Origin of the sequence: Microbispora sp. H10670, assembly GCF_014161385.1 — a bacterium.
GTDB classification, from domain to species: domain Bacteria; phylum Actinomycetota; class Actinomycetes; order Streptosporangiales; family Streptosporangiaceae; genus Microbispora; species Microbispora triticiradicis.
The window spans coordinates 115,344-171,911 of record NZ_JABBWW010000012.1; the positions used below are offsets into that span (position 1 = coordinate 115,344).

Annotated in this window: 53 protein-coding genes, 1 pseudogene and 1 riboswitch (2 of these 55 running past the window's edge); of the genes and pseudogenes, 19 read left to right on the forward strand and 35 right to left on the reverse strand. The window is 73.1% G+C overall.

Annotation, left to right across the window (positions count from 1 at the left end):
* The 5 genes in view from carB to pyrR are tightly spaced (at most 26 nt apart) and all read right to left on the reverse strand, a layout consistent with a single transcriptional unit that may run on beyond the window.
* Positions 1–1,994: the 5' portion of a carbamoyl-phosphate synthase large subunit gene (carB, locus tag HHX33_RS18775; RefSeq protein WP_182875743.1), read on the reverse strand. The gene continues 1,285 nt to the left of window position 1, outside the view; only the first 1,994 of its 3,279 coding nucleotides appear in the window; its start codon is at positions 1,992–1,994; the stop codon falls past the left edge of the window.
* Entirely contained in the window at positions 1,987–3,102 is a 1,116-nt protein-coding gene (carA, locus tag HHX33_RS18780) for a glutamine-hydrolyzing carbamoyl-phosphate synthase small subunit (RefSeq protein ID WP_182875744.1), read from the reverse strand. Before carA ends, carB begins: the two co-directional genes overlap by 8 nt.
* On the reverse strand, positions 3,099–4,400 hold the full coding sequence (locus tag HHX33_RS18785; RefSeq protein ID WP_182875745.1) for a dihydroorotase: 1,302 nt from the start codon (positions 4,398–4,400) through the stop codon (positions 3,099–3,101). Before HHX33_RS18785 ends, carA begins: the two co-directional genes overlap by 4 nt.
* A 26-nt stretch (positions 4,401–4,426) precedes the next feature.
* On the reverse strand, positions 4,427–5,362 hold the full coding sequence (locus tag HHX33_RS18790) for an aspartate carbamoyltransferase catalytic subunit (protein WP_117408564.1): 936 nt from the start codon (positions 5,360–5,362) through the stop codon (positions 4,427–4,429).
* Positions 5,359–5,916 (reverse strand): bifunctional pyr operon transcriptional regulator/uracil phosphoribosyltransferase PyrR, encoded by a 558-nt coding sequence (pyrR, locus tag HHX33_RS18795; protein ID WP_117408563.1) that lies wholly within the window; start codon positions 5,914–5,916, stop codon positions 5,359–5,361. The genes HHX33_RS18790 and pyrR overlap by 4 nt, the downstream gene beginning before the upstream one ends.
* 403 nt (positions 5,917–6,319) lie before the next feature.
* Here pyrR and HHX33_RS18800 point away from each other — a divergent pair, with 403 nt between their 5' ends.
* Together HHX33_RS18800 and HHX33_RS18805 are read left to right on the forward strand one after the other, a co-directional pair.
* Entirely contained in the window at positions 6,320–6,814 is a 495-nt protein-coding gene (locus HHX33_RS18800) for a transcriptional regulator (protein ID WP_117408562.1), read from the forward strand.
* A 119-nt stretch (positions 6,815–6,933) separates the two neighbouring features.
* Positions 6,934–8,178 (forward strand): arginine deiminase, encoded by a 1,245-nt coding sequence (locus HHX33_RS18805; protein ID WP_182875746.1) that lies wholly within the window; start codon positions 6,934–6,936, stop codon positions 8,176–8,178.
* Between the two features lie 169 nt (positions 8,179–8,347).
* Here the strand turns inward: HHX33_RS18805 and HHX33_RS18810 are convergent, their stop codons facing one another.
* Both HHX33_RS18810 and HHX33_RS18815 read right to left on the reverse strand, forming a co-directional pair.
* Positions 8,348–8,785, reverse strand: coding sequence for an SAV_6107 family HEPN domain-containing protein (locus HHX33_RS18810; protein ID WP_117408560.1), 438 nt, complete (start codon positions 8,783–8,785; stop codon positions 8,348–8,350).
* A gap of 391 nt (positions 8,786–9,176) precedes the next feature.
* On the reverse strand, positions 9,177–10,061 hold the full coding sequence (locus HHX33_RS18815) for a L,D-transpeptidase family protein (protein ID WP_259402621.1): 885 nt from the start codon (positions 10,059–10,061) through the stop codon (positions 9,177–9,179).
* A gap of 124 nt (positions 10,062–10,185) precedes the next feature.
* On the opposite strand from HHX33_RS18815, the gene HHX33_RS18820 reads away from it, so the two are divergent.
* Both HHX33_RS18820 and HHX33_RS18825 read left to right on the forward strand, forming a co-directional pair.
* Positions 10,186–10,662, forward strand: coding sequence for a YbaK/EbsC family protein (locus HHX33_RS18820; protein WP_182875747.1), 477 nt, complete (start codon positions 10,186–10,188; stop codon positions 10,660–10,662).
* A gap of 42 nt (positions 10,663–10,704) precedes the next feature.
* Complete coding sequence (locus HHX33_RS18825) at positions 10,705–11,277, forward strand: GNAT family N-acetyltransferase (protein ID WP_182875748.1); 573 nt, start codon at positions 10,705–10,707, stop codon at positions 11,275–11,277.
* A 16-nt stretch (positions 11,278–11,293) separates the two neighbouring features.
* On the opposite strand, the gene metF is transcribed toward HHX33_RS18825, so the two are convergent.
* On the reverse strand, positions 11,294–12,220 hold the full coding sequence (gene metF / locus HHX33_RS18830; protein WP_182875749.1) for a methylenetetrahydrofolate reductase [NAD(P)H]: 927 nt from the start codon (positions 12,218–12,220) through the stop codon (positions 11,294–11,296).
* A gap of 165 nt (positions 12,221–12,385) precedes the next feature.
* On the opposite strand from metF, the gene HHX33_RS18835 reads away from it, so the two are divergent.
* Positions 12,386–13,453, forward strand: coding sequence for a polyprenyl synthetase family protein (locus HHX33_RS18835; protein ID WP_182875750.1), 1,068 nt, complete (start codon positions 12,386–12,388; stop codon positions 13,451–13,453).
* Between the two features lie 116 nt (positions 13,454–13,569).
* Here HHX33_RS18835 and thiE read toward each other — a convergent pair whose 3' ends face one another.
* Genes thiE through HHX33_RS18850 form a run of 3 tightly spaced genes read right to left on the reverse strand, consistent with a single transcriptional unit; the run spans position 13,570 to position 15,848 of the window.
* Positions 13,570–14,220, reverse strand: a complete 651-nt coding sequence (gene thiE / locus HHX33_RS18840; RefSeq protein ID WP_310741436.1) for a thiamine phosphate synthase — start codon at positions 14,218–14,220, stop codon at positions 13,570–13,572.
* A 28-nt stretch (positions 14,221–14,248) separates the two neighbouring features.
* Positions 14,249–14,626 (reverse strand): Rv2175c family DNA-binding protein, encoded by a 378-nt coding sequence (locus HHX33_RS18845; RefSeq protein ID WP_111700302.1) that lies wholly within the window; start codon positions 14,624–14,626, stop codon positions 14,249–14,251.
* A 43-nt stretch (positions 14,627–14,669) separates the two neighbouring features.
* On the reverse strand, positions 14,670–15,848 hold the full coding sequence (locus tag HHX33_RS18850) for an NAD(P)/FAD-dependent oxidoreductase (RefSeq protein ID WP_182875751.1): 1,179 nt from the start codon (positions 15,846–15,848) through the stop codon (positions 14,670–14,672).
* 171 nt (positions 15,849–16,019) lie between these two features.
* Positions 16,020–16,131: riboswitch (TPP riboswitch) on the forward strand.
* Between HHX33_RS18850 and thiO the strand changes: the two genes are divergently transcribed.
* From thiO to pknB, 4 genes are all read left to right on the forward strand, one after another.
* On the forward strand, positions 16,120–17,256 hold the full coding sequence (thiO, locus tag HHX33_RS18855; protein WP_310741437.1) for a glycine oxidase ThiO: 1,137 nt from the start codon (positions 16,120–16,122) through the stop codon (positions 17,254–17,256). (Overlaps the previous riboswitch by 12 nt.)
* Positions 17,253–17,453, forward strand: coding sequence for a sulfur carrier protein ThiS (gene thiS / locus HHX33_RS18860; RefSeq protein ID WP_111700300.1), 201 nt, complete (start codon positions 17,253–17,255; stop codon positions 17,451–17,453). Before thiO ends, thiS begins: the two co-directional genes overlap by 4 nt.
* A complete protein-coding gene (locus tag HHX33_RS18865) occupies positions 17,450–18,238 on the forward strand; it encodes a thiazole synthase (protein ID WP_138462828.1) in 789 nt (262 codons plus the stop codon). Before thiS ends, HHX33_RS18865 begins: the two co-directional genes overlap by 4 nt.
* Positions 18,239–18,393: 155 nt before the next feature.
* On the forward strand, positions 18,394–20,400 hold the full coding sequence (gene pknB / locus HHX33_RS18870) for a Stk1 family PASTA domain-containing Ser/Thr kinase (RefSeq protein WP_182875752.1): 2,007 nt from the start codon (positions 18,394–18,396) through the stop codon (positions 20,398–20,400).
* A gap of 122 nt (positions 20,401–20,522) precedes the next feature.
* Here the strand turns inward: pknB and HHX33_RS36205 are convergent, their stop codons facing one another.
* A complete protein-coding gene (locus tag HHX33_RS36205; RefSeq protein ID WP_310741438.1) occupies positions 20,523–20,705 on the reverse strand; it encodes a zinc ribbon domain-containing protein in 183 nt (60 codons plus the stop codon).
* A gap of 139 nt (positions 20,706–20,844) precedes the next feature.
* Here HHX33_RS36205 and HHX33_RS36210 point away from each other — a divergent pair, with 139 nt between their 5' ends.
* Positions 20,845–21,339 (forward strand): hypothetical protein, encoded by a 495-nt coding sequence (locus HHX33_RS36210; RefSeq protein WP_259402622.1) that lies wholly within the window; start codon positions 20,845–20,847, stop codon positions 21,337–21,339.
* 215 nt (positions 21,340–21,554) lie between these two features.
* Here the strand turns inward: HHX33_RS36210 and HHX33_RS36215 are convergent.
* From HHX33_RS36215 to uraD, 10 genes and pseudogenes are all read right to left on the reverse strand, one after another.
* Positions 21,555–21,710 (reverse strand): annotated as a pseudogene (locus tag HHX33_RS36215) (IS607 family transposase); the annotation flags it as partial.
* Between the two features lie 355 nt (positions 21,711–22,065).
* Positions 22,066–23,055 (reverse strand): allantoicase, encoded by a 990-nt coding sequence (alc, locus tag HHX33_RS18880; protein ID WP_182875753.1) that lies wholly within the window; start codon positions 23,053–23,055, stop codon positions 22,066–22,068.
* Positions 23,052–24,410: an allantoinase AllB gene (gene allB, locus HHX33_RS18885; protein WP_310737893.1), complete on the reverse strand. Its 1,359-nt coding sequence runs from the start codon at positions 24,408–24,410 to the stop codon at positions 23,052–23,054. Before allB ends, alc begins: the two co-directional genes overlap by 4 nt.
* A 49-nt stretch (positions 24,411–24,459) precedes the next feature.
* Positions 24,460–25,620, reverse strand: coding sequence for a glycerate kinase (locus HHX33_RS18890; protein WP_182875754.1), 1,161 nt, complete (start codon positions 25,618–25,620; stop codon positions 24,460–24,462).
* Between the two features lie 64 nt (positions 25,621–25,684).
* Positions 25,685–27,052, reverse strand: a complete 1,368-nt coding sequence (locus HHX33_RS18895) for an 8-oxoguanine deaminase (protein WP_220501948.1) — start codon at positions 27,050–27,052, stop codon at positions 25,685–25,687.
* 67 nt (positions 27,053–27,119) lie between these two features.
* Positions 27,120–27,689: a (2Fe-2S)-binding protein gene (locus tag HHX33_RS18900; protein ID WP_182875755.1), complete on the reverse strand. Its 570-nt coding sequence runs from the start codon at positions 27,687–27,689 to the stop codon at positions 27,120–27,122.
* Positions 27,686–28,582 carry an FAD binding domain-containing protein gene (locus HHX33_RS18905; RefSeq protein WP_182875756.1) on the reverse strand — a complete coding sequence of 299 codons (897 nt, stop codon included), beginning with the start codon at positions 28,580–28,582 and terminating at the stop codon, positions 27,686–27,688. The genes HHX33_RS18900 and HHX33_RS18905 overlap by 4 nt, the downstream gene beginning before the upstream one ends.
* 3 nt (positions 28,583–28,585) lie before the next feature.
* Positions 28,586–29,470, reverse strand: a complete 885-nt coding sequence (gene pucL / locus HHX33_RS18910; protein WP_182875757.1) for a factor-independent urate hydroxylase — start codon at positions 29,468–29,470, stop codon at positions 28,586–28,588.
* A gap of 2 nt (positions 29,471–29,472) precedes the next feature.
* The gene (gene uraH, locus HHX33_RS18915) at positions 29,473–29,820 is read right to left on the reverse strand and encodes a hydroxyisourate hydrolase (RefSeq protein WP_182875758.1); all 348 of its coding nucleotides are present in this window, start codon (positions 29,818–29,820) and stop codon (positions 29,473–29,475) included.
* Positions 29,817–30,290 carry a 2-oxo-4-hydroxy-4-carboxy-5-ureidoimidazoline decarboxylase gene (uraD, locus tag HHX33_RS18920; RefSeq protein ID WP_182875759.1) on the reverse strand — a complete coding sequence of 158 codons (474 nt, stop codon included), beginning with the start codon at positions 30,288–30,290 and terminating at the stop codon, positions 29,817–29,819. Before uraD ends, uraH begins: the two co-directional genes overlap by 4 nt.
* Positions 30,291–30,437: 147 nt before the next feature.
* On the opposite strand from uraD, the gene HHX33_RS18925 reads away from it, so the two are divergent.
* Positions 30,438–31,277 carry a deoxyribonuclease IV gene (locus HHX33_RS18925; RefSeq protein ID WP_182875760.1) on the forward strand — a complete coding sequence of 280 codons (840 nt, stop codon included), beginning with the start codon at positions 30,438–30,440 and terminating at the stop codon, positions 31,275–31,277.
* Between the two features lie 508 nt (positions 31,278–31,785).
* Here the strand turns inward: HHX33_RS18925 and HHX33_RS18930 are convergent.
* Positions 31,786–32,514 (reverse strand): LytR/AlgR family response regulator transcription factor, encoded by a 729-nt coding sequence (locus HHX33_RS18930; protein ID WP_182875761.1) that lies wholly within the window; start codon positions 32,512–32,514, stop codon positions 31,786–31,788.
* 222 nt (positions 32,515–32,736) lie between these two features.
* Between HHX33_RS18930 and HHX33_RS18935 the strand changes: the two genes are divergently transcribed.
* Complete coding sequence (locus HHX33_RS18935; protein ID WP_182875762.1) at positions 32,737–34,146, forward strand: sensor histidine kinase; 1,410 nt, start codon at positions 32,737–32,739, stop codon at positions 34,144–34,146.
* A 16-nt stretch (positions 34,147–34,162) separates the two neighbouring features.
* Here HHX33_RS18935 and HHX33_RS18940 read toward each other — a convergent pair whose 3' ends face one another.
* Together HHX33_RS18940 and HHX33_RS18945 are read right to left on the reverse strand one after the other, a co-directional pair.
* Positions 34,163–35,434: a sensor histidine kinase gene (locus tag HHX33_RS18940; protein ID WP_310741439.1), complete on the reverse strand. Its 1,272-nt coding sequence runs from the start codon at positions 35,432–35,434 to the stop codon at positions 34,163–34,165.
* Between the two features lie 27 nt (positions 35,435–35,461).
* Positions 35,462–36,082: a sulfite oxidase-like oxidoreductase gene (locus HHX33_RS18945; protein WP_182875809.1), complete on the reverse strand. Its 621-nt coding sequence runs from the start codon at positions 36,080–36,082 to the stop codon at positions 35,462–35,464.
* 343 nt (positions 36,083–36,425) lie between these two features.
* On the opposite strand from HHX33_RS18945, the gene aroF reads away from it, so the two are divergent.
* The gene (aroF, locus tag HHX33_RS18950; protein ID WP_182875763.1) at positions 36,426–37,496 is read left to right on the forward strand and encodes a 3-deoxy-7-phosphoheptulonate synthase; all 1,071 of its coding nucleotides are present in this window, start codon (positions 36,426–36,428) and stop codon (positions 37,494–37,496) included.
* A 45-nt stretch (positions 37,497–37,541) separates the two neighbouring features.
* On the opposite strand, the gene thiI is transcribed toward aroF, so the two are convergent.
* The 4 genes from thiI to HHX33_RS18970 form a co-directional block, all read right to left on the reverse strand.
* Positions 37,542–38,738, reverse strand: coding sequence for a tRNA uracil 4-sulfurtransferase ThiI (thiI, locus tag HHX33_RS18955; RefSeq protein WP_138462839.1), 1,197 nt, complete (start codon positions 38,736–38,738; stop codon positions 37,542–37,544).
* A gap of 146 nt (positions 38,739–38,884) precedes the next feature.
* Entirely contained in the window at positions 38,885–39,535 is a 651-nt protein-coding gene (locus tag HHX33_RS18960) for a response regulator (protein WP_117408380.1), read from the reverse strand.
* Positions 39,536–39,750: 215 nt separating this feature from the next.
* Positions 39,751–41,040 carry a MacS family sensor histidine kinase gene (gene macS / locus HHX33_RS18965; RefSeq protein WP_182875764.1) on the reverse strand — a complete coding sequence of 430 codons (1,290 nt, stop codon included), beginning with the start codon at positions 41,038–41,040 and terminating at the stop codon, positions 39,751–39,753.
* Between the two features lie 224 nt (positions 41,041–41,264).
* Positions 41,265–42,290, reverse strand: a complete 1,026-nt coding sequence (locus HHX33_RS18970) for a 6-phosphofructokinase (RefSeq protein WP_117409215.1) — start codon at positions 42,288–42,290, stop codon at positions 41,265–41,267.
* A gap of 259 nt (positions 42,291–42,549) precedes the next feature.
* Here HHX33_RS18970 and HHX33_RS18975 point away from each other — a divergent pair, with 259 nt between their 5' ends.
* Positions 42,550–43,464, forward strand: coding sequence for a bifunctional helix-turn-helix transcriptional regulator/GNAT family N-acetyltransferase (locus HHX33_RS18975; RefSeq protein ID WP_182875765.1), 915 nt, complete (start codon positions 42,550–42,552; stop codon positions 43,462–43,464).
* Between the two features lie 232 nt (positions 43,465–43,696).
* Here HHX33_RS18975 and HHX33_RS18980 read toward each other — a convergent pair whose 3' ends face one another.
* Complete coding sequence (locus HHX33_RS18980) at positions 43,697–45,043, reverse strand: alkaline phosphatase PhoX (protein ID WP_182875766.1); 1,347 nt, start codon at positions 45,041–45,043, stop codon at positions 43,697–43,699.
* Between the two features lie 441 nt (positions 45,044–45,484).
* Here HHX33_RS18980 and HHX33_RS36220 point away from each other — a divergent pair, with 441 nt between their 5' ends.
* The 3 genes from HHX33_RS36220 to mmuM all read left to right on the forward strand — a co-directional run bounded on the left by HHX33_RS36220 (position 45,485) and on the right by mmuM (position 50,252).
* A complete protein-coding gene (locus HHX33_RS36220) occupies positions 45,485–46,324 on the forward strand; it encodes a helix-turn-helix domain-containing protein (protein WP_259402623.1) in 840 nt (279 codons plus the stop codon).
* Positions 46,321–49,005, forward strand: a complete 2,685-nt coding sequence (locus HHX33_RS18990) for a VIT domain-containing protein (RefSeq protein WP_259402624.1) — start codon at positions 46,321–46,323, stop codon at positions 49,003–49,005. Before HHX33_RS36220 ends, HHX33_RS18990 begins: the two co-directional genes overlap by 4 nt.
* 392 nt (positions 49,006–49,397) lie before the next feature.
* Entirely contained in the window at positions 49,398–50,252 is an 855-nt protein-coding gene (gene mmuM / locus HHX33_RS18995; protein ID WP_182875767.1) for a homocysteine S-methyltransferase, read from the forward strand.
* 69 nt (positions 50,253–50,321) lie between these two features.
* Here the strand turns inward: mmuM and HHX33_RS19000 are convergent, their stop codons facing one another.
* A complete protein-coding gene (locus HHX33_RS19000) occupies positions 50,322–51,866 on the reverse strand; it encodes an MDR family MFS transporter (protein ID WP_182875768.1) in 1,545 nt (514 codons plus the stop codon).
* A gap of 148 nt (positions 51,867–52,014) precedes the next feature.
* A complete protein-coding gene (locus tag HHX33_RS19005; protein ID WP_117409211.1) occupies positions 52,015–52,713 on the reverse strand; it encodes a lysophospholipid acyltransferase family protein in 699 nt (232 codons plus the stop codon).
* Between the two features lie 116 nt (positions 52,714–52,829).
* Here HHX33_RS19005 and HHX33_RS19010 point away from each other — a divergent pair, with 116 nt between their 5' ends.
* Both HHX33_RS19010 and HHX33_RS19015 read left to right on the forward strand, forming a co-directional pair.
* Entirely contained in the window at positions 52,830–53,594 is a 765-nt protein-coding gene (locus tag HHX33_RS19010; protein WP_182875769.1) for an alpha/beta hydrolase, read from the forward strand.
* Positions 53,595–53,606: 12 nt separating this feature from the next.
* A complete protein-coding gene (locus tag HHX33_RS19015; RefSeq protein WP_182875770.1) occupies positions 53,607–54,128 on the forward strand; it encodes a hypothetical protein in 522 nt (173 codons plus the stop codon).
* 34 nt (positions 54,129–54,162) lie between these two features.
* On the opposite strand, the gene HHX33_RS19020 is transcribed toward HHX33_RS19015, so the two are convergent.
* The 3 genes in view from HHX33_RS19020 to HHX33_RS19030 are tightly spaced (each overlapping or abutting the next) and all read right to left on the reverse strand, a layout consistent with a single transcriptional unit that may run on beyond the window.
* A complete protein-coding gene (locus HHX33_RS19020; RefSeq protein WP_182875771.1) occupies positions 54,163–55,335 on the reverse strand; it encodes a hypothetical protein in 1,173 nt (390 codons plus the stop codon).
* Entirely contained in the window at positions 55,332–56,231 is a 900-nt protein-coding gene (locus HHX33_RS19025) for an endonuclease/exonuclease/phosphatase family protein (protein ID WP_310741440.1), read from the reverse strand. Before HHX33_RS19025 ends, HHX33_RS19020 begins: the two co-directional genes overlap by 4 nt.
* Positions 56,209–56,568, reverse strand: partial view of an ROK family glucokinase gene (locus tag HHX33_RS19030; RefSeq protein ID WP_117409207.1) — the final stretch only. Its footprint extends 582 nt past the window's final position; only the last 360 of its 942 coding nucleotides appear in the window; the start codon falls outside the window, past its right edge — the gene reads right to left on this strand; its stop codon occupies positions 56,209–56,211. Before HHX33_RS19030 ends, HHX33_RS19025 begins: the two co-directional genes overlap by 23 nt.

The window sequence follows — 56,568 nt, forward strand, 5'->3', positions numbered from 1 at the left end:
GAGGTGCCGACCACCGGCACCCCGGCGTCCTTGAGCGCCTGCGCGAGGCCCAGCGGCGTCTGGCCGCCGAGCTGGACGATCACTCCCGCGACCGGCCCGGTCTCCCGCTCGGCGTGCACGACCTCCAGCACGTCCTCCAGCGTGAGCGGCTCGAAGTAGAGCCGGTCGGAGGTGTCGTAGTCGGTCGAGACGGTCTCGGGGTTGCAGTTGACCATCACGGTCTCGTAGCCGGCCTTGGCCAGCTCGAACGACGCGTGGACGCAGGCGTAGTCGAACTCGATGCCCTGGCCGATGCGGTTGGGCCCGCTGCCCAGGATGATCACCTTGGGCCGGTCCCCCACCGGCACCTCGGTCTCCTCGTCGTACGTGGAGTAGAGGTAGGGCGTGCGCGCGGCGAACTCGGCGGCGCAGGTGTCCACGGTGTTGTAGACGGGCCGCAGGCCCAGCTCGTGCCGGGCGGCGCGCACCTCGGCCTCGGGAACCCCGAGGATCTCGGCGATCTGCGCGTCGCTGAAGCCGTGCCGCTTGGCCGTGTCCAGGGTGGGCCGGTCGAGCGCGGTGATCGACCGGGCGACCTCGTCGATCGCGAAGAGCTGGTCGACGAACCACGGGTCGACCGAGGTGGCCTCGTGGACCTGCTCGGGGGTGGCGCCCGCCCTGATCGCCTGCTGCATCGTGCGCAGCCGCCCGTCGTGGGGGCTGCGGCAGGCCTCCAGGAGCGCGTCCAGGTCGCCGGGCTCGCCCGCCCAGGTGAACGACGACCCCTTCTTCTCCATCGACCGCAGCGCCTTCTGCAGCGCCTCGGGGAACGAACGGCCGATCGCCATCGCCTCGCCGACCGACTTCATGTGGGTGGTCAGCGTCTCGTCGGCCCCGGCGAACTTCTCGAACGCGAACCTCGGCACCTTGACCACGATGTAGTCGAGCGACGGCTCGAACGACGCCGGGGTCTCCTTGGTGATGTCGTTGGGGATCTCGTCGAGGGTGTAGCCGATCGCCAGCTTGGCGGCGATCTTGGCGATCGGGAAGCCGGTGGCCTTCGACGCCAGCGCCGACGACCGCGACACGCGCGGGTTCATCTCGATGACGATCATCCGGCCGGTCGCCGGGTCGACCGCGAACTGGATGTTGCAGCCGCCGGTGTCGACGCCGACCTCGCGGATGACCGCGATCGCGACGTCGCGCATGTTCTGGTACTCGCGGTCGGTCAGCGTCAGCGCGGGCGCCACGGTCACGCTGTCGCCGGTGTGGACGCCCATCGGGTCGATGTTCTCGATGGAGCACACGATGACCACGTTGTCGTTGCGGTCGCGCATGACCTCCAGCTCGTACTCCTTCCAGCCGAGGATCGACTCCTCCAGGAGCACCTCGGTGGTCGGGGACGCGTCGAGGCCGGCGCCCGCGATGCGGCGCAGCTCCTCCTCGTCGTGCGCGAAGCCGGACCCGGCGCCGCCCATCGTGAAGCTCGGGCGGACGACGACCGGGTAGCCCAGCTCGTCCGCCGCGCGCAGGCACTCGTCCATCGTGTGGCAGATCGCGCTGCGCGCCGACTCGGCGTTGAGGCCGTGCTCGGCGGCCACCTTCGCGACGATCTCCTTGAACCGCTCGCGGTTCTCCCCCGCCTGGATGGCGTCGATGTCGGCGCCGATCAGCTCGACGCCGTACTTGCCGAGGACTCCCGCCTCGTGCAGCGCCACCGCCGTGTTCAGCGCCGTCTGGCCGCCCAGCGTGGGCAGCAGCGCGTCGGGCCGCTCCTTGGCGATGATCTTCTCGACGATGTCCGGCGTGATCGGCTCGACGTAGGTGGCGTCGGCGAACTCGGGGTCCGTCATGATCGTGGCCGGGTTGCTGTTGACCAGGACGACCCGGAAGCCCTCGCTGCGCAGGACCCGGCAGGCCTGGGTGCCCGAGTAGTCGAACTCGCACGCCTGTCCGATGACGATCGGGCCGGAGCCGATCACCATGACGGACCTGATGTCCGTACGCTTAGGCACCCTTGGCCCCCTTCTTGCTCATGATCTCGCAGAACTCGTCGAACAGGTAGGCCGCGTCGTGCGGGCCGGCCGCCGCCTCGGGGTGGTACTGGACGCTGAACGCGGGACGGTCCAGCAGGCGCAGCCCCTCCACGCAGTCGTCGTTGAGGTTGACGTGGCTGACCTCGGCCGCGCCGTACGGCGTCTCGAAGGGCCCGTCGAGCGGCGCCTGCACGGCGAAGCCGTGGTTGTGCGCGGAGATCTCGACCTTGCCGGTCCTGCGGTCCTGCACCGGCTGGTTCACGCCTCGGTGGCCGTACCGCAGCTTGTAGGTGCCGAGGCCGAGCGCCCTGCCGAGGATCTGGTTGCCGAAGCAGATGCCGAAGAACGGCACGCCCGCGTCCAGCACCTCGCGCAGCGACTCGACCGCGTACCCGGCCGCGGCGGGGTCGCCGGGGCCGTTGGAGAAGAAGACGCCGTCGGGGCCGAGGGCGAGGATGTCGGCGGCGCCGGCGGTGGCGGGCAGCACGTGCACCTCGCAGCCCCGCTCGGCCATCCGCTCCGGGGTCATCGCCTTGATGCCGAGGTCGACCGCGGCGACGGTGAAGCGCTTGCGCCCGCGCGCCGGCACGACGTACGGCTCGGGCGTGCTGACCTCGCGGGCGAGGTCGGCGCCCTCCATGCCGGGCGAGCGCCGCACGCGCTCGACCAGCTCGGCGACGTCGCCGCCCTCGCTGAAGACGCCGGCGCGCATCGCGCCGCGCTCGCGCAGGTGGCGGGTGAGGGCCCGGGTGCCGGACATGGCGATGCCGACGACGCCCTGCTCGCGCAGGTAGTCGTCGAGCGTCCGGCGGGAGCGCCAGTTCGACGGGATCCGCGACGGCTCGCGCACCACGTAGCCCGCGACCCAGACGCGGCGGGACTCGGGGTCCTCGTCGTTCACGCCGGTGTTGCCGATGTGGGGGGCGGTCATCGCCACGATCTGGCGGTGGTAGGAGGGGTCGGTGAGGGTCTCCTGGTAGCCGGTCATGCCGGTGTTGAAGACCATCTCGCCGAACGTCTCGCCCACGGCGCCGTACGGCGTTCCCTCGAAGACGCGTCCGTCCTCGAGAACCAGCAGGGCTGTCATACGAGCTTCCCTTCGAGAACGGTGGGGCGGCCGCGCAGGAACGTGGCGACCACGCGGCCGGGCAGGGTCATCCCCTCGTACGGGGTGTTCCGGCTCTTCGACGCCATCGCGGTGGGGTCCACGGGCCGCCGGACCGACGGGTCGTACAGGGTGAGGTTGGCGGGCGCGCCGGGCTCGATGGGCCGGCCGTGCCCGGACAGGCGGCCGATCCTGGCCGGCCGCGCGGACATGCGGTCGGCGACGCCGGCCCAGTCGAGCAGCCCGGTCTCGACCATGGCCTCCTGGACCACCGGCAGGGCGGTCTCCAGGCCGATCATGCCCATCGCCGCCGCGGCCCACTCGGTCTCCTTGTCCTCGACCGGGTGGGGGGCGTGGTCGGTGGCCACGCAGTCGATCGTGCCGTCGGCGAGGGCCTCGCGCAGCGCGCGCACGTCCTCGGCGGTGCGCAGCGGCGGGTTCACCTTGTAGATCGGGTTGTACGGCCCGAGCGGCGAGGTCTCCGCGCAGGAGTCGGTCAGCAGCAGGTGGTGCGGGGTGACCTCGGCGGTCACGTCCCAGCCCTTCGACTTGGCCCACCGGATGATCTCGACGGAGCCGGCGGTGGAGACGTGGCAGACGTGCAGCCGGGAGCCGACGTGCGCGGCGAGCAGGCAGTCGCGGGCGATGATCGCCTCCTCGGCGACGGCCGGCCAGCCGGTCAGGCCGAGCCTGGCCGACACCTCGCCCTCGTTGAGCTGGGCGCCCTCGGTGAGCCGGGGCTCCTGGGCGTGCTGGGCGACCACGCCGTCGAACGCCTTGACGTACTCCAGCGCCCGGCGCATCAGCACCGCGTCCGAGACGCACTTCCCGTCGTCGGAGAAGACCCGGACGCGGGCCGCGGAGTCGGCCATCGCGCCGAGTTCGGCGAGCTGGCGGCCCTCCAGGCCGGAGGTCACCGCGCCGACGGGCTGGACGTCGCAGTGGCCGGACTCCTGGCCGAGCCGCCAGACCTGCTCGACCACCCCGGCGGTGTCGGCCACCGGGGAGGTGTTGGCCATCGCGTGGACGGCGGTGTAGCCGCCGCGCGCCGCGGCCTGGGTGCCGGTCTCGACGGTCTCGGCGTCCTCCCGGCCCGGCTCGCGCAGATGGGTGTGCAGGTCGACGAGGCCGGGCAGGGCGACCAGCCCGGCGGCGTCGATCGTCTGGCCGGCCTCGGCGCCCGCGAGGTCGCCGATCTCGGCCACGACGCCGTCGCGCAGCAGGATGTCGCGCGGGGCGCCGCCCAGGATGCGGGCGCCCCTGATGAGGATGGTGGTCACAGCTCCCTCGTGAAGGTCGTACGCGTTCATTCGGCGCCTCCGATGGCGGGCTCGGAACCGCCGAGCAGCAGGTAGAGGACGGCCATCCGGACCGTGACGCCGTTGCCGACCTGCTCGACGATCGTCGAGCGCGGCGAGTCGGCGACCTCCGCCGAGATCTCCATGCCGCGGTTCATCGGCCCGGGGTGCATGACGATCGCGTCGTCGTGCAGGCGGGCGAAGCGGTCGCGGTCGAGGCCGTAGCGACGGCTGTACTCCCGCGCCGAGGGGAAGTAGGCCGCGTTCATCCGTTCGAGCTGGACCCGCAGCATCATCACGACGTCCGACTTCGGCAGCACGGCGTCGAGGTCGTACGACACCTGGCAGGGCCAGCTCTCCACCGCCACCGGCAGCAGGGTGGGCGGCGCGACGAGCGTGACGTCCGCGCCGAGCGTGTGCAGCAGCAGCACGTTCGACCGGGCGACCCGGCTGTGCAGCACGTCGCCGACGATCGAGATCTTCAGACCGTCGAGCCGGCCGAGCCTGCGGCGGATGCTGAACGCGTCGAGCAGCGCCTGCGTCGGGTGCTCGTGGGTGCCGTCGCCGGCGTTCACCACACTGCCGCGCACCCAGTTGGCCAGGCGGTGCGGCGCGCCCGAGGCGCTGTGCCGGATCACCACGGCGTCGGCGCCCATGGCCTCCAGGGTGAGCGCGGTGTCCTTCAGCGACTCGCCCTTGGACACGCTCGACCCCTTGGCCGAGAAATTGATCACATCGGCCGACAGGCGCTTGGCCGCGGCCTCGAAGGAGATGCGGGTCCGGGTGGAGTCCTCGAAGAAGAGGTTCACCACCGTCCGGCCGCGCAGCGTCGGCAGCTTCTTGATCGACCGCTGCGAGACCCGGGCGAGCTCCTCCGCCGTGTCGAGGATGAGGAGGGCGTCGTCGCGGGTGAGGTCGCCGGTCGAGAGCAGGTGCGGCTTCATCGGTCGTCCCCCTTGATGAGCACGACCGCGTCGCGCCCGTCCGTCTCCTCCAGGAAGACCTTGACCTTCTCGCTCTTGGAGGTCGGCAGGTTCTTGCCGACGTAGTCGGCGCGGATCGGCAGCTCCCGGTGGCCGCGGTCCACCAGCGTGGCGAGCTGGACCGCCCGGGGCCTGCCCACGTCGTTCAGCGCGTCGAGCGCGGCGCGCACCGTACGCCCGGAGAAGAGCACGTCGTCCACGAGGACGACGGTCCTGCCGTCGACGCCGTCCGGGGGAAGCTCGGTGCGGCCGAGCGGGCGCGCCGGACGCAGGCGCAGGTCGTCGCGGTACATCGTGATGTCGATCGCGCCGACGGGGACCTTGATCCCCTCGAACTGCGCGATCCGGCCGGCGATCCGCTGGGCCAGGGTGGCGCCGCGGGTGGGGATGCCGAGCAGGACGACGCTCTCGGCGCCTCTCGTCCGTTCCAGGATCTCGTGCGCGATCCGCGTGAGCGCCCGGTGGATGTCGGGCCCCTCCAGGACGGCGCGGGCCTGATTTTGGACATCGGACATGAAAAAGTCACCACCTTTCCCGCCTCACGGGACGGGTCTTAAAAGGGTGTCAGGTCTGCTTAGAGTATCAGGGCCCTCCGCCATCCCCCCTCCCGCCAGGGGTGATACGCCGGGGAGGCGGCGTACGCCCCGGGTCCCCGGGGGATCGGAAGCCGCATCACATCGGGTGTCGGGGATTTCGGTGAGAGCACTGTTTGGCGCTCTTTTTTCCAATCAGCTTGACCTTTGGGAGTGTCGGCTTTACCGTCACTGTCCGTAACCACAACACGCGACCTTCCTGGGTAAAACCCGACGCAGCGGTCACCGAAGGTGCCGGGGCCGGTGCCAGCCCCGGTGTTCGGAACGCTTGGGACAAGGACGCACAATCAAGTGAGAAGAGACATAGAAAGCCGGGGGCCACACGATGCCGTCTGACTACGCCAAGTCGCTGGGCGCGCGCCTGCGCGCCATCCGGACCCAGCAGGGGCTGTCCCTGCACGGTGTCGAGGAGAAGTCCCGTGGCCGGTGGAAGGCCGTCGTCGTGGGCTCCTATGAGCGGGGTGACCGCGCGGTGACCGTGCAGAAGCTCGCCGAGCTCGCGGACTTCTACGGGGTGCCGGTCTCCGAGTTGCTGCCGGGCGGGGCCGCTCCCAGCCCGCTCGCCCCGGCTCCCAAGCTGGTCATCGACCTGGAGCGGCTGTCGCAGCTGCCGAAGGACAAGGCCGGTCCGCTGGCCCGCTACGCGGCCACGATCCAGAGCCAGCGTGGTGACTACAACGGCAAGGTGCTGTCCATCCGGCAGGAGGACCTGCGCTCGCTGGCGGTCATCTACGACAAGTCACCCGTCGAGCTGACCGAGGAGTTCATCAACTGGGGCGTGCTCGACGCCGAGGCCCGCCGCGCCGTCGAGTCCTTCTGACCAACTCCCCCCCGGCCGTTCCCTCCGACCACCGGGCCGCCGCGGCGGCCCCCCATCGGCCTCCGCACGCCGGGGAGCCGCGTCACGAGTGATTCCTGTCATAGGGGGATAGGCAGGACATGACTTTTTTCGTGGGCTCGGAGGTGGGCAGGCTCCGCCAGGTCCTGGTCGACATCCCCGAACTGGCGCTCAAGCGGCTCACCCCCGGCAACAAGGACGGCCTGCTCTTCGACGACGTGCTCTGGGTGCACCGCGCGCTGGAGGAGCACCGGGAGTGGTGCGAGGTGCTCACGGCGCGCGGCGTCACGGTGCACCACCTCGGCGACCTCCTGCGGGAGGCGATCGAGGTGCCCGACGCGCGCAAGCACATCCTCGACGGCAGCGTCGACGAGCACTGGTTCGGCCCGCTGACCGCCGACGCGATCCGCAACACGCTGGACGCCCTCGACGGAGCCGCGCTCGCGCCGTACCTGACCGGCGGGATCACCAAGCGCGAGATCATGGAACTGGGCTGCGACCCGGGGTCCGTCGTCTTCCACGCGCTCGGCATGGACGACTTCGTCCTCCCGCCGCTGCCCAACCACCTGTTCGCCCGCGACACCTCCTGCTGGGTGTACGGCGGGGTGTCCATCAACGCGATGCGCAAGAAGGCGCGCAGGCGCGAGACCCTCAACTTCGAGGCGGTCTACCGGTGGCACCCGATGTTCGCCGCGGGCTACGGCGACCCGTCCGGCGGGGGGTTCGACGTCTGGTACGACGGCACCCGCATGGCCCCCGCCACCATCGAGGGCGGTGACGTGCTGGTGCTCGGCGACGGCGTCGTGCTCGTCGGGATGAGCGAGCGCACCCAGCCGCAGGCGGTCGAGATGCTGGCGACCAAACTCTTCCGGGCGGGCGCGGCGACCCGCATCGTGGCGCTCGACCTCCCCAAGACCCGCGCGTTCATGCACCTCGACACCGTGATGACCAACGTCGACGTGGGGGTGTTCACCAAGTACGCCGGGCTCGGCATGCTGCCGTCGTACACGGTGGAGCCGGGCGACACCGACAAGGAGCTGAAGGTCACCGACCATCCGCCCGAGGACATGCACCGGGCGATCGCGCGGGCCCTCGGCCTGGACGACATCAAGGTCCTCACGCCGACGCAGGACGTGCACGCGGCCGAGCGCGAGCAGTGGGACGACGGCTGCAACGTGCTGGCCCTGGAGCCGGGAGTCGTCGTCGCCTACGAGCGCAACACCACGACCAACAACCACCTGCGCAGGCACGGCATCGAGGTCATCCCGATCCGGGGCAGCGAGCTCGGCCGCGGGCGCGGCGGGCCCCGCTGCATGAGCTGCCCTCTGGAGCGCGATCCCGTCTGAGGCCGCACCCGGCCGCCGGCGGACCGTGGGCGGGCGCCCCGGCCCGTGCGGACCGCCTTCTCGCGGGCGCGTCGCGTGGCCAGGCCGTCCCGTGTGGCTGACGAACTCGACGGAGCGGGCAGGCGGAGCCGGGCCGCTCGCGCGCCGGCCTCCCGCTTTTGCAGCGCCGTCAGCCGGCCATGGGGAGGGTGGGGCGGCCGGGCAGGCCGAGGATCGACTCGACCTCGCCGACGAACCGGTCCGCTTCCGCTATGATCTCGTCTGCGTCGTTCTGAGTGACGGCCCGGACCATTCCGGCCTCGACCGCCGCTCGCTTGGTCGCGCTCATCGCGAAGTAGGCCGCCCAGTCCGCGAGCTTCGGCTCGACCTCGGGAAGCAGTTCCCAGGCGCTGCGCAGCCGCCGCCTGCGTCCGTCCATCGGACGCGGACGCGCGGCGAGGATCCCGGCGGCCGCGCGCAGCGCCGCGAGATGGGCCGACACGTAGCGGTCCGCGGGCGTGGGCCCGACGGTCGCGTCGGCGAGGCACGCCCTGGCGTCCGCGAGACGCGCCAGGACCGCCTGCGGAAGCCGGGGCCCGGTCCGCTGATCGCCGTTCTCTTCAGTCATGCCCGCCTCCTTGAGTCGTGGCATCCGGCGAAGGCCGCCGGTGACTTCACAGTCGCAGACAGCACCGACAATTTCGATCGGCCGCGTAATCCCGGGCACCACCGGGATCACGCGGCTTTCTCACGCTCCCGTGGGCGGCCGGACGAGGAGCTTCCCCTCTCCCCGTCCGGCCCACGCCGCGGGCCGTGCCGCATCCGTCTCCGCCGACGACGTAGGCACGGATCCGACGGTGTGGGCGCAGGCCGCGAGTCCCGCGCCCACTCCATCGAACATAGATTCGACCATGCCTGCTGTCAAGGCTGTCAACGAACAAGGGTTCGAGGACTGGCAGGGGCCCGTACGACGAAGGGCCCCGCGCGAACACCTCGCGCGGGGCCCTCCGATCCGCTGGCTATCGCCGGAAAGCACCTCTGACGTGCACGGGGACTCCCTTGCCGAGCATGCCCGGAAGGACCCCGGCCACGTTCATCGGCAGCCGTACACAGCCGTGCGACGCCGGATAAAGCGGCACCGACAGCGCGCCGTGGAGGGCGATCCCGCCGTTGAAGAAGATCGGGTTGTAGAGCTGACCCAGGTAGGACCGGTGCCAGCCCCTGGCCCGCCACGTGGTCTTGTAGTCGCCGGTCGGCGTGCGGGCACTGCCGGAGAAGACCTGCCTCTTGCCGTTCCACACGGCGTACTCGGTGTAGGGAATACCGCTGCCGCTGGAGATGTGACTGATCAGCACCGGGACGCCGGAACGATACAGAACCATCACCTGTTTGGTCAGGTCCACCTCGACCCGGGTGGCCTTGCCGCGGGGCACGAGGACCCGGGGCGCGCGGGGGTTCTCCAGCGCTCTCCAGGTGCGGGCGGCGACCGTGCTGGTCGGCTTGATCCCCTGCACCTTCTGGAACGCCCAGACCGCCGTCAGCGTGGCCCCGCCGTACCGGCCGTCGGCGCTGCCGGGCACGTAGCCGAGCTCCTTGAGACGGGCCTGCAGCGCCTTCACGGCGGCGCCCTTCGCCCCGAGCCTGAGCGTCTTGCCCGGCGCCTCGAACGGCGGGTATCCGGCCCGTCCCGGCAGGGCTCCCCGCGCTCCGGCCACCCGCGTCGCGACCGTCCGCGCGCCGGACACCGGCGCCGCGCCGGCGAGGCCGGACGTCGCGTACGTCACGGCTCCCGCCGGAACGGCTGCGCCGGCCCGCGCCGGGCCGGCGACCCCGGCCGTCGCGAACGCCACGGCCCCCATCGCGACGAGCATGGCCGCGGCCGGTCGCCGTCGACCTCTCATCATGACCAACCCCTCATAAGCCTGATTCCTAACAAAGGACTCACCTTACGGTCGGATTGCGAGCCGTGTGATCACAAGTGGCGATAATCGGCCGCGTCTGTCCTGGCAATCCGTTTAGAGTGGCCGGGTGCCGGAAAAGTTGCATCCGAACGTCGCCCGAGTCGAGCAGGCCCTGCGGGAGCGGCAGGTGACCGGTGAGGTCGTCGTGCTGGACGACGCCGCGCCGACGGCCGCCACGGCGGCGGCCCAGCTCGGCTGCGAGATCGGCGCGATCGCCAACAGCCTGATCTTCGACGCGGACGGCGCGCCGCTGCTGGTGCTGACCAGCGGCGCCCATCGCGTGAACACCGACCTGATCGCGCGGCTCGTCGGAGCGGCGAAGGTGCGCAGGGCGACGCCGGAGTTCGTCCGGGAGCACACCGGGCAGCCCATCGGCGGCGTGGCCCCGGTCGGGCACCCGGCGCCCGTGCGGACGCTCGTGGACACCTGGCTGGGCAAGCACGAGGTCGTGTGGGCCGCCGCCGGGCATCCGCACTCGGTCTTCCCGACCTCCTTCGACGAGCTCGTACGGATCACCGGGGGCACCCCCGCCGAGGTCGGGTGACGTCCGCGACCGGCCTGGCGACGCTTTGCTAGTGTGCGACGGGTGATCCGACTGCGCCGGGTGGGGCCCGACACGTTCAGGGCGGTGCTGGACACCGTGCTGGAGATCTACACGGACGCCATGCGGCCGCCGTCGGACCAGCTCGCGGGCCGCATGGCGATCATGCGCAACCACGCCGGTTATCCCGACTTCGCCTGCGTCCTCGCCGAGGACCCGCAGGGCCCTGGCATCGTCGGCTTCGCGTACGGCTTCCACGGCGGCCCCGGCCAGTGGTGGCACGACGTCGTCCGCGGCGGCCTGCAGGACCGGGCGGGGCCGGTGGTGGCCGACGAGTGGTTCGGCGACGCCCTGGAGATCGCCGAGATCCACGTACGCCCCGAGTACCAGGGCAAGGGCGTCGGGCGGCGCATGATCCACGCGCTGTGCGAGGGCCGCCCGGAGCGCACCGCCGTGCTGTCCACGCACGACGCGCCCACGGTGGCCCGCCATCTCTACCGCGACGTGGGCTTCGCCGACCTGATGACCCGGTTCGTCTTCCCGGGCGGCTACGAGGAGTACGTCATCGCGGGGGTGCGGCTGCCGTTGCCCGGCCCCGCGCCGCTCCCGAAGGACTGATACGCGGGCAGGCGGGTCAGCCGGCGACGGCGGGCACGCCGTGCAGCGCCTGGAACACCTCGCGGGTCGCGCTCGACCGGTTGAAGGTGATGAAGTGGATGCCGGGGGCGCCCTCGTCCAGGAGCGTCCGGCACATCTCGGCGGCGTGCTCGATGCCCAGGCGGCGGACCGCCACCGGATCGTCGGCGACGGCAGCGAACCGCTCGGCCACCTCCGGCGGGAACGGCGCGCCGGACAGCTGCTCGGACCGGGCGATCGTGCTCATCTGCGTCACGGGCATGACGCCCGGGATGATCGGCGTGTCGCACCCCTGGGCCGCCACGCGGTCGCGCAGCCGCAGGTAGTCCTCCGCGCGGAAGAACATCTGGGTGATCGCGTAGTCGGCGCCGGCCCGGCACTTCTGCACGAAGTATCTCGTGTCCGACTCGACCGAGGCCGACCTCGGGTGCTTGTACGGGAAGGCCGCCACGCCCACGCAGAAGTCGCCCGCCTGGCGGATCAGCCGCACCAGGTCCTCGGCGTACAGGACGCCCTCGGGATGCCTGACCCATTCGTCCAGCGGATCGCCGCCGCGCGGGTCACCGCGTACGGCGAGGATGTTGCGCACCCCGGCGTCGGCGAAGCGGCCGACGAGGTGGCGCAGCTCACGGATCGAGTGGTCGACGGCGGTGAAGTGGGCGACGGGCGTGAGCGTCGTCTCGTGGGCCAGCCGCTCGACGATGTCCACGGTGCGGTCGCGGGTCGAGCCGCCGGCGCCGTAGGTGACGGAGACGAACGTCGGCCGCAGCGCCTCCAGTTCGCGGATCGCGCGCCACAGCTGGCGCTCCCCCTCGTCGGTCTTCGGCGGGAAGAACTCGAACGAGAACGAGCGCTCGCCCGCGGCCAGCAGTTCGCGGACCGTCGGGACGCGATCGGGAAGCCGCGAGGGCAGACCGAGAGCCATACGGGAAAGATTACAGCGCGGGACGGTCCCCGGCCTCGCGGTCTTGCCATGTGGACTCGCAGCATGTACTGGCCACCCAGACGTTTTGCCCTAACAGCGCGAGCTGACCAATTTAGAGGGGATCTGCGCTGTGATGTCGGGATCTGGCCCGGTTACTCTCTGAGCATGACCACTTCCGCCGCCTCGCTCGACCACATCCGTACGGAGGTGGACCGCGTTCTCCGGGAGTTCCTCGACCGGCAGCGCCCACACTTCGAGGACCCGCAACTCGCCGTCCTGCTGTCCGCCGCGGAGGACTTCCTCGCCGGTGGCAAGCGGCTGCGTCCCGCCTTCTGCCACTGGGGGTGGCGCGCCGCCGGGGGCGGCGACGAGCCGGGACTGCACTTCGCCGCCGCGTCACTGGAGCTGCTCCAGGCCAGCGCGCTGATCCACGACGACGTCATGGACGCGAGCGACGTACGCCGCGGCATGCCCTCGGCGCACCGGCGCTTCGAACGCCTGCACGCGGACGCGGGCTGGCACGGGTCGGCGCGGCAGTTCGGCGAGGGCTCGGCCGTGCTGCTGGGCAACCTGCTGCTGGTGTGGTCCGGCGAGATGTGGCGCGGCAGCGGCCTGGACCCCCGGGCGATCGCCGCCGCCCAGCCCCTGCACGACTACATGCTCACCGAGCTGATGTGCGGGCAGTACCTCGACCTGCTGGAGCAGGCGCAGGGCGAGAGCACCTTCGACAGCGCCCTGCGGGTTGCCCTTTACAAGAGCGGTAAATATTCCGTCGAGCAGCCGCTGCGGCTCGGGCTGGTCCTCGCCGCCCAGGCCCGGCACTCCTGGATCGACCGCCTGTGCGTGCAGTACGGCCAGCGGGTGGGCATCGCCTTCCAGCTCCGCGACGACATCCTCGGCGTGTTCGGCGACCCGGCCGAGACCGGCAAGCCCGCCGGGGACGACCTGCGCGAGGGCAAGCGGACCGTGCTCATCGCGCGCGCGCTCGCCGGGGCCACCCCCGCCCAGCAGGACGTCGTACGGACCCTGCTGGGCGACCCCGGGCTCGACGCCGACGGGGTCGCGCGGCTGCGCACGGTGATCGAGGAGACCGGCGCGCTGACGGACTGCGAAGACATGATCAAGCGTTATCTCGACGAGGCGCTGCACGCCCTCGACCAGGCGCCGATCGAGGAGGACGCCCGCGCCGCGCTGGCCGCCCTGGCCGTCGCCGCCACCTCCCGCCGCACCTGACGACGCCCCTGCCCGGGATCGCCGGCACCCGAGTCGCCGTGCCGGGCGATTCCGCGTGCCCGGGCCCGGCGACCTCCGGGCCCGGCCCGCCGTCGCCGTTCAGGCGGCGGGCCGGCTCACAGCGGGACGGCCGACAGGCGCGCCTTGAGAGCCGAGGCGGCGGCGGCGGGGTCCTCTGCCTCGGTGACGGCCCTGACGACCACCGCACGGCGCACGCCGTGCGCCATCACCTCGTCGAGGTTCTCCAGGCCGATGCCACCGATGCCGAACCACGGCCGGTCGGAGCCCAGGCCCGCCGCGTGCTCCAGCAACGCGGGGCCGGGCGCCGGGCGGCCCGGCTTGGTCGGCGTGGGCCACACCGGCCCGCAGCAGAAGTAGTCCACGCCCGGTTCCGTCGCGGCGGCCGACGCCTCGGCCGCCGAGTGGGTCGACCTGCCGACGAGCACGCCGGGACCCAGGATCTCCCGGGCCACGGAGACCGGGAGGTCGTCCTGGCCGAGGTGCAGGATGTCCGGCCGGGCGGCGTACGCGACGTCCGCCCGGTCGTTCACCGCCAGCAGCGCGCCGTGCCGGTCGCAGGCCGCGCGGAACACCTCCAGCAGGTCCAGCTCCTCGCGGGCCTCCAGGCCCTTCTCCCGCAACTGGACGATGTCCACGCCGCCGGCCAGGACCGCGTCGAGGAAGTCCTCCAGGTCGCCGCGGTCCCTCCTGCCGTCGGTGCAGAGGTAGAGCCTGGCCTGCGCGAGCCGTCGCCGGGTGTCGTTCACCCGACCAACAATGCCATGCGGCGGACGGTCAGAAGCCCAGCGCCTGGGCCCTGCGCTTGACCTCGGTGTGCCGGCCCTTGACGATCGCGTCGATCGGCGCACCCGGTAGCGAGTCGTCCGGGGTGAACAGCCAGCGGATCGACTCCACCTCGTCGTACCCGGCGTCGGCCAGGACGGTCAGCGTGCCGGGCAGGCCCTTGAGCACCTCGCCGTGGGCGACGAACACCGACGGGATCTGCGGCTGGCCGCCTCCGCTCCGCCGGGCGCCGACGAGCTTCTTGTCCTTCAGGAGTTGCTTGGTGCGGCCGATGCTGAGCCCCAGCTTCTCGGCCGCCTGCGAGAGGGGGAGCCACTCCCCTACGAGCTGGTCGGTCTCCCGGTCGATCTGCGCAACAGTAAGCGTCACGGAACCACCATTACCACATGCGAGCCGTCGGGAAACACCTCGATTACGTCATAATGCAGTCGCGGAGCGGCACGGCCGGATCGGCCACCCGCCGGGGGTCGAGCCTCCGGCCGCCCTCCACCAGGCGGCGGCCCTGCACCACGTCGCGCGGCAGGTCCACGGTGAACACCGCGGCGAGCCGGTCCTCGGGGGTCAGCCAGCACACCGCCCATTTCCCGTCCGCGCGCGGGTCGCCGCGCAGCAGCATCCGGTCGTCCGCGGTCGGGTGGCCGGCGAACTGCAGCATGTGGTCGAACTGCTCCGACCAGAAGTACGGCACGGGGTCGTAGACCGCCTCCTCGCCCAGCAGCGTGGCGGCGGCCGTGTCGGGGGCCTGGAGCGCGGTGTCCCAGTGCTCGACCCGCAGCCGGGTGCCGAACCTGCGCGACCACCAGTTGGCGCAGTCGCCCACCGCGACCACGTTCGGCAGCGACGTGCGCAGGTGCTCGTCGACGACCACGCCGTCGTCGAGCCGTACGGCCGAGCCCTTGAGCCATTCGACGGAGGGGCGCACCCCGACGCCGGTGACCACCACGTCGGCGGGCACCCGCGCGCCGGACATGAGCGTGAGCCCGTCGGCGTCCACCGTGCCGACCATCGCGCCGAGGCGCAGCTCGACGCCTGCCCGGGCGTACCAGCCGATCGTGTGGCAGCCGACCGCGGAGCCGACCGCGGCGGCGAGCGGGCTCTCCCCCGCCTCCACCACCGTCACCGCGCACCCCGCCCGGGCCGCCGCGGTCGCGACCTCGGCGCCGATCCAGCCGGCGCCGATGACGGCCACGCGGGCGCCGGGCACCAGCAGCTCGCGCAGCGCGAGCGCGTCGTCGATCGTGCGCAGCACGTGCTGGTGGCCCTCTCCCCGCAGCCGGATCGGGGCCGCGCCGGTGGCGATGACCAGGCCGTCGTACTCCAGCTCGCCCTCGGTCGTCTCCAGCACGCCGTTCCGCAGGCCCTTGGCGGCCGTGCCGAGGCACAGCCGCACGTCCATGGCGTCGAGGTCGGAGTCGACCACGGTGGAGTCGGCGTCGCCGAGCAGCACCGCCTTCGACAGCGGCGGGCGGTCATAGGGGCGATGGTGTTCCTCGCCGATGAGCGTGATGCGCCCGGTGAACCCCCGGGACCTCAGCGCCTCGATGCTTCGCACGCCGGCCAGGCCGGCACCCACCACCACGACGTGATCCACGCCTTGACCATAGATTGTCAACGGGGGGACTGGCCAACCGGCTCCCCATAACGAGTTGGGCAAGGAGCGCGCACATCTCCGGCAGCCCCGGTTGTGAGCCACGTCACGCTCGCCCGGGCGAGCGCCGAACCGGGCGATCCGCCGGTATCGGCCACGTACTACGCTGTTGGGCGTAAGACGCGCGGGAGCCCGGCGGACCGGGCTGAGAGGAGAGCGTACGGCTCTCGACCGCCCACCACCTGATCCGGGTAATGCCGGCGAAGGGAGCGCGGTGTCCTCCACACGGCCCTCCGGAATCGAGCCCGGCCACGACGTCGTGATCGTGGGAGGCGGCGTGGCGGGCCTCGCCGTCGCGTGGCGCACGGCGCGGCGCGGACTGTCGGTGGCCGTGGTGGACCCCGCGCCGGGAGGCGGCGCCACCCACGCCGCCGCCGGGATGCTCGCGCCGGTCAGCGAGGTGACCTACACGGAGGAGCCGCTGCTGCGGCTCGGGCTGGCGTCGCTGGCCGCCTGGCCGGCGTTCCGGGCGGAGCTGGAGGACGAGTCCGGCGCCGAGCTCGACTACCGCACCGAGGGCACGCTGGAGGTCGCCCGCGGCGCGGACGACATGGCCTTCCTCGACGACCTCGCGGCCTTCGAGCGCACGCTCGGCCTGCGGGTGGAACGCCTGACCGGGCGCGAGTGCCGTTCCTTCGAGCCGATGCTGTCCCCCTCGGTGCGCGGCGGGCTGCTGGCCCGCGACGACGCCTGGGTCAACCCCCGCAGGGTCGTGCGCGCGCTGCTGACCGCGTTCGAGAAGGCGGGCGGCACGCTGGTGGCCGAGCGCGCCGCCGGGATCGTCCTTCCCGGCCGGGGCTTCCCGTCGGTGCGGCTGGCGTCCGGCGGGACCGTCCCGGCCGGCCGGGTCGTGGTGGCCGCCGGCTCTTGGTCGGCCTCCCTGCTCCCCGGCCTGCCCGTGCGGCCGGTCAAGGGGCAGATCCTCCGGCTCCGGGGTCCCAAGGGGTTCCTCACCCGGTGCGTACGGGGGCTGGTGCACGGTTCTCCCGCCTACCTCGTCCCCCGGGGCGACGGGGAGATCACTCTGGGCGCCACCTCCGAGGAGCTGGGATACGACGCGCGGGTCACCGCCGGCGGGGTGTACGAGCTGCTGCGCGACGCCCGCGAACTGGTGCCCGGCCTCACCGAGCTCGAACTGGCCGAGACGGCCGTCGGGTTCCGCCCGGGGACCCCGGACAACCTTCCGCTCATCGGCCCCGCCGGCCACCCCGGCGTCCTCGCGGCGACCGGGCACGGCCGGAACGGCGTGCTGCTGGCCCCGATCACCGCCGAGGCCGTCGCCGCCCTCCTCACCGGCGGCGCGGTGCCGGAGGCCGCCCTTTCCTGCGACCCAGGGAGATTCCGCGAATGAAGGTCACGATCAACGGAGACCCGGCCGAGCTGCCGGAGGGGGCGACGGTGGGCGACGCCGTACGGATCCTCACGGCGCTCACGTCCGGCGTCGCGGTGGCGGTCAACGGCGAGGTGGTGAGCCGCAGTGCCTGGGACTCCACCCAGGTGGAGGACGGCGACGGCGTCGAGGTGCTCACCGCGGTGCAGGGAGGATGACAGGAATGACGGAACAGGACGCGTCCGGCGACGTCTTCGTGCTCGGCGGGGAGAAGTTCGCCTCGCGCCTGATCATGGGGACCGGCGGCGCGCCGTCGCTGGAGGTGCTCGACCAGGCGCTGGAGGCGTCCGGCACCGAGCTGACGACCGTCGCGATGCGCAGGCTGGACCCGGCCGCCCGCGGCTCGGTGCTCGACCTGCTGCGGGCGAGGAACATCAAGGTGCTGCCGAACACGGCCGGCTGCTTCACGGCCGGCGAGGCCGTACTGACCGCCCGGCTGGCCCGCGAGGCGCTGGAGACGAACTGGGTCAAGCTGGAGGTCATCGCCGACGAGCGGACCCTGCTGCCCGATCCGATCGAGACCTTCGACGCGGCGGAACGGCTGGTCGCCGACGGCTTCGTCGTGCTGCCGTACATCGGCGACGACCCCGCGCTGGCACGGCGGCTGGAGGACGCCGGGTGCGCGGCGGTGATGCCGCTCGGCGCCCCGATCGGCTCGGGCCTCGGCATCCGCAACCCGCACAGCATCGAGCTGATCGCCGAGGCCGCCACGGTGCCGGTGATCCTCGACGCGGGGATCGGCACGGCCAGCGACGCGGCGCTCGCGATGGAGCTGGGCTGCGACGCCGTGCTGCTCGCCAGCGCCGTGACGCGGGCGCACCGGCCCGGCCTCATGGCCGCCGCCATGCGGCAGGCGGTCACGGCCGGACGGCTCGCCCGCCTGGCCGGGCGCATCCCCCGCCGCCGCTACGCCGAGGCGTCCTCCCCCTCTCGCCCCGCCTGACCGCACCGGCCCGGCGTCCTTCCGGTTCGGACGCCGGGTAAGGCGGGTTTTAAGATGGAGAACGGCTTTCCGGGTGGCGCGGAAAGGGCCGCGTCAGGTCTCGGTTTGGGATTCGGGAACACGCCCGGCGGCAAATCACCCGTAAACTCGGGCGGGTGGACACGACGCTAACCGATCCGCTCGTGGGGCAGCTGCTCGACGGGCGCTACCGCGTCGAGTCCCGGATCGCCCGGGGCGGCATGGCCTCCGTCTACCTGGCTCTGGACGTCCGGCTCGACCGCACGGTCGCCGTCAAGGTGATGCACCGTTCACTGGCCGAGGACCCGCAGTTCGTCCAGCGGTTCATCGGCGAGGCAAAGTCGGTGGCGAGCCTCTCGCACCCGAACATCGTGCAGGTCTTCGACCAGGGCACCGACGGGGCGAACGTCTACCTGTCGATGGAGTACGTCCCCGGCAGGACGCTGCGCGACATCCTGCGCCGGCGTGGCCGCCTCCCGGCGCGCGAGGCCCTGGAGATGGTCATCCCGGTGCTCGCCGCCCTCGGCGCGGCCCACCAGGCGGGGCTGATCCACCGGGACGTCAAGCCCGAGAACGTGCTGCTCGCCGACGACGGCCGGGTGAAGGTCGTGGACTTCGGCCTGGCCCGGGCGATCGAGGCCACCAACCAGACCAAGACCGGCATGATGATCGGCACGATCGGCTACATGTCGCCGGAGCAGGTCACGACCGGCCTCGCCGACGCGCGCAGCGACGTGTACGCCGCCGGGATCATGCTGTTCGAACTGCTCACCGGGCGCCAGCCGTACGCCGGTGAGACGCCGATGTCGATCGCCTACCGGCATGTGCACGAGACCGTGCCCGCGCCGTCCTCGGTCGTGCCCGGCATCCCGCCGCAGATCGACGCGCTCGTCACCGCGGCCACCGACAAGGATCCCGCCCGGCGCCCGGCCGACGCGACCGCCATGCTGGTCGCCGCGGTCGAGATCCACCGCACGCTGCCGAAGACCGGGCACACCGGCGGGCACGCCCGCCCCGGCGTCGCGGGCGACTCCGCGACGGGCTCTGCGACGGGCGCGCACAGCATGGCCGGCACGGGGGCGCACCGCGCGCCCGCCGCCCCGGCCGGCGCGACCCCCGCGTCCGGCACGGCCGGGCACGCGCAGCTCGGCCACACGATGATCCAGCCGCGCACGGACCTGCTGACCGGCCCCATGACCGGCCCGCCGGAGGCGGGAGGGCGCCGCGGCACCCGCAGGGCCAGACCGGTCTGGTTCCTCTCCGCGCTTGCCCTCGTCATGCTCGCGGGCGTCGCCTTCACGGGCTGGTGGTTCTCCGAGGGGCGCTACACGAAGGTGCCCGACCTGGTGAACAAGCCCCTCACGGTCGCGCGGCAGGAGGCGCAGAACCACGGTTTCGAGGTCCAGGTCCTCAAGCCGGTGTTCGACGACAAGATCCCCAAGGACGTCGTCCTGAACACCGAGCCCGGGCCGGGCGCCGAGGTGGTCAAGGGAGCGGTGCTCAAGCTGGTCCCGTCGGCCGGGCCGGAGACCATCCCGGTGCCGAAGGTCGAGGGCCTCAGCCTCGCGGACGCCCGGGCCAAGATCGCCGAGGCCGGGCTGACGCCCGGGCGGGTCAGCCGGAGCGCGAGCGAGACCGTCCCGCGCGACCAGGTCATCCGTACCAACCCGCTGGTGGGCAAGCGCGTCAGGAAGGGCGGCGCGGTCAACTTCGTGGTCAGCGCCGGGCTGCTCATGCCGGACGTCACGCAGATGATGCGCGACCAGGCGGAGAAGTTCCTGCGGGACAAGGGCTTCAACGTCCAGATCGACGAGACGGCCGACGACGCCCCGCCGGGCACCGTGATCGCGCAGGACCCCTCCGGCGGCGCGGAGGTGGTGGCCGGGGCGACCGTCCACCTGACCGTGTCACGCGGCCCCGACCAGGGCTTCCACTGGCCGTGGGAGACCGACCCCTCGCAGGCCGCGCCCGACTTCGTGAACGTGCCCGACGTGCGCTTCAAGGCGGTGCGGGACGCGGTGTCCGAGCTGAAGGCGGCCGGGTTCAAGGTCAGGGTCCGCGAACTCGTCGGCACCCAGCGCGTCGTCGGCGAGAACCCCCTCGGCCAGCAACCCCAGGGCAGCACCATCACGATCTGGCACTGACCGTTCGGAGAATCTCAGTGATTCTCGTTCCTGATTCATCGGCATCCGCCAGGCCGGAGCCTGGTCTTACGTCGCCTCCACAGGCGTTTTGCGTCTCCGGGGAACTGCCCGGCGACGTGTACCTACGCGGCTTGCTGCTCGCGGTCCATCGCCTCGAGCAGGTTCCGGGCGGCGTTGACGTCCCGGTCGTGCTCGAGACCGCAGCCGCATGCCCATGTGCGGTCGGCAAGAGCCAGGCCCGTGTTGATCGCGCCGCACCCGCCGCACAGTCTCGAGGACGGGAACCAGCGATCGGCCGCCCACACACTGGAGCCGTACCATGCGGACTTGTAGGCGAGCTGGCGGAAGAACTCGCCGAACCCGAGGTCGGAGATCGCCCTGACACGCCAGCGCCTTATTCGCCTTGCGCAGCTTGCGCAGGGCGTCTTTGAGCGGCTTGGGCGCGTGGATCTCGGTGACGGTGCCGTCGTCGTCCACGATCGTGGCGAACGTCTTCACCCCGACGTCGATCCCGCAGGCGGCCGCGTCGCTCGCCACCAGGCGGTGTTCATTGATGTCGGACCGGTCGATCTCGAGCTGGAAGGACACCCACCAGCGGCCGGCCGTCTCCTTCACGGTCGCGCCGATGACGCGCGCGCGGCCGTCCGCGATGCGGCCGGTCAGCCACGCCATGTCCTCGAGCGTGCGGACCTTGCCGACCCCAGGCAGTGCCACCACTCGAGCACTGACCGGGCGGGCGCGGTCGGCGTCGTAGCGGAACCTCGAGCCGTGCCTACGCTTCCGCCAGGTGGGGAAGCCAACTTTTTCCCCTTGCGTTTCCCGGCCCGGGAGTCGAAGAAGTTCCTGAATCCGGCCGCGCGGACCCGGCATGCCTCCTTCGGCACTCTGGAGGACAGGCCATCGGCGGTGAACCAGCCGAACCTTTCGGGGTGCGCCTGACGCCATGCCCGCTCCAGCGCCGGGGCCGACCACGGCACCGCGGTCAGGTCCTTGTCGGCGATGCCGTAGGTCTTCTCCGCTTCCCGCTGGGCGAGCGCGGCCTTGACCCGCTCGAGGCAGAAGTTCTCGACCACCCGCGACAGCCCGGCGTGTTGTCCGAGACGTTGCCGCTGCGTGTGTCGGCGCGAGTTCCACGCGGTGGCCCTGGCGGTCGGTCACGCCGCGTCTCCCGCAGCTCGTAAGGCGGCGCGGGCCCTGCGGGCGGCCGAACGGCGGCCGTATACGCGGGCGCAGAACGAGGCGAGCACCTCGGTCATGTCCCGCACGAGGTCATCGTCGCGTTCGGCGTCGTCGATGACGACGATGCTCCGGGGTCGTCCTGGTAGACCCGCACCGCCGTCACCTCACTCGCGCGCGACCTCCGCTGACCGATCAGATCGGCGACCCCGGCGGGATCGGGCACGCATCTGTACAGCGGGAGACCGTAACTCTCGAAGAGACCGTGCCCGCTCAGAGGGACGTTCTGGAAGTCCAGGAAAACCGCGACACGTTCCGCCACGAGGTCGTCTCCCACATGAAAAAGCCCCGCCAGTCCCGGAGGACGGCGGGGAGTAATGGTCCCAGCGTAGCAGAACGAACCGTACTCGTTCCGCTACCCTCCGAAATCGCCTTGCCACCCTACTTCGCGCCATGCTCGGTACGCAGCGACTCCACCGGTTCAGGTGCTCAGGCGATGAGGGTGCCGGGGAGGCGGAGGCGGGCGAGGCCGCCGTCGGGGAAGATGTCGAGGCGGACGTGGGTGACGCGACGGTCGTCGTCGAGGCGGAAGCGGTGGCGGGTGTCCGGCTGGAGCCGGGTCTTCGGCAGCAGCGGGAACCAGGCGTCGTCGTCCGGTGAGGGTGCCTGGCCGTCGTCCGGCTGGGGCACCCGGCCGGCGTCGATGCCCGTCAGGGAGGCCCAGCCGGGGGCGTTGAACTTCAGGTTTGCGGTGTCGATCTCGGCGACGGCGATCCGGCCGGGCCCGGCCAGGGCGACCACGAGCCAGTCGTTGCCGCCGTCGCGCCGCCGGGCGGTCTCCCAGCCCTCGGCCTGGTTGCGGGCGAGGCCGGGCGCGAGGACGTTGTTCGGCGAGGAGTAGAACTCGTCGGAGCACGCCGTGACGAACCCGCCGTTCTCCAGCGCGGCGAGGTCGACGGTCAGCCCGTGCAGGAACGCGGGGTCGGGCACGACCCGGCCGTGCACCCGCAGCCGCGCGACCCCGCCGTCGGGGAAGATGTTCAGCCGGACGTGCGTGAACCGCCGGGGATCGGTGACCGCGAACTCGTGGGTCGCGTCGCCGCCGAGCGGGCTCTTCGGCACGATCTCCACCCAGCCGTCCAGCTCCTCCGGCGCCGGGTGGCCCCCGGCCGCGCACGCCTCCACCGAGGCGTACGGCGGGTAGTTGCCGCGGAACCACGCGGTGTCGACGACGACGCCCCGGACGACCCCCGGCATGCCGAGGCGGACGATCGCCCAGTCGTGGCCCGCCTCGCGCCGCCGGCGCGTCTCCCAGCCGTCGTAGACCTGGCCCTTGGCGCCGAAGGTGTGCGGCCGGAACTCGGCCGGTCCGGGCCTGATGAGGGCCTCCCGCTCGGCGAACGACTCGTCGTTGGCCGCCACGACCGACCCGCCGTACGTGCGGAGGGCGAGGTCGGGCAGGCGGGTGAAGGCGTTCACCGCGCTCCTCTGGTCAGCAGGCGTCCGGCCGGGGTGGCGAGGTCGGCGGGCCTGCCACGCAGCCAGGTGGTGCGGACGACGCCGGACAGCCGCCGCCCGTCATAGGGCGAGACGGGGTTGCGGTGGTGCAGCGCCGCCACGTCGACCGTGAACTCGGCGTCGGGGTCGAAGGCCACCAGGTCGGCGTCGTTGCCCGGCCTGATCGCCCCCTTGTACGGCAGGCCCGCGAGGCGGGCGGGGCCCTCGGCCATCCAGCGGACGACGTCGGTCAAGCCGTACCCTCTGGCGCGGGCGGCGGTCCACACGGCGGGCAGGCCGACCTGGAGCGAGGAGATCCCGCCCCAGGCCTTGGCGAAGTCGGGCACCTTGAGGTCGGGCGTCGACGGGGAGTGGTCGGAGACGATCCCCATGAGCACCCCCTCGGCGAGCGCCTCCCACAACGCGTCGCGGTTGGCCGCCTCCCGGATCGGCGGGCAGCACTTGTACGCCGGGCCGGTGACCTGCTCGGCCGTCAGGGTCAGGTAGTGCGGGCAGGTCTCGGCGCTGACGCGCACCCCGGCCGCCCGCGCCTCGCGCAGCGGCCGGAGGCAGGCGGCGGCCGACACGTGCACGATGTGCGCCCGGGCTCCCGTCTCGGCGGCCAGCGCGATCACCCGCTCCACCGCCCGCCGCTCGGCCTCCTGCGGGCGCGACCTGAGGAAGTCGTCATACGCCGGGCCGCCCGGCTCGGACAGCAGCGCCGGGTCCTCGGCGTGCGCGATCAGCAGGCCGCCGAAGCCCGCCACCTCCGCGAGCGCGGCCCGCAGCCCGTCGTGGTCGAGCTCGGGGAACTCCTCGACCCCGGACGGGGACAGGAAGCACTTGACGCCCATGACGCCGGCCTCGTGCAGGGGGCGCAGGTCGGGGAGGTTCCCCGGGACCGCGCCGCCCCAGAAGCCGACGTCCACGTGGCACCGCCCCTCGGCGGCCTTCCGCTTGACCTCCAGCGAGGCGACGTCCAGGGTCGGTGGCAGCGAGTTCAGCGGCATGTCCACGATGGTGGTGACGCCCCCGGCCGCCGCGGCCGCGGTGGCGGTCGCGAAGCCCTCCCAGTGGGTGCGGCCGGGCTCGTTGACGTGCACGTGGGAGTCGACCAGCCCGGGCAGCAGCGGCAGGTCGCCGAGGTCGACCAGCTCGGCGGCGCCGGGCGGGTCGTCGTAGGGGGACAGTGCCTCGATCAGGCCCCCGCGCACGGCGACGGCGAGCGCCCGCTCCCCCTCCGGGGTCACGACCCGCCGCGACCGCACCACCAGGTCGCACTGCCGGCCGCCGGGTGAGGCTTCCTCTTCCCCCGAGTGATCGTGCAAAGAACTCACCGCTCCTCTCGCGATCCCGGCGCCTCCCGTCGTGGTCCCGCGCCGGTGCCTACCGCCTGGTGAGGTGCTCGGCCGCGATCCGCCGGGCCAGCCGTTCGAGCAGCGGCCCGGCCTCGGCCACGCACCTGCCCACGTCGGGCTCGATGTCGGTCAGCGCGTACGCCGCCTCGATTCCCGCCTTCCTCAGTTCGTCGTCGCCCACCGCGCGGCGGCCGCAGACGGCCACGACCGGCACGCCGTGGCCGGCCGCCGCCGCGGCGACGCCCACGGGCGCCTTGCCGCGCAGGGTCTGCTCGTCGATCGCGCCCTCACCCGTGATCACCAGCCGGGCGCCCGCCACGTGCCGGTCGAAGTCCACCAGGTCGAGCAGGTAGCCGATGCCCGGCCGGATCTCGGCGCCGAGGAAGACCAGCGCGCCGAAGCCCACCCCGCCGGCCGCGCCCGCCCCCTCCCGCCCGGCTACGCCCATCGCGCGCACGACGCCGTCGTGCTCGGCGGCGCCGGCCAGGCCGTGGGTGTGCGCGGCGACGGCCGCCAGCCGGGCCAGCCCGGCCTCCAGCACGGCCACGTCCTGCGGGCTCGCGCCCTTCTGCGGGCCGTACACCGCCGCCGCGCCGTACGGGCCGAGCAGCGGGTTGTCCACGTCGCTCGCGACCACGACCTCGAACCCGCGCAGCCGATCGGAGGCGTCGATCGCGTGCAGGCCGCGCAGCGCCGCCCCGCCCGGCGGGAGCTCGTTCCCCCCGGCGTCGAGCAGCCGTACGCCGAGGGCCTGGGCCATGCCCGCGCCGCCGTCGGTGCAGGCGCTGCCGCCGAGCCCGAGCACGACCCGGGCCGCACCGTGCCGTACGGCGTGGGCGATCAGCTCACCGGTGCCGCGGCTGGTGGCGGTGAGGGGCGCGGTGCCGCCTCGCGGGAGCCGCCGCAGGCCGGAGGCCTCGGCCAGCTCGATCACCGCGACCCGGCCGCCCGGCTCGTCCCGCACGGCGTAGGCCGCCGCGACCGGCGTGCCGTCCGGCCCGGTCACCTCCGTCTCGACCCGGGTGAACCCGCTCGCCACGACCGCGTCGACCGTGCCGTCCCCTCCGTCGGCGACCGGCAGCGACACGACGGGGACGCCGCCCAGCCCGGCGGCCACGTGCGCGGCCACCTCCGGTGCGGTGAGCGACCCCCGGAACTTGTCCGGCGCGATGACGACGTGCCCTGTCATGCCGTGTGCCCCGTAGCCGTGTGCCCTGTCATGCCTGGCCTTCCGATAGTCGTCTGCGAACTTCTCAGACATGATCCCCGGTGCGCAAGCGGCGGTGCGCGTCGGCCCCCGCACGCGCGGCGGCCTCGCCGGGCACGGTGCGCAGCTCGCCGCCGTCCACCACGGTACGGCCGCCGACCAGCAGGCGGGCGAGCGGCGGCGTGGCGCCGTAGGCGAACGCGACGACGGGGTCGTCGATCGCGGCGTGGAAGCCGCCGAGCCGCCACAGCGCGACGTCGGCGAGCTTGCCGGGCTCCAGCGAGCCGATCTCGGCCTCCCGGCCGAGGCAGCGGGCGCCGCCCAGGGTGGCCGTCTCCAGGGCCTGACGGGCGGTGAGCGCGCGCGGGCCGTACCTCGCCCGCTGCATGAGCATGGCCATGCGGATCTCCCCGGCCAGCGGGGTCATCTCGCTGGAGGCGGCGCCGTCCACGCCGAGCCCGACCGGGGCGCCCGCCGCGAGCAGGTCGCTGATCCTGGCGATGCCGGCGCCGAGACGGCCGTTGGAGGACGGGCAGTGGGCGACCCCGGTGCCGGTCTCCGCGAAGCGCCGCACGTCCTTGTCGGTGAGGTGCACGCAGTGGGCCAGCCACACGTCGGGGCCGAGCCAGCCGAGCCGGTCGAGGTATTCGACGGGAAGCACGCCGAACTGCTCCACGCAGTGCTCGTCCTCGTCCGCCGTCTCCGCGCCGTGCGTGTGCAGCCGTACGCCGAGAGAGCGGGCGAGCTCCGCCGAGCGGGTCATGAGCTCGCCGCTGACCGAGAACGGCGAGCAGGGGGCGACGGCGACGCGCAGCATCGACCCGAAGGACGGGTCGTGATGTTTCCGGACCGCTTCCTCGGTCGCCCCGAGGATCTCGTCGATCTCCTCCACGACCTCGTCCGGCGGCAGCCCGCCATGCGAGGTCCCCCGGTCCATGGACCCCCGGCAGGGATGGAAGCGCAGCCCGACCGCGCGGGCGGCCTCGATCTCCGCCTCGAACAGGTCGCCCCGGCCCTTGGGGAAGATGTAGTGATGGTCGGTCGAGGTCGTGCAGCCCGACAGGGCGAGCCAGGCCAGCCCGGCCGTCGCGGCGCCCGACACGACCTCGGCGTCCATCCGCGCCCACAGCCGGTAGCTCGCGACCAGCCATTCGAACAGGGTGCCGTCGGGCGTCACGCCCTGGGCCGCCCACTGGTAGAGGTGATGGTGGGTGTTGACCAGGCCGGGGGTGGCCAGGCAGCCGGAGCCGTCGACGCGCTCGGCCTCCCCCGGCGCGTACGGCGCGGGTCCCGGGCCGACCGCGGCGATCCGATCGCCCTCGACCACGAGGTGGCCGGAGGGGATCTCCTCCGCCGTGACGGGCACGATGTAGGCGTTCTCGATGACCACTCGCCGTGGTGCGAGATCACGCAATGAGGACTCCCTGGTCAGGCGGGACGGAGGCGGGTGGCGGCCGGGCCGCGTGCGGCCGGCGCCGCGCTCACGGCGGTGGCCGGAGGCGGGCGGCGGCGAGCCGGACCGCGTCGAGGATCTTCTCGTAACCGGTGCAGCGGCACAGGTTGCCGGCCAGCGCCTCCCGGATGTCGGCGTCCGCCGGCACGCCGTCCGCCTCGGCCAGCAGCGCGTGCGCCTGGACGACGAGGCCGGGCGTGCAGAAGCCGCACTGCACCGCCCCGGCGTCGAGGAACGCCCGCTGGACCTCGTGCAGCCCCTCCCCGGAGTCGTCGGCGGTCCGGGAGACACCGGACGCACCGGCTGGGGCCGGGCCGTCGCCGTACGCGGATCCGGCGCCGGACGACGGGGCGCCGCCGTGGGACAGTCCCTCGACCGTGACGACCTCGCGGCCCTCCGCCTGGCCGGCGGCGACCAGGCACGCGCAGACCGGCGTGCCGTCGAGATAGACCGTGCAGGAGCCGCACTCCCCCTGTTCACAGGCGTTCTTGGCGCCCGGCAGGCCGAGCCGCTCACGCAGGACGTAGAGCAGGCTCTCGCCCTCCCACACGTCGTCGGCCGCGGTCGCGCGGCCGTTCACGGTGAGGTTCACCCTCATGCGCTCCCCCTGTCGCCGTCCGCCCCGGAATCGGCCCCCGAATCGGCCCTGAAGTCGGCCCAGGCCCAGCCGAGCGCGCGGCGGGCCAGCACGGCCAGCGCGTGCGTGCGGTAGGCGGCGCGGCCGCGTACGTCGTCGATCGGGGCGGCGGCGCCGGCGACGAGTTCCCCGAAGCGGCGGGCCACCTCGGGATCGAGCGGCGAGCGCCCCTGCCAGTCGAGCCGCGCGGCCGCGAACTCCTCGGCGGCGACGGCCCGGCGGGGCGTCGGGGCGGCCGAGCCGACGCCGGTGCCCACCCGCCGCTCCGCCGCGTGCAGGGCGATCGAGAACGAGCACACCGCGATCACCATGGCGTTCCTGGTACCGATCTTGGAGAAGTACTGCGGCCCCCGCGCCACCGGGACGCGTACGGCGCGGATCAGTTCGTCGGGCGCCAGCGCGTTGCGCTTGACCCCGGTGTAGAACTCCCCGATCGGGATCAGCCGGGCGCCGCGCACCGACTCGGCCTCCACGACCGCGCCGCAGGCCAGCAGCGGCGGGTGGCTGTCGCCCGCGGGTGAGGCCGCGCCGAGGTTGCCCGCGACCGTGCCCCGGTTGCGGATCTGCGGCGACCCGACCGTGCGGGACGCCTGGGCCAGGCCGGGCAGGCGCGTCCCCAGTTCCCCGATCAGCCGCGCGTAGGTCACCCCGGCGCCGAGGCGGACGACGTCCCCCTCCCGCGACCACTCCCGCAGTCCGGGGATCGGGGTGAGGTCGAGCAGGGCGGCGGGGCGGCCCCTGTCGAGGTTGATCTCCACCATGACGTCGGTGCCGCCCTGGATCGGGGTGGCCTCGGGCCGTCCGGCCTTCAGGTCCAGGGCCTCGGCCCAGGTGCGCGGGCGCAGGAAGTCCATCGGCTACTCCCAGGCCGGGCCGGCGTCGGGCGCGTCCTCGCGCAACACGGTCCCCTCGATCAGCCCGTACGGCCGGTCGGCGGCGAAGAAGACCTCCCCGTCGTTGGGCAGCCCGAAGGGCGCGAGGTCGACCAGGAAGTGGTGCCTGTTCGGCAGCGACAGCCGCACCTCGCAGATCCCCGGGCACTCGGCCAGCACGCGCGTGCCCATGGCGTACAACGTCTGCTGCAGCGACAGGCTGTAGGTGTCGGCGAAGGCCGTGAGCAGGACCGCCCGGGCCTTCTCGTAGGACTTGTCCCAGTCCGGCGAGACGTCCGGGGAGGCGTCCCGCGAGACGTCCGCGTGCCGCCACGACACGTCGACGGCGGTGGCCAGCACACGGTCGCGGGTCTCCGGCAGCGTCGTGTACTCGTCCTTCGCGAACCCCCGGAACTCGGAGTCGGTCGTGTTGAGCACGACGAGGTCGCGCAGCCCGGAGACCACCCACGACCCGGTCCCGTCGTGATGCGCCACGCAGGTGCGCACCTCCCGCCCGGAGCGGACGAAGGAGTGCCCGAACGCGCCGTTGCGCTCCCAGACGTGCTCCTCGACCGCGACCCTGGCGTGGTGGATCGCGGGCTGGGAGTCCACGAAGTGACGCGCCAGCAGCAGCGCGAAGTCCTCGATCGCCCCGACGCCGTGCCTCTTGGCGAACGCGAAGACGGTGTTCTTCTGCGAGTCGGTGGGCAGGACGGCGGAGTTGTCCCCGCTCAGGTGCACCTCGGCCAGGTCGCCCGACAACGCCGTGCTCACCGTGAGGTCCTTGATCCGGTGGGCGTCGCCGTGCCGGGTCACCCGTACGACCCTCGTCTCGGCCTTGCCATACCTGTTGGGTCCCAGAACGGCCACGGCTAGCTCCCCCGGTAGGTCGAGTAGGCGAAGGGGCTCAGCAGCAGCGGCACGTGGTAGTGCCCGCCGGGCTCCCGGACGGCGAACACCACGCTCACCTCCGGGAAGAACGCGTCGTCCCCCAGATAGGCGGCCGTGTCGAAGACGAGCCGGTAGGTCCCGGGACGCGGGTCGAGCGCCGGGTCCCACTCCCGGCCCAGCGGGCTCCATTCCCGGATGCGGCCGTCGGCGTCGGTGCGGCCCTCCGCGACCGGCACGAAGCCGTGCGCGGCGCGCCGCGACAGCCGTACGGGCACGTCCTTGGCGGGCGTCCCGGTGGCGGTGTCGAGCACGTGCGTCGAGAGGCTCACCGGCCCTCCCAGAGCTTGGCCAGCCGCAATGCGACGATCTTCGACAGCTCGTCCCTGACGACCCCGCGCTCGGTCTCCTCGTCGTTGCCGAGCCGCCCGCGCAGCAGCGCCAGCAGCTCGTCGGCGTCCCGGCCGGTCGCGCAGACCAGGTAGACGTGGCCGAACCGGCTCTCGTAGGCGGCGTTGCCCTCGCGGAGCGCGTCGAGGACGCCCCGGCCGGCGTCCGCGGCTCCGGACTGCTCGGACCGCGACCACGCGGCCTCGCGTCCGGCGCCGCCGGGCCGCTCGCCGATGCGGGGGTGCGCCGCCAGCGCCTCCAGCACGTCGTCCCAGGCCAGCGCGGCGAGCGCCGGCCCGCTCGCGCGGCGCAGCCCGTCGAGATCCCGGTACGGCCCGCGCGCGGCCACCTCCTCCACCCATCTGGCGGAGGCGCAGCAGGACCGCAGGTCCTCCCGGCTGAGTTCGCGCATGCCCGTCAGTCAACCGCCGGGCCCGCGGCGGGGTCCAGCGGCGTGAGGTCCGAACCGCGTGCCCTGCTCGGGGGGCCGCTTTGTACGTTGTGACAAAGGGGTGGCACGTGAGAGGCCACGAGGTGCGCGACTAACCTGGAGGTCATCATGACTCCCAGCAATCTCATCGGCGGTCACGTCTTCGTCGCGGGCGGCCTGGCCAAGGGCGGGCTGAAGTACGCGTCCGAGATCGGCGCGGAGATGATCCAGGTCTTCGTCACCAATCCGCGCGGCTGGGCGCTCAGCGCGGGCGACCCCGCCGAGGACGCCAGGCTGCGCGAGTCGGGCGTGCCGGTCTTCCTGCACGCCGCCTATCTCGTGAACTGCGGGTCGCCGACGCCGGCGACCCTGGAGAACTCGCTCGCGGTGATCCGCCACACGCTGCGCCGGGGCGCCGAGACCGGCGCGCGGGGGGTGGTCGTGCACACCGGCTCCGCCGTCAGCCAGTCGCGCGAGACCGCGATGCGCCAGATCCACGAGCACCTGCTGCCGGTGCTGGACGAACTGCCCGACGACGGCCCCGACCTGCTGCTCGAACCGATGGCGGGGCAGGGCCGGATGCTGTGCGCCACGGTCCAGGACCTCGGGCCCTATCTGGAGGCGCTCGACCATCATCCGAAGGCGGGCGTGTGCCTGGACACCTGCCACGCCTTCGCGGCGGGGCACGACCTGTCGGCGCCGGGCGGGGTGAAGGAGATGATGGACGCGCTGCACGAGGTCGCCCCGGGGCGGCTCAGGCTCATCCACGCCAACGACTCCAAGGACCCGTGCGGGTCCAAGAGGGACCGGCACGAGAACATCGGGGCCGGGCACATCGGCGCGCAGGCCTTCGGCGATCTCATGCGGCATCCGGCGGCCGCCGGTGTGCCGCTCTGCATCGAGACCCCCGGCAAGGGGGACAAGCACCGCGAGGACATCGATCTGCTGAAGAAGCTCCGGAGCGCCTGACTCACGAGGATCGCGACTGCCGGCATCGCGCGTCGTGGCCGGTCGGAGGCGTTCGCGGCGATCCGGCGCCCCCGTATGGCCGGATCGCCGCGTCCCCCGGTAACGCGCGGGCGGGGCCCTTCCCCCCCGAGTAGGGCCCCGCTTGATAACCACCTGGTGAGAATCGACTCACTTTGTGATTACCCCGCGTGTCTTGCGACGAGCGAAAGACTACGAGGTGTAGTCGGGCCGCCGGATGGCCCTTCGGACGAGCGGTCCCTAGCCAGCGCCATGCGGCCCGTCCTCACACGACGAGCGGAGCCCGGTGAGCGACAAACGGTCGCCCCGGGCCCGTCGCGGCGGCCCGGGCCTCGGGCGATCCCGCATGCCGTGGGACGAGCCGTTCCCTGGCCCGCTCCCGGGGCGCCGGGGGCGAACACGGGTCAGGGACCGATCCGGGCCGGGCAGGGCAGATCAGGGCCGGGCAGGGCAGATCAGGGCCGGGCAGGGCAGATCAGGGCCGGGCAGATCAGGGGCGGAACTGCCGGACGAGCTGCTCCCGCACCTGCCGGGTCAGCCTCCGGCTCACCGGCAGCGTCTCCCCGCCCACCTGAAGGACCACCCGCCCGGCGTCGAAGCGCAACTCGCTGACGTGCCTGACGTTGACGAGCGTGCTGCGGTGGACCCTGACGAACCCCGACCCCGCCCAGCGCCGCTCCAGCGCCGCGAGGGACATCCGTACGAGGTAGACGGCCCCGGCGGTGTGCAGGCGGACGTAGTCGCCGTGCGCCTCGGCGTAGCACACGTCCTGCCGGGCGACGAACTTCGTGCGGCCCGCCAGCTCGACCGGGATCGTCTCCAGGTCCTCGTCCGCGCCGGGGGGCGCCACGGCGGTCAGCAGCCGGCGTACGGCCTCCGCCAGGCGTTCGGGGCGCACGGGCTTGAGCAGGTAGTCGACCGCCTCCAGCTCGAACGCCTGCACGGCGCAGTCGTGGGCGCTGACGAAGACCAGCTTCGGCGGCGTGGGGAACCCGCCGATGAGGCGGGCCAGGTCGAGGCCGTCGAGCCCCGGCATGCGCACGTCCAGGAACACCCCGTCGAGACGCTCGCCGTCGGCGATCATCTGGACCATGTCGCGGAGCGCGGCCCCGCTGTCGGTGGCCGTGCTCACGTGCTCCACCCGGGTGTCCTGGCGCAACAGGAAGGCGAGCTCGGACAGGGCGGGGACCTCGTCGTCCACCGCGAGCACACGCAGCATGGCGTCCACCGTGCCGTGTGCCCGCCTCTCCGCGCAAGGGGTGGCCGCACGGTAGGTGACGACCCCGACACGCTGGGGTATCACCGCCGCCCGCCCGGAAAGCCCAGGTCAAGCCCCGGAATACTTTAGGGGGCATCTATTCCCATTTGCCCCGTTATCAGCCTTTACGCCCCATGCGGTTGCCTACGATGGCGAGGAAATCAGGCGGAGCGAGGGAGGTCGATGCGCATCAGGCGGAGGTCCCTGCCTCTTCCCCGTTCCGGCTCCATCCGGGCACGGGTGACGCTGACGGTGGCCGGGCTGTCCGTCCTCCTCGCCGGCATGATCGCGGCCGGTCTCTGCTTGCTGATCCGTCACCGGGTCGAGACCGAGATCTTCAATGAGACGCGCCGCGTCGCGAGCGAATGGATCGGCTCGATGCGGCGCGACCGCATACCGCCACCGGCTCCGACGGCGCGCGTCCCCCTCGTCCAGCTCATCGACTCCCAGGGCCGGGTGGTGCTGGCCAACCCCGTGGCCGGCGTGCTCCCGCTGAGCACGGCCCGGCCCACCAGCGACGACCGCTTCCAGGATCTGACCGAGTGTTCCGGCGACCGGTGCGTCGTGCTCACCGCCGCGCGGGTCCCGTCGCTGCAGGCGGCGGAGATCTGGCAGGGCGAGCCGCACTACGTGTACGCCGGCACGGACCAGCCGCCCGCCCTGCGCGGGCACCGGCTGGAGCTCCTCGTCGGCGCCAGCGGGGTGGTGCTGGCCGCGCTGTGGACGTGGACGACCTGGCGGGCGGCGGGCCGCATCCTGCGGCCGATCACGGCGATCGGGCAGCGGATGTCGGAGATCACCGCCCACGACCTGTCCCTGCGGGTGCCGCAGCCGCCCGGCCGGGACGAGATCGCCCGGCTCGCCCGCACGGCGAACCAGACGCTCGACCGGCTCGAGTCAGCGGTCACGCAGCAGCGGCACTTCGCCGCCGTGGTCTCGCACGAGCTGAAGTCCCCGCTCGCCGGGCTCCGCGCCGGCCTGGAGGAGGCGCTGCTCTACCCGGAGGTCGACGCGCGCGAGGCGATCGCCGGGGCCCTGCCGGTCGCCGACCGCCTGCAGCAGATCATCGACGAACTGCTGGCCTTCGCCCGGCTCCGCAACACCCCCTGCGTGTCCGAGCCGGTCGACCTCGGAGCTCTCGTACGCGCCGAGGTGGCGGCGCGCGGCGGAGAGGTTCCGGTGCACGCCAGGACGGAGCCCGGGCTGTGGGTCCTCGGCAGCCGCGTCCAGCTGGCCAGCATCGTCACGAATCTGCTGGTGAACGCGCAGCGGCACGCGACCTCCAAGGTGGACGTGACCGCGGCGCCCGTCGGCGCCCAGGCGCTGGTCACGGTGCTGGACGACGGCGCCGGCGTCGCCGAGGAGGACCGGGAGCGGGTGTTCGAGCCCTTCGTCCGCCTCGACGCGGGGCGGCGCCTCGACCCGGGTGGCAGCGGGCTCGGCCTGGCCCTGTGCCGGGCGATCGCGGTCGCCCACGAGGGCAGCCTCCGCATCGAGGAGTCCCCGCGCGGCGCGCGGTTCGTCCTGAGGTTGCCGCTCCTCACCGACGTCTCCCCCGGCCAGGAGGCGGCCTCGGGCAGCACGGCCGTGTGACGACGGCGGCGGCCGGTCAGGGACGGGCCGGGCTCGTACGGGGACGGGTCTTGGGGATCCGCAGCCCGATGCGGGTCCCCTTGCCCGGCGCGGTCTCGACGACCAGGCCGTGACCGGGGCCGTAGATGTGCCGCATGCGCACGTCGACGTTGCTCAGCCCGATGCCGGTCCGCTGCTCCCGCAGCGCGGCGTGCAGCTGCTCCGGATTCATCCCGACGCCGTCGTCCTCGACCCAGATGTGCGCCTCCGAACCGGCGTCCCTGATCACGACCCGCACCTCCCCCGGCATGCCGTGCTTGATCGCGTTCTCGACCAGGGGCTGCAGGCACAGGAACGGCACGTCCACCCGCAGCACCTCGGGGGCGACCTGGACGGTGAACCGCAGCCGGTCGCCGAACCTCGCCTGCTCCAGCAGCAGGTAGCGGTCCACGCAGGTCAGCTCGTCGGCGAGGGTGGTGAAGTCGGCGGCCCGGCGCAGCGCGTACCGGATGAAGTCGGCGAAGTCGAGCAGCAGTTCGCGGGCGCGCTCCGGATCGGTCCGGACGAACGAGGCGATCGTGGTCAGCGAGTTGTAGATGAAATGAGGAGATATCTGGGCCCGCAGGGCCCGTGCCTCGGCCTCCAGCGTCCGCCTGCGCGACGCGTCGAGTTCGGCGAGTTCGAGCTGGCCCGACAGCCAGCGGCCCACCTCGGTCGCGGTGCGCACGAGCGCGGTGCCCACCCGCGCGTCGTACGCCGCCAGGGCCCCGACCACCCGGCCCTCCACGGCCAGGGGGACGACCACCCCGCGCCGGCCGCCTCCCCGTGACGCCGGGACGACGCGTGGCCTGCCCCCGGCCGCCGCCGCCCGCACCTCGGCGAGGACGGCCTCGTCCCCCGGAACGTCCGCGCCGCCCCTGGCCAGCACCCGGTCGGGCGTCGCGACGACCAGCCCGGCGGTGCCCAGCAGCGTCCGCAGGTGCCGTACGGCACCGCGGGCGGAGGCCCGGGTGAGCCCGGCGGCGCGCAGCGAACGCGCGGCCAGGCCGGCGGCGCGCAGGGCGCGGAACGCCGCCTCACCCGGCCCTTCGCCCCGCGCACGACCAGGCGCGTCGCGCCATGCGTCACCCGCCGCGTCACCCGGCCCGTCACGCCCCGCCGCGCCCGCCGTCCCGTACGGCGGCAGCCCGGCGCACGACCTCTCCGGACGCTCTCCGGGCGGCGGCTCCCTGTGGGGCAGGGCGCGGCCGAGCACGCCGCCGCAGACTCCGCAGAGCGCGCACAGCGTGACCCACACGGCTGTCGACACGCCGGACACCGTAGCCCTTCGGCGGCCTCACGGTGGGCCCTCGCCCGGCTCCTCCTGGTATGAGTAGCGCTGCTCCTTCCAGGGGTCGGCCACGTTGTGGTAGCCGCGCTCCTCCCAGAAACCACGCCGGTCCTCGGTCAGGTACTCGATGGCGCGCACCCACTTCACGCTCTTCCACGCGTAGAGATGCGGCACGACGAGCCGGACGGGGAAGCCGCGCTCGGCCGAGAGCGGCTTCTCGTCGAGGTGCGTTGCGAGCAGCGTCGTCGGGCGGTCGAAGTCGCTCAGGCGCAGGTTCGCGCTGTAGCCGTACTCCGCCCAGACCATCACGTGCCGTACGCCCGGCCCCGGCGGGACGCGGGCGAGCAGGGCCGAGGCGGGAAAGCCGCCCCACTCGTTCCCCATGATCGAGAACTTGGTGACGCAGTGGAAGTCGGACACCATGGTCGTCGTCGGCAGCGAGGAGAACTCCTCCCACGAGAACTCGTGGATCCGGCCGGTGGCCGTCTCGCCGAACACCTGGAAACGCCACGTCTCGGGGCGGAACGCCGGCACCCTGCCGTAGTGGACGACGGGCCGTCCGCGCGGGACGTACTGGCCCGGGGGCAGTCGCGTCTCCTCGTCAGGTATCTCCGGCACGCAGGCCATCCTGCCACCCGCCGGAAAGACGGCCCGCACCGGATCCCGGGCGCGCGGCCCGGCTCCGGTCGCGCTCCGGTCGCGCCCGCGCGGAGCCGTACGGAACACGCCACGGACGCGAGAGGTAGACGCGAGCGTCGAGATGTGCGCTATATTGCGTCACATGCGTACCGCTTGGTCGTTTTGGTATGGCGACGGACCTGTGAGGACCGATCGCCTCCAAGCGCTGCGCTGACAGCCAAGGAGAACGAAGGCCCCGGGTCCCACGGACCCGGGGCCTTCGTCGTTTTCCGGACCGGAGACACCCGGCCACACCGTCCGTCCGCACCATCGAGAGCACGAGGAAGACACCATGGTCATCGTCATGACCCCCGAGGCCACCCAGGACGACGTCGAGGCGATCACCGACCTCGTCGCCGCGGCCGGAGGGGAGGCGTTCGCGAGCCGCGGCGTGAACCGCACGATCATCGGCCTCATCGGCGACGTCGAGCAGTTCGCCACGCTCAACCTGCGCGCCATGCCGGGCGTCGCGGACGTGGTGCGGGTCTCCACGCCGTACAAGCTGGTGAGCCGCGAGAACCATCCCGATCGCTCCACGGTGACCGTACGCGGCGTCCCCATCGGACCCGGCACCGTGACGCTGATCGCGGGCCCGTGCGCGGTGGAGACGCCGGAGCAGACGCTGGAGGCCGCGCTGATGGCCAAGGCGGCGGGCGCGACGCTGCTGCGCGGCGGGGCCTTCAAGCCGCGCACCTCGCCGTACGCCTTCCAGGGGCTGGGCGAGAAGGGCCTGCGCATCCTCGCCGACGTACGCGAGCAGACCGGGCTGCCGATCGTCACCGAGGTCGTGGACGCCCACGACGTGGCGCTCGTGGCGTCGTACGCCGACATGCTCCAGGTCGGCACCCGCAACGCGCAGAACTTCGCGCTGCTGCAGGCCGTGGGCGCCGCCGGGAAGCCGGTCATGCTCAAGCGCGGCATGACCGCGACCATCGAGGAGTGGCTGATGGCGGCGGAGTACGTCGCCCAGCGCGGCAACCTCGACATCGTGCTGTGCGAGCGCGGCATCCGGACCTACGAGCCCGCCACCCGCAACACCCTGGACATCTCGGCGGTCCCGGTCGTCCAGCGGCTGTCGCACCTGCCGGTGATCGTCGACCCGTCGCACTCCGGCGGCCGGCGCGACCTCGTCCTGCCGCTGACCCGCGCGGCCGTCGCGGTGGGCGCCGACGGCGTGATCATCGACGTGCACCCGCATCCGGAGCAGGCGCTCTGCGACGGCCCGCAGGCCCTGGTCGACGGCGACCTGGACCGGCTCGCCGCGATCATGCGCGACTTACCCCCGCTGGTCGGCCGCACCGCCGCCGTCACCGTGGCGACCCCCACCGGGGGAGCCGCGGCCGCCGCTCCCGCTCTCGCCTGACCACGCCGGGTCCGGTACGGCCCGCGACCGCGGGCCGTACCGGTCTCAGACCTCCAGCTTGTACGGCTGGATGGAGTCGGCGAGCTGGGCGGCGAGGTCCTCGGCGTCCAGGCGCCGCTCGATCAGCTTGAGGTCCTCGATCTTCGCGCGGGTCTCGGCCTGCCGGGACGCGAGGAGCGTGCAGCAGTCCTCGTCGGGCAGCTCGGAGATCTGCAGCGTGCCGATCCTGCGCGCCTCGGCCATGATCTCGGTCTTGTCCAGGCCGATCAGCGGACGCATGATCGGCATGTCCACGGCGTGGTCCTGCGCGGTGATGTTGGTGAGGGTCTGCGAGGAGACCTGCCCGAGGCTGTCGCCGGTGACCAGCGCCTCGGCGTGGATGCGGTGGGCGACCTCCTCGGCCGTCTTGAGCATCAGCCGCCGCTGGGCGATCACCGCGAGCCGGTCCTGCCCGGAGTTCCTGATCGACTGCTGCGCCTTGCCGAACGGCACCACCCACAGCCGCGACTTGCCCTGGAACCTGTCCAGGTTGCGCACCAGCGCGTACGCCTTGTAGATCGACTCGGAGGTGGTGAACGGGATGCCGGAGAAGTGCAGGAAGTCGACCCGCAGACCGCGCCGCATCATCCGGTAGGCCGCGACGGGCGAGTCGATGCCGCCGGACAGCAGCACGAGCCCCCGCCCGCTGGAGCCGACCGGCAGGCCGCCCTGGCCCGGACGGCCGTCGGTGAACAGGAACGCCTCGTCCTTGTCCACCTCGATGTGCACGGTGAGCTCCGGGCGGCTCAGGTCCACCGGCAGGCCGAAGGTGTCGTTGATCGCCCCGCCGACCAGGTGGTCGAGCTCGTTGGAGCGCAACGGGAACCGCTTGTCGCGGCGGCGCGAGCGCACCGCGAAGCGGGCCGAGCGCGCCACCTCGTCGCTGTCCCTGATCAGCTCGATGGCGGCCTTGGTGATCGTGTCCGGGTCCTTCGGGATCCGCCACGCGAGGTGGACCAGCACGATGCCGGGCACGTCGGACACGCGGGCCGCCACCGTCTCGGCCACCTCGACGTCGGTGCCGGCGGGCAGGAACAGGGCGATCACGCCGTGCCGCTGGCGGATGTCGACGCGGTGGTCCTTGAGCGCGTGCTTGATGTTGGCCCGCAGGCGCATCTCGAAGATCTCGCGGTTCCGGCCTTTCAGGACCACCTCGCCTAACTTGAGCAGCACACAGGGCTCTCCCAGGGCGGTCATGGTCATGGGTGGAAACCTCCGGACGGGCAGGGACGGCCACGGCGCCGGGGTGAGGCGCGGCCGGGAAAGGGTTCGCTGGTTCGCTGAGAGGACAACGCGTCGCCCACGTGCGGGCTTCCCACTGTAACGCCGCCGCCGAGCGGCGCACTCCCTCAATCGAGGTCGGCCAGGCCCTTCTCGATGGCGTAGCGGACCAGCTCGACCCGGTTGTGCAACTGGAGCTTGCTCAGCGTGTTCTGCACGTGGTTCTGCACCGTGCGGTGCGACAGCACCAGACGCTCGGCGATCTGCCGGTACGACAGGCCCTTGGCGACCATGCGCAGCACCTCGGTCTCCCGCTCGGTCAGCCGGGGACCGTCCCGCTGCTCCTCCTCCTGGACGCCGGGCCGCCGGTGGGCGAGCCTGCGGTACTCGCCCAGGACGAGCCCGGCCAGGCCTGGCGTGAAAACCGCGTCGCCCTCGGCGGTCCGCCGGACCGCGTCGAGGAACTCCTCCCGCCCGGCCGACTTCACGAGATATCCGGAGGCGCCCGCCTTGACCGCCTCCAGCACGTCGGCCTCCTCCGCGCTGGCCGACAGGACGAGCACGCGCGGAGGGAGCGCGGACGCGCCCAGCCCGCGGGCCACCTCCACCCCCGGCAGGTCGGGCAGGCGCAGGTCGAGCACCACCACCTCCGGCCGGACCGCCGCCGCCACCCGAAGCGCCTGCCGGCCCTCGCCCGTCGCCGCGACCACCTCGTATCCGGCCTCGGTCAGGTCGCGGGCGACCGCCTCCCGCCACATCGGGTGATCGTCCACCACCATGACCCGCACCGGGGACCGCTCGGTCCCCTCGCCTCCGGCCACGTTCCCGCCCTCCTCCGCCCTCACCACGTCCAGGGCCTGTTCACCACCTTCACACCGGCCGCGAGCTGCGCCCTGCTCGCGTCCGGCGACCGTTCACGCCGAGCCGCCCGCTCCGCCCTTATCAGGTCCAGGGCCCGTCCCGCCCGCACGCTCCCTCCGCCGGAGGGCCGAGGTCACGCCCGCTCCCCCGCCGGAACCGACAACTCGATCTCCGTCCCCGACGGCGAGGAGGTGATGGCCGCCGTGCCGCCGAGGTCGGCCACGCGTCCCCGGATCGATCGGGCGACGCCCATGCGTCCCTCGCGGGCCGCCTGCTCCAGCCGTCCGTCGGGGATGCCCGGCCCCTCGTCGCGGACGGTGACGACCACCGCGTCGTCGTCCTCCTCCGCGAGTATCCACGCCCGGGTGCCCTCCGGGCAGTGCCGTACGACGTTGTCGAGGGCCGCGCCGACGGCCGCCGCCACCTCCCGCGCCGTCGCGGCGGGCAGCGGCAGCGGCGTCGCGGGCGCCGACACGGTCACCCGGGCCGTGCCGAACGGCCGCAGGAGGTCACGCAGGTCGGCGTACGGCTCTGCCCCGGGATCGGCCCCGGAATCGGGCTCGGGCGCGAATTCGGGCGCGGGCTCCGCGCCGGGGCTGGCGGGGCGACGGAGGCGGCCGGCGGAGCCCGGGCCGCGCCCGGCGCGGGTGCCACGCGCCGCGAACGCCGGTCGCAGGCGGTCGCGCAGGCCGGTGGGGGCGAGGTCCGGCGCCCGGGTGATGGGCGGGGCCTGCACCAGCGCCCGCAGCGCCGCCTCCTGCTCGCCCGCGAGCCTGCCGAGCTCGGCCGCCTCGCCGCCGATCTCCGCGCCCCTGCGCTGCACGAGGGCGAGCACCTGGAGCACCGAGTCGTGGATGCCGCGCGCCAGGCGCTCCCGCTCCCGGCCCGCGGCCTCCATCAGCACGGCGCGCCGCATGCGCTCCTCCGCCTCCCGCGCGAGCCGGGCGACGTGCCCGACGACCACTCCGGCCAGGAACATGAGCACCGCGCCGTTCACCTGCAGCGAGGCGAGTTCGACCCCGCTCCCGCCGCGCAGCCACAGGTCGGCCGCCGACATGACCGCGGCGGCGGCGGCGCCCGCGCGGCGTCCTCCGGCCACGCCGTACGCGAGGACCGGCCCGGCCACCCACGTCGCCGTCAGCGGCATCACGCCGGCCGCCGCGTCGGCGGGGCCCTGCGCGTACGGCGTGGCCAGCAGGCAGGCGACCGTGACGAGGAGGTCGGCGGCCAGCAGCGGCACGCGCCGGGTGGCGGGATACCGGACGAGCGTGACGACCGTCCAGGCGGCCATCACCCCGATGACCGTCCAGGACACGACCGGACGGGCGTATCCGCCCGCTCCGAGCACGAACAGCGCCGCGTACGCGAGCGACGCGACGCGGTAGACCGCGATCGCCCGCCAGAACGGTCCCTCGATGCCCATCGCGCGGCGCCCCCTCGTGACTGAGCCGGGAGGGCCGATCCCTCCGCTCACATACTGGGCGATCCCGGGTGGCGATCCCGGTTCCGGCCTCTCACACACGTACGGCTCCCGCGAAGCGACGCGGGAGCCGTACGGACGGACGGTGGACGGCCCGCCCGGAGCGAGCGGGCCGTCATCACGATCGGCGGGTCAGCGTGGCCTGGCCGACCGGTGTGGCCGGCGGATCAGCCGAAGAAGACCTCGGCCTCCGAGTAGCGGGAGGCGGGGACGGTCTTGAGCTCGGAGGTCGCCTCGTCGAGGCCGGCGCGGACGATGTCGGTGCCGCGCAGCGCGACCATCTTGCCGAAGTCGCCGTCGTGCACGGCGTCGATCGCGCCGAGGCCGAAGCGGGTCGCGAGCACCCGGTCGTAGGCGGTCGGAGTGCCGCCGCGCTGGATGTGGCCGAGGACCGTGGTGCGGGCCTCCTTGCCGGTGCGCTTCTCGATCTCCTTGGCCAGGAGCTCGCCGATGCCGCCGAGACGCACGTGGCCGAACGCGTCGAGCTCACCGGCCTGGAGCGCCATCTGGCCCTCCATCGGGTGGGCACCCTCGGCGACGACGATGATCGGCGAGTAGCGGGTCTTGAACCGCGACTCGACGTAGGAGCAGACCTTGTCGATGTCGAACGGCTTCTCCGGAATGAGGATCACGTTGGCGCCGGCGGCCATGCCCGCGTGCAGCGCGATCCAGCCCGCGTGGCGGCCCATGACCTCGCAGATCAGCGCGCGGTGGTGGGACTCGGCGGTGGTGTGGAGCCGGTCGATGGCCTCCATCGCGATGTTCACCGCGGTGTCGAAGCCGAAGGTGTAGTCGGTCGCGTTGAGGTCGTTGTCGATCGTCTTGGGCACGCCGACGACCTTGACGTCGCGGTCGAACAGCTGCTTGGCGACGCCGAGGGTGTCCTCGCCGCCGATCGCGATGAGCGCGTCGACGCCCTGCGCGGCCAGGTTCTCCTTGATCCGCTCGACACCGCCCTCGATCTTGATCGGGTTGGTGCGGGAGGACCCGAGGATCGTGCCGCCGCGCGGCAGGATCCCGCGGACGGCCTGGATGTCGAGCGGCATGGTGTCGCCCTCGAGGGGCCCACGCCAGCCGTCGCGGAATCCGACGAACTCGTGCCCGTACACGCCGATCCCCTTGCGGACGACGGCGCGGATCACCGCGTTCAGACCGGGGCAGTCGCCGCCTCCGGTCAGGACTCCAATACGCATGACGGGTATTCCTCCATCTTGGATACGCGGAATGGCGCGGCCGGGCCCAACGCAGACCCCGGTGCTCACCGCACCGCATTCTGCCCAAGCCTCGCGACAATGGTCTAGACCAACAAGAGAGGCTACGCCACCCGGCCGACCACGACCAAAACAGTCTCGCACGGCGAGACCGCAGCCGCCGGGAGACCCGTCTTCCCAACCGTACGCGGCGGCTCTATGTTTGACTCAGTCAAACGTTTCCTTGAGGTGGGCAACTAAAATGGACATAGTGCCGCAAGTGCGTGCGTTCAACCGCTTCTACACCTCCGTCATCGGGGTGCTCGGTGCGGGAATGCACGACACCCCCTACTCGCTGACGGAGGCGCGGGTGCTGTTCGAACTGGGCACCCGGGAGCAGGCGGCCGACGCGGCGGACATCAGGGGCATGCTCGGTCTCGACGCCGGCTATCTGAGCCGGATCCTGTCCAGGTTCGAGACCGACGGGCTCGTCTCCCGCGAGAAGTCCCCGGAGGACGCCCGCCGCCAGGTCGTACGGCTCACCCCGAAGGGCCGGGAGACCTTCGCGATGATCGACCGGCGCTCGGCCGCCGAGATCGACGCCCTGGTCGAGAAGCTCGCCGACCCCGAACGCCGCCGGCTCGTCTCCGCGATGGACACGGTGAAGCGCCTGCTGGAGCCATCGGCGCAACGGCGCGAACCGTACGTGATCCGGCCGCCGCGGCCGGGCGACCTCGGCTGGGTGGTGCAGCGTCACGGGGCCCTCTACAGCGAGGAGTACGGCTGGGGCGCGTCGTTCGAGGCGTACGTCATCAGGATCCTCGCCGCCTACCTCGACGACCACGACCCCCGGCGGGAGGCGGGCTGGATCGCCGAGGTCGCGGGCGAGCCCGTCGGGTGCGTCTTCTGCGCGCACGAGGACGAGACCACGGCGCGGCTGCGACTGCTGCTGGTCGAGCCGTCCGCGCGGGGCATGGGGATCGGCGGGCGACTGGTCGAGGAGTGCCTGCGCTTCGCCACCGCGGCCGGGTACCGCAGGATCACGCTCCTGACCCGGGACGTGCTGCTCGGCGCCCGCCGGATCTACCAGGCCGCCGGGTTCACCCTGGCCGATCGCTATCCGGGCGAGGAGTCGGGCGTCCCCATCGTCGAAGAGGTGTGGACGCGCGACCTCTGACCCCCCGCCCTAGCATGCTCGCCATGCGCCGAGCGGTACGGCGGGCCGCTCAAGGCGCGTGCCGTCGCGGGCGTGGACAAGGATCTCGAAGTGGTCCTCGGCGACGGACGGCGGTTCGGCGCCCGGGCCGGAACGCCACTCGTGCGGTGTCCCACGGCCCCTGCTGACGTCGCCTGCCCGGCCTGATGTCTCACCGGGCTCGGCGGGACGGACGGGGCCTGCCGCGCGTGGCTCAGGCGCGTGCGAGGTCCTCGAACGGGCCGGTGATCTCGACGGTGACGGGTACCGCACCGGACCGGGCGCCGGCGGGTGGGCGGCAGGAAAGATAGAGCCTGTCGCCCGCCGGGGACATGGACGGACCCGTGACCGTCCAGCCGTCCGGCATCCGGAGGAACGGCACCACCCGGTCCCCCGCGACGAGGACGATCTGTTCCTCGCCCCTGCCGCCGGGCCCTGCCTCCGGTTCCTCAGCCGTCGCGGAGCCCGGTCCGCACGACCGGGTGGGGGCGCCAGGAGCGCCGGGCGTGGGTGGAGTGCCGGTGGCGTCGGCGGTGCCGGGGGCGTGGGTGATGCCGGGGCTGCCAGGGGTGGTGGGGTCGTGGAGAACACGGAGACGCTCCGACCTGACGTCGTAGGCCCACACGCGGCCGTCGCCCTCGCTGACGAACCGCAACACGCCGTCGCGGTAGTGGCAGTCGCCGCCGCCCGCGAACCGCCGGGCACCCTTCACCTGGTCACGAACGGGCATGCGGGACGCGGCCGGGGACGGCACCGGCTCCCACCGGACGGTCTCGTCGCCGGGAGCTCCGGTCATCACGTCGAGGACGCCGGTGGTGAGATCGCCCCAGTCGCCGGGGCGGAACCGGTACAGGCACCCGTCCTGCTCCCCCTCGGTGAGGTAGACGAACCCCCGGTCGGGGTCGCAGACCATGCCCCCATGGGTGAACAGGCCCATCGCCAGCCGGGGCATCGGAGCGCGCAGGCCGTACGGGTCGCATTCGAAGACCGCGCCCTGGGGCGTCCGCTCGCCCGACAGCCAGGTGTCCCACGGGGTCACGGCGCCGGATCCGATCCGGTCGGCGCCGGACAGCACGCGATATCCGCCGCGCAGGCTCCCGTCCGGCGCGAACCGCAGCGCGGTCACTCCGCCGAGCAGCGGCAGCGCGCAGTTGGAGACGTAGATCCAGCCGTCACCGTCCGGGAAGCACCCGCCGCCGCCGGGCGCGGCGTGCCACACCACGCCGCCGGTACGCTCCCCCGACCACGCCACGATCCGGCAGGTGAAGCCCGGCGGGAGGGCACGCGGCAGGTGCCGGGCCAGCAGGTCGTCCGCGTCGCTCCGCTCGGGAGACTCGTTCCCGTCAGACCGGTCCGCGCGACCGGGAGCCCTCTTCCGGCGAGGCTCGGCCTGTCCGGGGCGGTCCGTGTGCCCGTGCGGGTTCCGCTCCCCCGGCGGCTCGTCCCGCTCGCCGTGGCCGACGCCTCCCGGCCCGTGTGGGTCGGCTCCGCCAGGGAGCGCCGTGCGCCAGAGCGATCCCGGCGACGCCGACACGGCCGCCGACAAGGAAGTACCCCGCACCGCTGACCCGCCTTCCTGACCTGCCCCTGGTCATGCCTCTGGTCACGCCTGTGGTCGCTCCGGTCCGCCCCGTACGGACGGTGCCGCTTCGCCTGCGGGCCGCCCGGGACGGCCGCCTTCTCACATGGACGCCTTCTCACGCTGCTGCCCGGACCGCCCTCGGCCCGAGGCCGCTCGCGCCCGCGCCGCCTGGCGCCGCCCGCTCCCCCTACCCCGTCCGGAACGCATCTGACCGGGTCTTTCTCTCCAGGACGGCGGGTCGCACACGTGGACGCCCAGTGGATCGGGAACACGTGAACGCCGAGGAAAGAGACATCTCTCATCGAGGCGAACGCTCCGCGAACCCTGGCGCCACACGCCGGGACGAGGCCTTCACCCCTGACGGGAACCTTTATCGGCGAGATGTTGACAGTGTCATCGTGACAGTGTCATCGTTGAGGCATGAGCGGGACCTGGACGATCGGTGAGCTGGCGGAGCGGGCGGCGGACCTGCTCGGATCCGAGCCGCGCGTCAACGGAAGGGTCCGGGAGGTGCCCAACGAACGGCTCATCCGCTGGTACACGACGATCGGCCTGCTCGACCCGCCCGCCGCCCGGCGCGGCAGGCTCGCCCTCTACGGCCGCCGCCACCTGCTTCAGCTCGTGGCCGTCAAGCGCCGCCAGGCGGAGGGGCTGTCCATCGCCGCCATCCAGGCCGAGCTCGCGGGCGCGACCGACGCCATGCTCCAGCGGATCGCCGGCCTTCCCGAGGTGCCTCACCCTCAGGGCGGCCCCGGTCTCGCCCTCGGCGAGCCGTCCCTGCCGGGAGCGACAGAGCCGGAACGGCCCTCGGCCGCCACGATCCCCGACGTGGCGCGGCCGACGGACCGGAAGCGGTTCTGGGCCCGGCCGGCCGGCTCCACCCACTTCGATCCGGCAGGCTCCGGCCCTGTGGGGGCCGGCCCCGGCGATCCCGTCCCGGTGCCGCGTCCCGGCGCGGCACCCGATTCCTTCGGCACGCCAGATCTGCGCACCGTCACAACGGCTTCCACCGGCGGACCGGCGGGGGACCTTCGGGGCGACGTCCTGTTCGGCGTCCGTCTCGCGCCTGGGGTGACGGTCCTGCTCGAATCGGCCCACCGTACGCCGGACGGCGACGAGGCGGCCGCGCTGCGCCGGGCCGCCGCTCCGCTCCTCGCGGCACTCGGCGCGCTCGGCCTGGCCGGGCCCTTCGAGGACGCCGAGACCACGACGCCCTGGGACTCAACGGATTCCGAGACACGCAAGGGGATGACGTCATGACCGTTCCCATCACACCTCTTCGGCCGGAGGAGTGCCTGCCCGAGCCGCATGCCGGGCTCGGCGCGCTCGAAACCGCGAAGGGCAACCTCCCTCTGGAGAGCGTCGACGTCACCGCGCGTCTCACCGGGCTGGTGGCCGGCGTCGAGGTCGTCCAGACCTTCCGCAACCCGTTCGACGTGTCGCTTGAGGCGACGTACGTCTTTCCGCTGCCGCCGCGAGCGGCGGTCACCGCCTTCCGCATGGAGGCGGACGACCGGGTGATCGACGGCGTGCTCAAGGAGCGCGGCCAGGCGCGGGCCGACTACGACCGCGCGCTCGCCGAGGGCAGGCGCGCGGCGATCGCCGAGGAGGACCGGCCCGACGTCTTCACGATCCGGGTCGGCAACATCGTCCCCCGGGAGCGCGTAATCGTCCGGCTCACGATGAGCCAGCCGCTCCCCTACGAGGACGGCGCGGCCGAGTTCCGCTTCCCGCTGGTCGTGGCGCCCCGCTACATACCGGGGGCTCCCCTGTCCGAGCCCGCCGCGGGCGACGGCGTCGCACCCGACACGGACGCTGTGCCCGACGCCTCCCGCATCTCACCGCCGGTCCTGCTGCCCGGGTTCCCGTCCCCGGTACGGCTGTCGCTCACGACGACCGTCGACTCCGCCGGGCTCGGCCTGCGGGAGGTCCGCTCCAGCCTGCACGAGGTCGAGCGAGAGGGCGACACCATCACCCTGCGGCCCGGCGAACGGCTCGACCGCGACTTCATCCTGCGCCTGGCGTTCGACGCCTCCTCGTCCCTCGCCCTCGTCCCGGACACCCTGTCCGGCGGTGTGCCGGACGCGCCGGGCGGCGCGCCGGAGCGCGTCCCCACCGGACCCGCCGGCCGCGAGCCGCGGGCAGGCGAGACGACGGCCGGAGGGGAGGCGGCCGGAGGGGAGGCGGCCGGAGGGGAGGCGGCCGGAGGGGAGGCGGGCGATGCCTCGGAAACCCCGGAGGGGACCTTCGTGCTCACCCTGCTGCCTCCGCCGGAGGACACGGCACGGTCCGCGCCCCGGGACGTCGTCCTGCTGCTCGACCGCTCGGGCAGCATGACCGGATGGAAGATGGTGGCGGCTCGCCGCGCCGCGGCCCGCATCGTCGACACGCTCACCCGGCACGACCGGTTCGCCGTGCTCTCGTTCGACTCCGTGGTCGAGCGCGCGTTCCCGGGTGGCCTGGTGGAGGGCACCGATCGCAACCGATACCGCGCCGTCGAACATCTCGCCCGGCTCGGCGCCCGGGGCGGCACCGAAATGCTCGCCCCCCTTGAGGAGGCCCTGCGCCTCCTGGGCGAGCGGGACGACGACCTCCCGGGCGAGCCCGCACGCGATCGGGTGCTCGTGCTGGTCACCGACGGCCAGGTGGGCAACGAGGACGAGATCCTCGAACGCGTCGGCCCCCGGCTGGGCGGCACCCGCGTCCACACCGTGGGCATCGACAGGGCGGTGAACGCGGGGTTCCTCGGCCGGCTGGCCCTGCTCGGCTCCGGCCGCTGTGAACTGGTCGAGTCGGAGGACCGTCTCGACGAGGCGATGGAGCACATCCACCGGCGGATCGGCTCGCCGCTGGTGACCGACGTCTCCGTGCGGGCCGAGGGCGTCGACCTGGTGCCGGGCACCGTCACGCACGCCGGTTCGCTCTACCCGGGGGTCCCGCTGGTCGTGACCGGGCGTTACCGGGGCGGGGCGGCAGGCGCTCTCACCGTGCACGGCCGCACGGCCGACGGGCGTACCTGGGAGGAGCGCGTCGAGGGCCGTCCCGCCCGGGACGGCGCGGCGCGGGCCGTGTGGGCGCGGGCGCATCTGCGCACCCTGGAAGACCGATACGCGGTGGGCGACCGCTCACTGGAGCAGCAGATCATCGACATCTCGCTCCGCTTCGGTGTGCTGTGCCGGTTCACCGCGTTCGTGGCCGTCGACACCCATGTGACCGGTGAAGGCGCTCCGGAGCATCGCGTCCTCCAGCCGGTCGAACCGCCGAGCGGGTGGGAGATACCCGCCGCGATGCCGATGATGGTGGCCGGAGCGCCGATGATGGCCAGGATGGCCTCCGTCACGAGCAGCGCGGAGGCCGCACCCGGCACGGCGGCGGACGCGCCCATCGGAGCGGTCTCCGGGGCTGCCGCGCCGAGCGCGCCCTTCGCCGCCGCACCACGCCCACCTCTGTCTCCGGCTCCGCCTCCGGCCCCGGGCGCACCGGGCGGCGGGGCGCGTCCGGCCCGAGGGTTCTCCGCCGGAGGCTTCCTGTCGCGTCGTGGCTCCGAGCCCGCGGCGCTGACGGACCTCGACGGCGTACGGCCCCTGCTGACCGAGGAGCTCACGAGACTGGGCCAGGCGGAGTCGCTGCCGGAGCGGGAGCGCCGGCGCTACCTGGCGGATCTCGCCAGCCGCCTGCGAGTCGTCGCCCAGATGGTGGGGAGTCACCCCGGCCTTCTCGCGCTGGCAGCCGACCTCGACAAGGCCGAGTGGGCCGAAAGCTCGCTCGACGACCTCTGGCGGCGGGCCGTCGATCTGCTGACCGCCCTGGTCGGCGGCTCCGGGCGGGGCGAGCACGGCGGCGGTCACGGCGAAGGCGAGCACGGCGCCGGTGACGGCGAGGGCAGGCACGGCTCCGCGACGGAGAGGGAGCGCCGGCGCCCCTTCTGGAAGCGGTCCTGACCTTTCCCCGCCTTCCGGGGCGCGTCGCCGTGAGCGTCTCGGGACGGACGGCTGTGGCCGGGACACCGGCGGAAACGCCGGGCCCGGCCACAGAGGGTCCGCTGCCGCTGTGAGCGAAGCCCTACGAGGGTTCAGGTAGGCGGATGACATCGGACGGCGGGGTGGGCACGGGACGCCGAGGCTCCCGCACCCCTCCCGCGTCGGGCCGATCGTCGCGTCCACCTGCGGGGACGCGAGACCGGCGGCGCAGCAACCGATTGACGAGCTCTTTAAGCCCCATACCTGGCGAACGTAGTAGATCCACGAGCGGTTCCGACAGAGAACCGGCGTCCGCTCCGGGCGAACCATCCCCTCCGGCCAGCTCACGGACCTGAAGCACGTAGGGTGCCGGTATGCATCCCGTGGTCCTCGACGGCGGTCTCGCGACCCATCTGGAGTCCCTCGGCTGCGATCTGAGCGACGACCTGTGGTCGGCCCGGCTGCTGGCCGACGATCCCGGCGTCATCCGCCGCGCGCATCTCGACTACTTCCGCGCCGGCGCCGACGTCGCCACCACGGCGAGCTATCAGGCCAGCGTCCCCGGGTTCGTACGGCACGGCATGTCGCCGCGGGAGGCCCGCGACCTCATCCGGCTGTCGGTGACGCTGGCCGTGCAGGCGAGGGACGAGGCCGGGCACGGGCTGGTCGCGGCGAGCGTGGGCCCCTACGGCGCCTACCTCGCCAACGGCGCCGAGTACACGGGCGACTACGACCTGGACGAGGACGGCCTGGTCGAGTGGCATCGCGAACGCTTCGGCATCCTCACCGGCGCCGGAGCCGACCTGCTGGCCTGCGAGACGATTCCCTCGGGGGCCGAGGCGCGGGCGCTGGCGCGGCTCCTGCGTGAGACGCCGTCCGTGCGCGCCTGGGTCGCCTTCTCCTGCCGGGACGGCGAGCACGTCAGCGACGGGACGCCCTTCGAGGAGTGCCGCGCGATCTTCGACGGGCTTCCCCAGGTGGTCGCCGTCGGCGTGAACTGCACCGCGCCACGGTTCGTGCCCGACCTGGTCAAGCGTGGCGCCACCGTCGTCTATCCGAACTCCGGCGAGCGGTGGGACGCCGTGAACCGCCGCTGGCTCGGCCTCGCCGACCCCGTGGAGTTCGGCAGGGCGGCCGCCGGATGGGTCTCGCTCGGCGCCCGTCATGTGGGCGGCTGCTGCCGCACCACTCCCGCCCACATCCGCGAGATCCGCTCCCACCTCACCTGACCGGCCCTGACCCGGGGCAGACCTCCTGAACCGCGAGGCCCACGCCCGGGCCGGCCCGAGCGGGCGCTGTCAGCCCATCTCGGCCTGGGCCTGGCCCTCGCCGCCCCGGGACGCCAGCGGGATCTCCTTGAGGAACAGGGCCACGACCAGCGCGGCGGCGACGAAGGGCAGGCTGGCGAGGAACACGTCGTCGATCGCGTTCGTGAAGGCGACCAGCACGTGTTCCTTGACCGGCTGCGGCAGCCGCTGGATCGCCTGCACGTTCTCGGCGTTCACCTGACCCGGAGGCATCCTGCCGCCGAACTCCGCGGCCAGGTGGTGGGCGAGCCGGCTGGTGAGGACCGCGCCCATGATCGCCGTACCGATGGCGGCGCCCATCATCCGGAAGAACGTCGCCGAGCTGGTCGCCACGCCCATGTCGGCCCGCTCCACCGCGTTCTGGATCGCGGTGACGACCGTCTGCATGGTGAACCCGAGCCCGGCGCCGAAGAGGTAGGCGTAGATCGCCACCTGCCAGTACGGCGAGTCCGCCCGGATCGTGGACAGCAGCCACAGTGCCACCAGGAGGACCGCCGCGCCGAGGATCGGGAAGACCTTGTAGCGCCCGGTCCGGCTCATCAGCTGGCCGGAGGTGATCGACGTGGAGAAGATGCCGACCACGGCGGGCAGCAGTGCCAGGCCCGACACGGTCGGCGACATGCCCTGCACCGCCTGCAGGTAGACCGGCAGGAAGATCATGCCGCCGAACATCGCGAGTCCCGCGAGGAAGTTGTAGCCGTTGCCCACACTGAAGACCGCGTTGCGGAACAGGCGCATCGGCAGGATCGGCTCGGGCGCCCGCAGCTCCACCAGCACGAACAGCGCCGCGAACGCCACGAAGGCGGCGAGCAGGGCCAGCGCGCCGGGGGCCGTCCAGCCGAGTTCGTTGCCCGCCCAGTCGAGGTAGAGCAGGAAGCACGACACGGCGGCCACGATCAGCGTCGCGCCGAGGTAGTCGACGCGGTGGCTGCGGCGCACGGTGGGCATCTTCAGCGCCACCGAGGTCACGACGAGCGAGACCACCCCGATCGGCAGGTTGATCCAGAAGATCCACCGCCAGCCCGGGCCGTCGGTGAAGAACCCGCCGAGCAGCGGCCCGGCCACGCTGGAGGTGCCCCAGACGGCGCCGAAGTATCCCTGGTAGCGCCCGCGCTCACGCGGCGGGATCACGTCGCCGATGATGCTGAACGCCAGCGACATCAGGCCGCCGCCGCCCAGGCCCTGCAGCGCGCGGAACGCGATGAGCTGGCCGATGTTCTGGCTCAGCCCGGCCAGGACCGAGCCGAGCAGGAAGATGCCGATCGCGGTCTGGAAGATCACCCGCCGGCCGTACAGGTCGGAGATCTTGCCCCACAGCGGGGTCGCCGCGGTCGAGGTGAGCAGGTAGGCGGTGACCACCCAGGAGAGCTTGTCGAGGCCGCCGAGCTCGCTGACGATGCGCGGCAGGGCGGTGCCGACGATGCTCTGGTCGAGCGCGGCCAGCAGCATCCCGGCGGCGACTCCGCACAGGACGATCAGGATCTGACGGTGGGGCAGGTATCCCGGTGCGGCCTGCTGCTCCTCGCGGACGCTCATGCCGCGCGCCCCCGCGGGCCGGACCCCCACGCGGTGGGTGACGTCGACGTGCGGCACCTGTGTGCTGGCTTGGGCATGCGCCTTCCGATCTGAACGTCTGGATCACGCGCGGCGGACATCGCCACGTTACCCGTCCAGTCCGGAAGTATTAGGAATTCTCGCGAGCCGCCCGTGTCATCTCGGTCTTCGCCGCCGCCGCGTACTTGTCGACGTACTCCTGGCCCGACAGCTCCATCAGCGCGTACATGATCTCGTCGGTGACGGCGCGGAGCACCAGGCGGTCGTTCTCCATGCCGTAGTAGCGGGAGAAGTCGAGCGGCTTGCCGTACCGCACGCCGGGACGGATGCCGAACCTCGGCACGGGCCGACCGGGGGGCATCATCTCGAACGTGTTGACCATCGCCCATGGGATCACCGGCGACCGGGACTCGAGCGCCAGCCGCGCCACGCCCGTCTTGCCCTTGTAGAGGCGGCCGTCGGGCGACCGGGTGCCCTCGGGGTAGATGCCGAGGACCTTGCCCTCGTTGAGGATGCGCAGCCCGGTGCGCAGCGCCGCCTCGCTCGCCTTGCCGCCCGAGCGGTCGATCGGCACGGTGCCGACGGCCGAGAAGAAGGCCCGGCTGAAGAGGCCCTTGATGCCGCTGCCGGTGAAGTACTCCGCCTTGCCGAGCGAGATGACCTTGCGGGGCAGGAACCCGGCCCCGAAGAAGTGGTCGGCGAACGACAGGTGGTTGCCGGCCAGGATGACCGGGCCCTCCTTCGGGACGTTCTCCACGCCCTCCGCCCAGGGGCGGAACACGAAGTGGAGGAGCGGCCAGAGGATGGCCTTCACCACCCAGTACAACACGCGGACTCCCTCGGCTCAGATGTGAAGTCATCTTCGCACGCCCAGCCCTCTCGCACTAACGCTGACCAACGTGCGAGTATCGGGCGGAACACGCCGCCGTCGGACGGAGGTCTCCCATGCCAGTGCTGCCCGGTGCGGAGCCGTACCACCACGACGGCGGCGAGATCGGCGTCCTCCTCTGCCACGGGTTCACCGGCTCGCCGCAGTCCCTGCGGCCGTGGGGCGAGCACCTGGCCCGGGCCGGGCTGACCGTCTCCCTGCCGCGCCTGCCCGGCCACGGCACGAGCTGGCAGGAGATGAGCCGCACGCGCTGGGAGGACTGGTACGCCGAGCTGGGCAAGGCGTTCGCCGACCTGCGCGGCCGGTGCTCGGACGTGTTCGTGGCGGGGCTGTCCCTCGGCGGCTGCATGGCGCTGCGCCTGGCCGAGGTCCACGGCGACTCCGTACGCGGGGTCGTGGTGGTCAACCCCTCGGTGGTCAGCGACGCGCCGCTGCTGCGGCTCGCCCCGGCGCTGAAGTACGTGATGCCCTCGGTCCCCGGCGTGGCGGGCGACATCAAGAAGGAGGGCATGACGGAGCTCGGCTACGCGCGCACCCCGGTGCGTGCCGCGGCCACGCTGCCCCAGCTGTGGAAGCTGGTCCAGCGGGACATCGGCGAGGTGACGCAGCCGCTGCTGGTGTTCCACAGCAGGGACGACCACGTCGTGAAGCCGGCGAGCGTGGCGTTCCTCCAGGCGAGGCTGGGGGACAATCTGGAGGTCAGGGAGCTGACGGACAGCTATCACGTCGCCACCCTCGACAACGACGCGCCCGCGATCTTCGAGGGGAGTCTGGAGTTCATCCGCTCCCATGCCTCGGTACCCTTGACGAAGGACCTGTGACCAGGGATCGACGTGACACCGCAAAGTGACGAGGACGAGGTCTGGCGCCAGATCGTCGCCTCGTTCAACGAAAAAGCCGAGGACGCCTCGGCCGATCAGCCATGGCCTGATCGCGAGAACGTGACCGAGGAGCCCCGCCCCGGCGCGGCCAACGGCTCCACCGCCACCGACCGTGACGGCGCCGACGACGGCGCCCGGGACACCGGCGGCGAGCGTGACGACGCCGCCGGCGAGGGCACGGACGAGCCGGACGGCCAGCCGGCCCCCGTCGCGGTGAGCGAGGACGACGACCACTACGTCCCGCCGCCCCCGCCGCCGCTCCCCCAGGCGGACGCGGTCACCCGGGCGTCGTGGCTGGCGCTGTTCGGCGGCCCGGCCTATCTGCTGCTGGCCGCCCTGCTCGACTGGCCCAGGGACGGCTGGATCGTGTTCGCCGCCGTGTCGGCCTTCATCGCGGGGTTCGTGGTCCTCGTCGTACGGATGGGCGACGGCCCGCCCACCGACTCCGGCTGGGACGACGGCGCGGTCGTCTGACCCGGCGCCCGCCTCTCGTCACGCCTGCCGCGCCTCACTGGGCGGCGAGGGCGTGCGGCGGGCCGAACCGCTCGACGAGGTCGGTGTAGCGCTCCTTGCCGTCCAGCACGTGGCCGACGGCCATGGTCAGCTCACCGGTGTGGGTGACCGCCTGCAACCGCACCTTGCGGTCCGCGCCGGACGTCTGGCCGCGCAGCCTGGTCCAGCGCGACCCGTCGTAGCGGAGCAGGAACCCGTCCGCCGCGTGGGCGGGGTCGTAGCCGGCGATCCAGAACACGCCCTCGCCGTCGCCGGTCACGCCGTACAGTTCGGCGTGCCGCTCCGGCGGCGTCACCCGCCTCCAGCGCCTGCCGTCCCAGTCGAGGACCAGCGGGGAGATCTTCCCGTCCCGGTAGACGCCGCCGATCGCGACCGCCCGCTTGCGGCTCTCCGCGTAGACGTCGCGCAGGAAGCCGCCCCTGATCCGCGGCAGGTCGGCCCGCTTCCACCCGCCGCCGGTCAGCCGCATGGCCAGGGGGCCGTCACCCGAGTCGCCCACCGCCCAGCCGTCCGACTTGCCCGCCAGGGCCACGCCGTAGAGGGCTCCCCCGGGCCCCTGGCCGGTCTTCCAGGCGGCCCCCTTGCCGGCGCCGCCGCTGCTCAGCAGGAACGCCTGGCCGTCGCGGCTGCCGACGGCGGCCACCCGGCCGGAGGACGCGGCGATCCCGCCGAGCCAGTCGCCCGTGCGCAGGCGGGGCACGCCGACCCGGTCGAACCCGTCGGCCGACCCCTTCGCGAGGTACGGCAGGCCGTCGTGCCCGTCGCCCACCACCCAGACCTCCCTGGGGGACGCGGCGGCGACCGACCGCAGGTGCCCGGCGCCGGTGGCGTCGCCCCTGATCGGCACCTCGCTCCAGGAGGAGCCGTCCCAGTGGGTGATGACTCCCCGGTTGCGCCAGAAGTCCCAGGCCTCCTGCTGGCCCACCGCCCAGACGTCCCCGGCTGAGAGGCCGGCGACGTCGGACAGCGAGGCGTCGGCCCTGAGGCGCCCGGTGGGGAGCCCCGGGCCCTGCGCGACCTCGTCTCCCGACGGGCCTCGCTCCGCCCGGGGGCGGGCGGTCCCTGTCTGCGCGTGCGCGACCGATGTGGCGCACGGGAGGAGTCCGGCCAGCAGACCGGCGGACAGCACACACAACGGCACCGCACGCCGGATGCGGCGTCGGGTCATGGAACAGATCGTAAGGGGAACGGCGCCCTCTCCGTCGCAGAGGTCGCGATTCCGAGCCCGGCGTGACGCCCGGCGTGACGCCCGGACCCGATCTCGGCGACCACCGGCCGGTGGTCGCTCGCGGCGGCCAGATCGCCGGAGGGCACGTCCGCCCCTCCGCAGGAGAGGACGGTCAGGCCCGGCCCCGCGAAGACCGCGTCGATGCGCACCCGGGGGTCGCGGGCCGGAAAGGTCCCGCCGCCCGGCGCCGCGCCGGTGGCCGTACGGGAACCCCCGGCCGCGGCGGCGAAGCAGTCGGCGTACCGGGCCGCGAGGAAGCGCCAGACCGGGGCGCCGGGAGGCTCGTTGAGGTCGCCCGCAAGCACGGGCGCGGCCCCGAACTCCCGGGCGGCGCCCTCCAGGATCGGCACGATCTCGGCAGCGTGGCTCAGCCGCGCCCCGGCCAGGAGGTCGAGGTGGACCGAGCACACGGCGTACCTGTCCCGGCCCTTCTCCACGACCGCCACGGCGACCGCGCGCCGTTCGAGGCCGGTGAACCACCGCAGGCGCCGCCCCTCGCCCCGCAGCAGCCGTACGGCCGGGGAGGTGAGGACGGCGGTGCCGTTCAGCCGGCTTCCGGCGGCCACGGACAGCCCGGCGGCGCGGGCGAGGGCGGCCAGGGAGACCGGGACGGCGCGGCTGAACACGGGCCGCCCGTGCCGCCGCGCCGGCAGGCGCGGCACCTCCTGCAGGCACAGCACGTCCGGCCGGAGGGCCCTGATCACCCGGGCCAGCGCCCTCCGGTCGTCCTTCAGCCCGCGGACGTTGTAGGTCGCGACCCGCAACACGCTCCCGCCCTCCCGGGCGGTGCCGTCGCCGGCCTCCGGCACGTCCTCAGCGGAGCCTGGCGAGGTCACCGGCCCCCACCAGACCGGCGGACGGTCCCATCTCGGCCACCCGGATGTCGGCGAGCGGACGGTGGCCCCGGCCGGTCAGCCGCGCGGCGAACTCGTCGCGGACCCGGTCGGCGAACAGGTCCGCGGCTCCGGAGACGCCCCCGCCGAGGATGAAGCACCCGGGGTCGAGGATCGCGGCCAGGTCCGCGAGGCCCTGCGCGAGCCAGTCGGCGAGCGACTCGAACGCGTCCAGCGCCGCGCGGTCGCCCAGGCGCGCCGCCTCGGTCACGTGCTCGCCCCGGACGCCCTCGACCGAGCCGCCGAGCCGCAGCAGGTGGGTGGCGGCGGCGGGGTCGGC

Coding starts and splice junctions, on each gene's coding strand:
- HHX33_RS18990 (WP_259402624.1), top strand. CDS start 46,321: ATGACCGTTCCCATCACACCTCTTCGGCCGGAGGAGTGCCTGCCCGAG.
- HHX33_RS18810 (WP_117408560.1), bottom strand. CDS start 8,785: ATGACTGAAGAGAACGGCGATCAGCGGACCGGGCCCCGGCTTCCGCAG.
- macS (WP_182875764.1), bottom strand. CDS start 41,040: ATGGGCATCGAGGGACCGTTCTGGCGGGCGATCGCGGTCTACCGCGTC.
- carA (WP_182875744.1), bottom strand. CDS start 3,102: ATGACAGCCCTGCTGGTTCTCGAGGACGGACGCGTCTTCGAGGGAACG.
- HHX33_RS36220 (WP_259402623.1), top strand. CDS start 45,485: ATGAGCGGGACCTGGACGATCGGTGAGCTGGCGGAGCGGGCGGCGGAC.
- HHX33_RS18835 (WP_182875750.1), top strand. CDS start 12,386: ATGACCACTTCCGCCGCCTCGCTCGACCACATCCGTACGGAGGTGGAC.
- HHX33_RS18930 (WP_182875761.1), bottom strand. CDS start 32,514: ATGCTGCGTGTGCTCGCGGTGGACGACGAGGTCCCCGCCCTGTCCGAG.
- HHX33_RS18815 (WP_259402621.1), bottom strand. CDS start 10,061: ATGATGAGAGGTCGACGGCGACCGGCCGCGGCCATGCTCGTCGCGATG.
- HHX33_RS18890 (WP_182875754.1), bottom strand. CDS start 25,620: ATGACAGGGCACGTCGTCATCGCGCCGGACAAGTTCCGGGGGTCGCTC.
- HHX33_RS19020 (WP_182875771.1), bottom strand. CDS start 55,335: ATGACCCGACGCCGCATCCGGCGTGCGGTGCCGTTGTGTGTGCTGTCC.
- HHX33_RS18960 (WP_117408380.1), bottom strand. CDS start 39,535: ATGGTGGTGGACGATCACCCGATGTGGCGGGAGGCGGTCGCCCGCGAC.
- thiS (WP_111700300.1), top strand. CDS start 17,253: ATGAAGGTCACGATCAACGGAGACCCGGCCGAGCTGCCGGAGGGGGCG.
- HHX33_RS18905 (WP_182875756.1), bottom strand. CDS start 28,582: ATGGACTTCCTGCGCCCGCGCACCTGGGCCGAGGCCCTGGACCTGAAG.
- HHX33_RS19010 (WP_182875769.1), top strand. CDS start 52,830: ATGCCAGTGCTGCCCGGTGCGGAGCCGTACCACCACGACGGCGGCGAG.
- HHX33_RS18970 (WP_117409215.1), bottom strand. CDS start 42,290: ATGCGTATTGGAGTCCTGACCGGAGGCGGCGACTGCCCCGGTCTGAAC.
- HHX33_RS18975 (WP_182875765.1), top strand. CDS start 42,550: ATGGACATAGTGCCGCAAGTGCGTGCGTTCAACCGCTTCTACACCTCC.
- HHX33_RS18935 (WP_182875762.1), top strand. CDS start 32,737: ATGCGCATCAGGCGGAGGTCCCTGCCTCTTCCCCGTTCCGGCTCCATC.
- HHX33_RS18790 (WP_117408564.1), bottom strand. CDS start 5,362: ATGAAGCCGCACCTGCTCTCGACCGGCGACCTCACCCGCGACGACGCC.
- HHX33_RS18865 (WP_138462828.1), top strand. CDS start 17,450: ATGACAGGAATGACGGAACAGGACGCGTCCGGCGACGTCTTCGTGCTC.
- pyrR (WP_117408563.1), bottom strand. CDS start 5,916: ATGTCCGATGTCCAAAATCAGGCCCGCGCCGTCCTGGAGGGGCCCGAC.
- aroF (WP_182875763.1), top strand. CDS start 36,426: ATGGTCATCGTCATGACCCCCGAGGCCACCCAGGACGACGTCGAGGCG.
- HHX33_RS19000 (WP_182875768.1), bottom strand. CDS start 51,866: ATGAGCGTCCGCGAGGAGCAGCAGGCCGCACCGGGATACCTGCCCCAC.
- HHX33_RS18805 (WP_182875746.1), top strand. CDS start 6,934: ATGACTTTTTTCGTGGGCTCGGAGGTGGGCAGGCTCCGCCAGGTCCTG.
- uraD (WP_182875759.1), bottom strand. CDS start 30,290: ATGCGCGAACTCAGCCGGGAGGACCTGCGGTCCTGCTGCGCCTCCGCC.
- HHX33_RS18925 (WP_182875760.1), top strand. CDS start 30,438: ATGACTCCCAGCAATCTCATCGGCGGTCACGTCTTCGTCGCGGGCGGC.
- HHX33_RS18800 (WP_117408562.1), top strand. CDS start 6,320: ATGCCGTCTGACTACGCCAAGTCGCTGGGCGCGCGCCTGCGCGCCATC.
- thiI (WP_138462839.1), bottom strand. CDS start 38,738: ATGACCATGACCGCCCTGGGAGAGCCCTGTGTGCTGCTCAAGTTAGGC.
- HHX33_RS18945 (WP_182875809.1), bottom strand. CDS start 36,082: ATGGCCTGCGTGCCGGAGATACCTGACGAGGAGACGCGACTGCCCCCG.
- HHX33_RS18900 (WP_182875755.1), bottom strand. CDS start 27,689: ATGAGGGTGAACCTCACCGTGAACGGCCGCGCGACCGCGGCCGACGAC.
- mmuM (WP_182875767.1), top strand. CDS start 49,398: ATGCATCCCGTGGTCCTCGACGGCGGTCTCGCGACCCATCTGGAGTCC.
- metF (WP_182875749.1), bottom strand. CDS start 12,220: ATGGCTCTCGGTCTGCCCTCGCGGCTTCCCGATCGCGTCCCGACGGTC.